This is a genomic window from Streptomyces sp. NPDC055243 (assembly GCF_044544025.1).
Lineage (GTDB): Bacteria > Actinomycetota > Actinomycetes > Streptomycetales > Streptomycetaceae > Streptomyces.
Window position 1 is genome coordinate 668,595 of the sequence record NZ_JBITWR010000001.1, and the last position, 57,671, is coordinate 726,265.

Consider the following 57,671-nt stretch of genomic DNA (forward strand, 5'->3'; position numbering starts at 1 on the left):
TTCCTCGACCAGGTGGCGGACTTCGACGCGACCTTCTTCGGGACGTCGCCGCGTGAAGCCCTCGCGATGGACCCGCAGCAGCGACTGCTCCTGGAAACCTCCTGGGAGGCCTTCGAGCGGGCGGGCATCGACCCGAACTCGGTCCGCGGCGAGCGCGTCGGCGTGTTCGTCGGCTCGAACGTGCAGGACTACGGTCTCGTCCTCGGCGATGCCGTCGAGGACGTGGGCGGGCACGTGGCGACGGGCAGCGCGGCGAGCGTCATGTCCGGCCGTCTGTCATACACGTTCGGACTCGAAGGCCCCGCCGTGACGGTGGACACCGCCTGCTCCTCCTCGCTGGTGGCCCTGCACCTGGCGGCGCAGGCACTGCGGTCGGGCGAGTGCGAGATGGCCCTCGCGGGCGGTGTGACGGTGATGTCGACGCCGGGTGCGTTCATCGAGTTCAGCCGCCAGCGCGGGCTGTCCGTGGACGGCCGGTGCAAGGCGTTCTCCGACAGCGCCGACGGGACTGGCTGGGGCGAGGGCATCGGCATGCTCATCGTCGAGCGGCTGTCCGACGCGCAGCGCAACGGCCACCAAGTACTCGCCGTCGTCCGCGGCTCGGCGGTGAACCAGGACGGCGCGTCCAACGGCCTGACCGCCCCGAACGGACCCTCGCAGCAGCGCGTCATCCGCCAGGCACTGGCCAGTGCGGGCCTCACGCCGTCCGACGTGGACGCGGTCGAGGCGCACGGCACCGGCACCACCCTCGGCGACCCGATCGAGGCGCAGGCGCTGCTCGCCACCTACGGCCAGGGCAGGCCCGCGGACCGGCCGCTGTTGCTGGGCTCGGTGAAGTCCAACATCGGCCACACGCAGGCCGCGGCCGGTGTGGCGGGTGTGATCAAGATGGTGATGGCGATGCGGCACGGCGAACTGCCGCGGACGCTGCACGTCACCGAGCCGTCGTCGCACGTGGACTGGTCGGCGGGCGCGATGCAGTTGCTCACCGACCGGCGCGAATGGCCTGCCGTGGACCGGCCGTGGCGGGCGGGTGTGTCGTCCTTCGGGTTCAGCGGCACGAACGCGCACACCATCATCGAGCAGGCCCCCGAAATCATCGAGCAGGCCCCCGAGACCCCGTCACCCGAGCAGGGCGAGCAGGGCGAACCGAGCCAGCCGGGCGGAACCGGTGTCGTGCCGTGGGTCCTGTCGGCCCGTTCCCCTGAAGCACTGCGGGAGCAGGCGTCCCGCCTCCGCGAGGAGTGCGAGCGCGCCGACGCGACCGTGGCGGTCGCAGACATCGCCCACTCGCTGCGCTCCCGCTCCGTGTTCGACCACCGGGCCGTGCTGGTGGGCCTCGACCGGGACGAGTTCATCACCGGCCTCACCGCTCTGGCCGACGGCCGCGAGGCGCCGAACCTCGTGACGGGCGCGGCCGAGAACCGCGGCACCGGCACGGTGTTCGTCTTCCCCGGCCACGGCACGCAGTGGGTCGGCATGGCCCGGGAACTCCTCGATTCCTCGCCGGTGTTCCGTACGCGGATGGAGGAGTGCGCCCAGGCGCTGGACGCGTACGTCGACTGGTCGCTCCTCGAAGCCATCCAGGACCCCGGCCTGATGGAGCGTCTCGACGTCGTCCAGCCCGCCCTGTTCGCCGTGATGGTGTCCCTTGCCGCCACCTGGCGGTCCTGGGGCGTCGAGCCGAGCGCCGTACTGGGGCACTCCCAGGGCGAGATCGCCGCGGCGTGCGTCGCGGGCGCCCTGTCCCTGCGAGACGCGGCGCGCCTCGCCGTCCTGCGGAGCAAGGCGCTCACCGCGCTTGCCGGCCAGGGCGGCATGGTGTCGGTCGCCCTCGGTGTGGACGACGTACGAGAACTCCTCGCGCGGTGGGACGGACAGCTCGCCGTCGGTGTCGTCAACGGCCCCGCGTCGGTCGTCGTCTCCGGTGACGCCGACGCGCTGGACGAACTGATGGAGGTCTGCGCCGAGCAGGGCGTGTGGGCGCGGCGGGTCCAGGCGGACTACGCCCCGCACTCCCACCACGTCGAACGCGTCGAGACGGAAATCCTGGAGGGCCTCGCGGACGTGACGCCGCGCTCCGGCGACGTGCCCTACTACTCGCCGCTGACCGGCGGCTGGCTGGACACCCGCGACCTGGACGCCTCCTACTGGTACCGCAGCCTGCGGCAGACGGTGGAGTTCGCGGACGCCGTCTCCACCCTGGTGGCCGAAGGCTTCACCACGTTCGTCGAGGTCAGCCCGCACCCGGTCCTGGTGGCCGGACTCGGCGAACTGACCGGCGCCGACGGCCTGGTCGTCGGCTCGCTGCGGCGCGGCGACGGCGGCCGGGACCGGCTGCTGAACTCGGCGAGCAGGCTGTTCGTGCGCGGCAGCCGGGTGGACTGGCCGCTGCCCGACGCGCGACGCGTCGACCTTCCCACCTACCCGTTCCAGCGCCGCCGCTTCTGGCCCACGACGACGCCCACCGCGTCCGGCGACGTGACCTCGGCCGGCCTCGGGCGGGTGGACCACCCCCTGCTCGTCGCCGTCACCGAACTCGCGGACTCCGAAGGCCTCGTGTTCAGCGGCAGGCTGTCCCTGCGCACCCACCCCTGGCTCACCGACTACCGGCTCCTGGACACCGCGCTGCTCCCCGGCGCGGCCTACGTGGACCTCGCGCTGCGCGCCGGTGACCACGTCGGATGCGCCTCCCTGGAGGAACTGGTCCTCGAAGCGCCCCTGGTGCTGCCCGAACGGGACGGCGTCCAGATACGGCTCAGCCTCGACGGGCCGGACGCGTCGGGCAGGCGGGCGTTCACCGTGGACTCCCGAGGCAACGAGGGCGGAGAGTGGACCCGCCACGCCACCGGAAGCCTGACCGCAGAGGCACAGCCCGTCACGGACGACCTAGTCGCCTGGCCGCCGAACGAAGCGGAGCCGGTCGACCTGGACAGCCACTACGCCACCGCCGGTGCCTCCGGCCTCGACCACGGCCCCGCCTTCCAGGGCCTGCGCGCCGCCTGGCGCAAGGGCGACGAGGCGTTCGCCGAAGTGGAGCTGCCGGACGGCCTCGCCGACGAGGGCTTCGGCCTGCACCCGGCCCTCCTGGACGCCGCGCTGCACGCCGTCGGACTCGGGATGAACGCGGACGGTCTCCCGTTCTCGTGGGCCGGGGTGCGACTCCTCGCGACCGGCGCGACGCGGCTGCGGGTCCGGTTGACGCCGGTCGGCGTGGACGCCGTGGCCGTGCTCGTCGCCGACGGCTCCGGTGAACCGGTCGCCGCCGTCGACGAACTGAGCCTGCGCACCCTCTCGGCCGACCAGCTCGACGCCGCGCGCTCCGCCCACCGCGACTCGCTGTTCGAGGTGACGTGGGTGCCGATGCCGGACGCCGCTCCCGAGACCGGCACCTGGGCGGTCATCGGCGGCGACACCGCCCGCATCGCCCACGCCCTCACCGCGGCCGGTGAACCGGTCGACGAACACGCCGACCTGACCGCGCTCACCGCCGCCGTCGACGCCGGAGCACCCGTACCCCGATGCGTGGCCGTGACGCCCGGCGAGAGCGCGACAACCCCCCGCGAGGCGACACACCACACCCTCGACCTGCTCCAGAAGTGGCTCGCGGACGACCGGTTCGCCGCGACGCAGCTCGTGTTCCTGACGAGCGGCGCGGTACCGGCAGGCCCGGACGACGCCGTACCGGACCTGGTGCGCGCCCCCGCGTGGGGCCTGGTGCGCTCGGCACAGTCCGAGCACCCGACGCGATTCGTGCTGGTCGACGTCGACGGCGACGAGAAGTCGCTGCGCAGGCTGCCCGCAGCCGTGGCGACCGGGGAACCGCAGATCGTCGTCAGGAACGGCACCGCCACGCTGGCCAGGCTCGCGCGGCTCACCGCTGCGGTGACCGCCCCGGCCGACGCTCCCGAGCAGGCGGCGTTCACGCCCGACAGCACCGTCCTGATCACCGGCGGCCTCGGCGTGCTCGGCGGCCTGACCGCACGGCACCTCGTCACCCGCCACGGAGTCCGCGACCTCGTACTGACCGGCAGGCGCGGCCCGGCCACACCGGGCGCGGAGCAACTGCGTCAGGAGCTGACCGAACTGGGCGCACGGGTCACGGTCGTCCGGTGCGACGTCGGCGACCGCACCGAGGTCGCCGCGCTGCTCGCCGAGCACCCCGTGACCGCCGTCGTCCACACGGCGGGCGTCCTGGACGACAGCGTGATCGAGTCCCTGACCCCGGCACACGTCGACGCGGTGTTCGGCCCCAAGGCCGACGCGGCGCTGCACCTGCACGAGCTGACCCTGGAGACGGAGCTCACGGCGTTCGTGCTGTTCTCCGCCGCCGCCGGTGTGTTCGGCGGCCCCGGCCAGGGCAACTACGCGGCCGCCAACGCCTTCCTGGACGCGCTCGCACAGCACCGCAGGGCCGCCGGGCTGCCCGCGACCTCGCTGGCCTGGGGCCTGTGGGCCGAGACCAGCGGCATCACCGGCCACCTCGACGACGCCGACCTGCAGCGGATGGCCAGGGGCGGCATGACCCCGCTGTCCTCCGCCGACGGCATGGCGCTGTTCGACGCGGCGCGCGCCACCGGCACAGCGACCGCGGTGCCCGCAGCGGTCGACCTGGCCGCGTTGCGGGCCCGCCCGGAGCAGGTACGGCCACTGCTGCGCGGCCTGGTTCCCACCCCGGCCCGCAGGTCCGCACGGTCCGGCGACGGCTCCGGAGCGGTCCCGCTCGCCCAGCGGCTCGCCGGCCTCACCGAAGCGGAGCAGGACCGGGCCCTCGTACAGCTCGTCCGCACCCACACCGCGGCCGTGCTCGGCTTCCCCGGAGCGGAGGCCGTCGAGGCGGATCGGGCGTTCAAGGAACTCGGCTTCGACTCGCTCACCGCCGTGGAACTGCGCAACAGGCTCGACGCCGAGGTCGACGCGCGACTGCCCGCCACCCTGGTGTTCGACCACCCGAACCCTGCGGCACTCGCCGCCCACCTGCGCACGACGGTGCTCGCCGGCGACGGCACACCCGCCGCCGCGGTGCTCGGCGAGCTGAACAAGCTGACGGTCACCATCTCCAAGCTCGACCCGAACGACGCCCTGGCCGGCGACATCCGGCTGCGGCTCAGGGCGCTCCTGTCCACCTGGGACGAGAGCGAACCCGATGCCGCGACGGACGACCTGACCTCGGCAACGCTGGACGACGTCTTCGACATCATCGACGAGGAACTCGGAAAGTCCTGACCAGCGGTTACGCACTCCCACCAACCTCACAAGCCGGTACGGACTCTCACCAAGTCGGGTACGGACTCTCACCCAGAGGGGTATCAAGCACATGTCGGACGACGACAAGGTCCTCGACTATCTGAAGCGCGTGACCGCGGACCTGCGGCAGACCAAGCAGCGCCTGCGCGAGGTCGAGGAGAAGGACAGCGAGCCGATCGCGATCGTCGGCATGAGCTGCCGCTTCCCCGGCGGTGTCGAGTCGCCGGAGGACCTCTGGCGCCTGGTCGAGTCCGGCGCGGACGCGGTGGCCGGATTCCCCGCCGACCGAGGCTGGGACCTGGAGTCGCTCTACGACGCGGACCCCGACCACACGGGCACCACATACGCCCGTGAAGGCGGTTTCCTCTACGGCGCGACGGAGTTCGACCCTGGCTTCTTCGGCATCTCGCCGCGCGAGGCCGCGGCGATGGACCCCCAGCAGCGGCTGCTCCTCGAAACCTCCTGGGAGGCGTTCGAGCGGGCGGGCATCGACCCCAACTCGCTGCGCGGCAGCAGGTCGGGCGTGTTCGTCGGTACGAACGGCCAGGACTACGCCGCGCTGTTGATGGCCGCGCAGGAGGAGGTCGAGGGATACGCGGGCACGGGTATTTCCGCGAGTGTCATCTCCGGCCGCCTGTCCTACACGTTCGGCCTCGAGGGCCCGGCGGTGACGGTCGACACGGCGTGCTCGTCGTCCCTGGTCGCCCTGCACCTGGCGGTACAGGCATTACACAAGGGCGAGTGCGAACTGGCCCTGGTCGGCGGTGTGACGGTGATGTCGACGCCGGGCTCCTTCATCGAGTTCAGCCGTCAGCGCGGCCTCGCCCCGGACGGCCGTGTCAAGGCGTTCGCCGACGCCGCCGACGGCACCGGCTGGGGCGAGGGCGTGGGCATGCTCCTGGTGGAGCGCCTCTCGGACGCCCGGCGCAACGGCCACAAGATCCTTGCGGTGGTACGGGGTTCGGCCGTCAACCAGGACGGCGCGTCCAACGGCCTGACCGCCCCCAACGGCCCTTCCCAACAGCGGGTCATCCGCCAGGCACTGGCGAGCGCGGGTCTGACTCCGGCCGACGTGGACGCCATGGAGGCGCACGGTACGGGTACGAAGCTGGGCGACCCGATCGAGGCCCAGGCGCTGCTCGCGACTTACGGCCAGGACCGTCCCGCCGACCGGCCGTTGTGGCTGGGCTCGGTGAAGTCGAACATCGGTCACACGCAGGCCGCTGCCGGTGTGGCGGGCGTGATCAAGATGGTCATGTCGATGCGGCACGGCGTACTGCCCAAGACGCTGCACGTGGATACGCCGACCTCGCACGTCGACTGGACCGCCGGTGCGGTGGAGCTGCTGACGGAGACCCGGCCGTGGCCGGAGACCGGGCAGCCGTGGCGGGCAGGCGTGTCGTCGTTCGGTGTCAGCGGCACGAACGCGCACACCATCATCGAGCAGGCCCCGGAAGCCGAGGAGCCGACTCCCGCTGACGCGGCTGCTGCTGACACCGCAGCGGGCTCAGCGCCGGCCGGCCCGGTGCCATGGGTGCTGTCGGCGCGAAGCGCCGACGCCTTGCGGGAGCAGGCGGCGCGGGTGCTCTCCGGTTCGGTCGGCCTGGACCCTGCGGACGTCGCCTTCTCCCTCGCGACGACGAGGGCGTCACTCGAACAGCGTGCGGTCGTCATCGCGGATGACGCGCAGGCGCGGCTGACCGCACTGACGGCATTGGCCGAGGGCAGGCAGACGGCGGGCGTGGTGACGGGTTCCGTCGTCGGTGGCCTGCTGGGCTTCCTGTTCTCGGGTCAGGGTTCGCAGCGGCTCGGTATGGGGCGTGAGCTGTCCGAGCGTTTCCCGGCATTCGCGGAGGCGCTTGACGCTGTGCTGCGTGAGTTTGATCCGGCGGTGCGTGAGGTGTTGTTCGGTGAGGATGCCGATGCGCTGAACGAGACGGGCGTTACTCAGCCTGCGTTGTTCGCGGTCGAGGTGGCGCTGTTCCGGCTGCTTGAGTCGTGGGGCGTTCGGCCTGACGTGCTGGCGGGGCACTCGATCGGTGAGTTGGCTGCCGCCCATGTGGCGGGTGTGTGGTCGCTGGCTGATGCGGTGAAGGTGGTGTCGGCGCGGGGTGCGTTGATGCAGGCGCTGCCGTCTGGTGGCGCGATGGTCGCGATCCAGGGGTCGGAGGCGGAGGTTGCCTCGGACCTGTCGGAGACCGTGGGCATCGCCGCGGTGAACGGGCCGACGTCGGTGGTGATTTCGGGTGTCGCCGCCGATGTGGAGGCGGTGGCTGAGCGGTGGCGTGCGGCGGGCCGGAAGGTGTCGCGCCTGAAGGTCAGCCACGCGTTCCACTCGCCGCTGATGGACCCGATGCTGGACGAGTTCCGGCGGGTCCTTGAGGGTGTGTCGTACGAGGCTCCCGCGATCCCCCTGGTGTCGACGCTGACGGGCGGGTTGGCCACTGCCGAGGAGCTTTCCTCGGCGGAGTACTGGGTGCGGCACGTGCGCGAGTCGGTGCGGTTCGCCGGTGCCGTGAGCACGCTGCGGGCCGAAGGCGTCACCACGTTCGTCGAGGTGGGGCCGGGCGGGACGCTGTCCGCGCTGGGCCAGGAGACCGCGCCGGATGCCGGATTCGTGCCGGTGCTGCGGAACGACCGTCCGGAGGCTGCGGCGCTGGCCGCCGCGATCGCGGAAGCGCACGTACGAGGCGGTCACGTGGACTGGGCCGCCTACTTCGAGGGCAGCGGGGCCCAGCGCGTCGATCTGCCGACGTACGCCTTCCAGCGCGAGCGCTTCTGGCTCGATGTCCTGCCTGCGGTCGGCGATGTCACGGCGGCCGGGCTGGGGGCGGCGGAGCATCCGTTGCTGGGCGCGGCTGTGACGGTGGGCGGCACCGATGGTGTGCTGCTGACGGGCCGGTTGTCGGTGCAGTCGCATCCGTGGCTGGCCGACTATGTGGTGCAGGGTTCGGTGTTGTTGCCCGGTGCTGCGTTTGTCGAGCTGGCGGTGCGGGCCGGCGATCAGGTCGGGTGTGACTTGGTGGAGGAGCTGGCGTGGGAGGCGCCGCTCGTCCTACCCGAGCACGGTTCGGTGCGGGTGCAGGTGTGGGTCGGTGCGGCGGACGAGTCGGGTCGGCGGGAGCTGAGCTTCCACTCCAGTGCGGGTGATGCCGACGACGGCCGTTCGTGGACGCGGCATGCCACAGGTGTCTTGGGCGAGGGCGGCCGTTCCGGTGGGGTTCCGCTGGTCGAGTGGCCGCCGCCGGGTGCGGAGGCCGTGGGGCTGGAGGGGTTCTACGACGGGTTGGCGGAGCTGGGCTTCGGCTATGGGCCGGTGTTCCAGGGGCTGCGGGCCGCGTGGCGCAAGGGCGACGAGGTGTTCGCCGAGGTCGCGCTGCCGGACGGTGCGAAGGCTGAGGGATTCGGTCTGCACCCGGCCTTGCTGGACGCCGCGCTGCACGCGATCGGCCTGACGGACGGCGACGCTGATCTCTTGCCGTCCTCGTGGTCGGGTGTGCGGCTGCATGCCTCGGGCGCGGCTGCGCTGCGGGTGCGGCTGACGCCCGCGGGGTCGGACGGACTGTCGTTGGCCGTGGCGGATGGGGCGGGTGCCCCGGTCGCGACCGTGGACTCGCTGGTGCTGCGCCCGGTGGCGCTGGATCAGTTCGCCGGTGGCGGTCACGATGACGCGCTGTTCGGCGTCGACTGGGTGCCGGTGCCGGTGCCGGTGCCGGTGCAGGTGCCGGTGTCCGAGGGTGATGTCCCGACGGTCGAGTGGACCGATCTGGAGACGCTGGCGGGGTCGGCGGAGCTGGCTGACTTCGTTGTGCTGCCGTGCCCGGTCGGCACTGGAGCAGACCCGGTCGTCGACGCGCATGAGGCGGCGCATTGGGCACTGAATGCTGTCCAGTCCTGGTTGGCGGATGAGCGCTTCGACGCGTCGCGGCTGGTTGTCGTGACCGAGGGCGCGATCGCTGTCACGGCTGAGGAGGATGCGCCGAACATCGCGCAGGCCGCGGTGTGGGGTCTGGTGCGCTCCGCGCAGTCGGAGAACCCGGACCGTTTCGTACTGGTGGACCTGGACCTGGACCTGGACCTGGACGGTAAGGCGGCCTCGCTTGGGGCGCTGCCGTCCGTGTTGGCCACGGGGGAGCCGCAGTTGGCGCTGCGGTCCGGTGACGTTCGCGTACCGCGCCTGGCCAGGGTCGAGCAGTCCGTAGCGGACGACCCGGGCTTCGGTTCGGGTGCGGTGCTGATCACCGGCGCCACGGGCACCCTCGGCGGTCTCGTGGCCCGGCACTTGGTCGCTGAGCGGGGCGTACGGAACCTGCTCCTGGTGAGCAGGCGCGGTGCTGCCGCTGAGGGCGCCGAGGAACTGCGTGCCGAACTCGTGGCGCAGGGCGCCGAAGTGATGTACGCGGCGTGTGATGTGGCGGATCGGGAGGCCCTGGCAGCGCTGCTGGCCGAGCACGAGATCTCGGCAGTGGTGCACACCGCCGGTGTGCTGGACGACGGCACGATCGGGTCACTGACGGCCGAGCGGATCGACGGTGTGTTCCGGCCCAAGGTCGACGCGGCCTGGCACCTGCACGAGCTGACCCGCGACCTCGACCTGGACCTGTCGGCTTTCGTGCTGTTCTCCTCCGCTGCGGGCGTGTTCGGTGGAGCCGGTCAGGGCAACTACGCGGCGGCCAACGCCTTCCTGGACGCGCTTGCCCAGCACCGCCGGACGGCCGGCCTGCCTGCCACCTCTCTGGCGTGGGGCCTGTGGGCGGATGCGGACGGCATGGCCGGGAGCCTCGATGAGGCTGATGTGCGGCGGATGACCCGGAACGGCGTGATCCCGATCGGCGCGGCCGAGGGCTTGGCGCTGCTCGACGCGGCGGGTTCCACGGGCCGTGCCGCGCTGGTTCCGATTCCCCTGGACCTGCCGGTGCTGCGCCGGCAGGCACGGTCTCAGCCCCTGCCGCACCTCATGCGAGGTCTCGTGCGGGGCACCGCGCGCAGGACCGCCGCGTCCGGCCTGGTCGTTTCCGGGTCCGCGTTGGCGCAGTCGCTGGTGGGTCTGCCGGTCGCTGAGCGGGAGAAGGCGCTGCTGGATCTCGTACTGGGTCATGTGGCGCTGGTGCTGGGCCACGGATCGGCGCAGGCGATTGCGCCTGAGCGTGCGTTCAAGGAGCTCGGCTTCGACTCGCTCAGCTCTGTGGAGCTGCGCAACCGGTTGAACGCGGCGACCGAACTGACGCTGCCGGCCACGCTGGTCTTCGACTATCCGACTCCCGCGGCTCTTGCGGCGCATCTGGGCGCCGAACTGCTGGGTGGAGTGGTCGATGTCGTGGCCAACGATCCGGTCGCGATGGTGGCCGACGAGCCGATCGTGATCGTCGGGATGAGCTGCCGCTTCCCCGGTGGCGTCGAGTCGCCGGAGGACCTGTGGCGATTGGTGGCCGGGGGAGGGGACGCGGTCTCGCAGTTCCCGACGGACCGCGGCTGGGACATCGACTCGCTCTACGACCCCGACCCCGAGCAGTCGGGCACCACCTACGCCCGCGAAGGCGGGTTCCTGGACGGTGTCGCGGACTTCGACCCGGCGTTCTTCGGCATCTCGCCGCGTGAGGCCGCGGCGATGGACCCGCAGCAGCGGCTGCTCCTGGAGACCTCCTGGGAGGCGTTCGAGCGGGCGGGCATCGACCCGAATTCGCTGCGGGGAGGCCGGTCTGGTGTCTTCGTCGGTACGAACGGCCAGGACTACGCGGCGCTGTTGATGGCCGCGCAGGAGGAGGTCGAGGGGTACGCGGGCACGGGCATCTCGGCGAGCGTCATCTCTGGCCGCCTTTCCTACACGTACGGCTTCGAAGGCCCGGCCGTCACCGTGGACACGGCGTGCTCGTCATCGTTGGTGGCCCTGCACTTGGCGGTGAACGCGCTGCACAAGGGTGAGTGTGAACTGGCCCTGGTGGGTGGTGTGTCGGTGATGTCGACGCCGGGCTCCTTCATCGAGTTCAGCCGTCAGCGCGGCCTCGCCGTGGACGGCCGTGTCAAGGCGTTCGCCGACGCCGCCGACGGCACCGGCTGGGGTGAGGGTGTCGGCATGCTGCTCGTGGAGCGCCTGTCGGATGCTCGGCGCAACGGCCACAAGATCCTTGCGGTGGTACGGGGTTCGGCCGTCAACCAGGACGGCGCGTCGAACGGCCTGACCGCTCCGAACGGCCCTTCCCAACAGCGTGTCATTCGCCAGGCGTTGGCGAGTGCGGGCCTGGAGTCGGCCGATGTGGACGCCATGGAGGCGCACGGCACCGGAACCACGCTGGGTGACCCGATCGAGGCCCAGGCGCTGCTCGCGACATACGGTCAAGGCCGGTCCGCCGAACGGCCGTTGTGGCTGGGCTCGGTGAAGTCGAACATCGGTCACACGCAGGCCGCTGCCGGTGTGGCGGGCGTGATCAAGATGGTCATGTCGATGCGGCACGGCGTACTGCCCAAGACGCTGCACGTGGATGCGCCGACCTCGCAGGTCGACTGGTCGACCGGTGACGTCGAGCTGCTCACCGAGGCCCGCGCCTGGCCGGAGACCGACCGGCCGCGCCGGTTCGGCGTGTCGTCGTTCGGGTTCAGCGGTACCAACGCGCACACCATCATCGAGCAGGCCCCGGCAGTCGAGGAGCCGGCTGCCGCTGCGGCCCCTGTGTCGGTCGGGCAGGTGCCGTGGGTGCTGTCGGCACGAAGTGCCGAGGCCTTGCGGGAGCAGGCGAGTCGGCTGCTCTCCGGCACGGCTGCCGACCTGGACCCCGTGGACGTCGGCTACTCCCTCGCGACGACGAGGGCGTCACTCGAACAGCGCGCGGTCGTCGTCGCGGATGACGCGGAGACCCGGCTGACGGCTCTGAGCGCGTTGGCGGAGGGCAGGCAGGCGGCGGGCGTGGTGACGGGTTCCGCTGCCTCTGGCCTGCTGGGTTTCCTGTTCTCGGGTCAGGGTTCGCAGCGGCTCGGTATGGGGCGTGAGCTGGCTGGCCGTTTCCCGGTGTTCGCGGAGGCGCTGGAGGCTGTGCTGGGTGAGTTCGATCCGGCGGTGCGTGAGGTGTTGTTCGGTGAGGATGCTGATGCGCTGAATGAGACGGGCGTTACTCAGCCTGCGTTGTTCGCGGTTGAGGTGGCGTTGTTCCGCCTCCTTGAGTCGTGGGGTGTGCGCCCGGATGTTCTGGCCGGACACTCCATCGGTGAGCTGGCCGCGGCCCATGTGGCCGGTGTCTGGTCGCTGGCTGATGCGGTGAAGGTGGTGTCGGCGCGGGGTGCGTTGATGCAGGCGCTGCCCCAGGGCGGTGCGATGGTCGCGATCCAGGCGACCGAGGCCGAGGTGGTGCCGGATCTGTCGGAGACGGTGGGCATCGCTGCGGTCAACGGGCCGAACTCGGTGGTCATTTCCGGCATCTCCGCGGATGTGGAGGTGGTGGCTGAGAGGTGGCGTGAGGCGGGTCGGAAGGTGTCTCGTCTGAAGGTCAGCCATGCGTTCCACTCACCTCTGATGGACCCGATGCTGGACGAGTTTCGCCGGGTCCTGGAAGAGGTGTCGTACGAGGCTCCGTCGATCCCGATCGTGTCGACGCTGACCGGCAGGTCGGCCTCCGCGGAGGAGTTGGGTTCGGCGGAGTACTGGGTGCGGCATGTGCGCGAGTGCGTGCGGTTCCATGATGCGGTGGTGGCGTTGCGGGAGCAGGGCGTCGAGGTGTGCGTGGAGGTCGGTCCGGGCGGGACGCTGTCCGCGCTGGGGCTTGGCAGTGTGCCTGAGGCGGTGTTCTTGCCCGCGTTGCGCGCGGACAGGCCTGAGGAGAGCGCGCTGGTGACCACGGTCGCCGCCCTGTACACGCGGGGCGGGATGGTCGACTGGGCGGCGTACTTCGCGGGCAGTGGTGCCCGGCGGGTGGACCTGCCGACGTACGCCTTCCAGCACCAGCGCTACTGGATGGATGTGCCGGTCGGTGAGCGCACCGAGCGGCTGTCGCCGGCGGAGACGCGGTTCTGGGAAGTCGTCGAAGACGGTGACCTCGATGACGTCGCCCGTACGTTGGATGTGTCGTCGGATGCTCCGTTGAGTGCGGTGTTGCCGAGGCTTTCCGCGTGGCGCAAGGAGCAGTTGGGGCGCTCTACGGCGGAGGGTTGGCGGTACCGGGTCGAATGGCGGCCAATAGCTGCCGGTAGTCGGCAGTTGGACGGTGCATGGCTGGTCGTCGCCGAGCCCGGTGAGGAGCGCGCCGGGTGGGTCCGCGACGCGCTGACCCGCAACGGTGCGGACGTCCATGTCCTGCACGTGGACCCTGAAGCGGTCGACTGGACTGTGCAGTTGGCCGGTCTGTCGGACCTGAGCGGCGTGGTCTCGTTGGTGGGGCTTGCTGATGTGGGTGCTTCGACGGTGCCCGTGGGTGTTGCGGCCACGGTTGGTCTGTTGCAGGCGCTTGGTGATGTGGAGGTGCCGTTGTGGTGCCTGACGTCGGGTGCGGTGTCGGCGGGTGCTGATGATGTGGTTGACGGGTTCGAGCAGTCGATGTTGTGGGGCCTGGGCCGGGTGGCCGCGCTGGAGCGGCCCGGCTGCTGGGGTGGTCTCGTGGATCTGCCCGAGGCTCGGGACGACGAAGCCGGTGATCTGCTGGTTTCCGTACTTGCCGGGTCGGGTGACGAGGACCAGGTCGCGTTGCGTGCCGGCAAGATTCTGGGGCGCAGGCTGGTGCCCGCCCCACTGGGCAAGGCACCCGGAACGGGCTGGTCGCCGAGTGGGACGGTCCTGGTCACCGGTGGAACCGGCGCGCTCGGTGCACACGTCGCAAGGTGGCTGGTGGCCAAGGGCGCCGAACACCTCCTGCTGACCAACAGGCGCGGCCTGGAAGCCGATGGCGCGGCGGAACTGCACGCGGAGCTGACCGCGCTGGGCGCCCGGGTCACGATCGCTGCCTGCGACGTCGCCGACCGGGACGCCCTGGCGGACGTGCTGGCGTCGGTTCCCGCCGAGTTCCCGCTCACCGCGGTTGTGCATGCGGCGGGTATTGAGCGTTCGGCTGCCATCTCAGACCTCGACCCCGATGACCTTGCCGAGTTCGCCGACGTACTGACGGCGAAGGTTGATGGTGCGCGGAACCTGCACGAGCTCCTGTCCGACACACAGTTGGATGCGTTCGTGTTGTTCTCGTCCATTGCTGGTGTGTGGGGCAGTGGTGGGCAGGGTGCGTATGCGGCTGCCAATGCCTATCTGGATTCCCTTGCCGAGCATCGCAGGGCTGTGGGTCTGCCCGCTACGGCCGTCGCGTGGGGGCCGTGGGGTGGTGGCGGCATGGTTGCGGGTGCCGGTCGGGATGCGGCGGCGCAGTTGCGGCGCCGGGGTCTGCCGACGATGGATCCGGCGGTGGCGATCGCGGGTCTGGCCATGGCGTTGGAGCGGGGTGACGGCAATGTGGTCGTGGCTGATGTGGACTGGGAGCGGTTCGCGGGCACGTTCATGGCGCAGCGCCCGAGTCCGCTGCTTGGTGAACTTCCCGCTGTACGTGCCGCGTTCGAGGCTGCTCCGGCAGAGCAGGGCATGTCGGCGCTGGCGCAGCGCCTTGCCGGTCTGGATAAGGCCGAGCAGGAGCGGCAGCTCACCGAACTGGTCCGGTATGAGGCGGCCGCGGTGCTCGGCCACGTGTCCGGGGATGCCTTCTCGGCATCTCGTGCTTTCCGGGAGCTGGGTTTTGACTCGCTGACGGCCGTGGAGCTGCGTGCCCGGCTGAGTGAGGCCACGGGTGTCGCGCTGCCCGCGACGTTGGTCTATGACTACCCGAACGCGGCGGTACTGGCCGCGTATCTCCGCACCGAACTGTCCGGCGTGGACGTTGCCGTCCCCTCCACTTCCTCCAACGTCTCCGGTGCGACCGATGAGCCGATCGCGATCGTGGCGATGGCGTGCCGATACCCCGGCGGCGTGTCGAGCCCTGAAGACCTGTGGCAGGTGTTGCTGTCGGGTGGGGATGCGGTGTCGGAGTTCCCGGCCGATCGTGGCTGGGACCTGGAGGCGCTCTACGACCCCGATCCGGATGGGGTGGGCACCTCGTATTCGCGTTCGGGCGCGTTCCTGTCGGACGTGGGCGGGTTCGACGCGGACTTCTTCGGGATCTCGCCGCGCGAAGCACTTGCGATGGACCCGCAGCAGCGGCTGCTCCTGGAGACCTCCTGGGAGGCGTTCGAGCGCGCCGGGGTCGACCCGGCGTCGCTGCGCGGTGAACGCGTCGGTGTGTTCGTGGGCTCGAACGTCCAGGACTACGGGCTGGTACTGGGCGGGGCAGCTGAGGATGTCGGCGGCTATGTGGCGACCGGCAACGCGGCCAGCGTGGCATCGGGCCGCCTCTCGTACACCTTCGGCTTTGAAGGCCCTGCGGTGACGGTGGACACGGCGTGCTCGTCGTCGCTCGTCGCGCTGCACCTGGCGGTGCAGGCACTGCGGTCCGGTGAATGCTCCCTCGCACTCGCGGGTGGCGTCACCGTGATGTCGACCCCGGGTGCGTTCGTCGAGTTCAGTCGGCAGCGTGGCCTTGCCGAGGACGGGCGCTGCAAGGCGTTCGCCGCCGGCGCGGACGGCACCGGCTGGGGCGAGGGCGTGGGCATGCTCTTCGTCGAGCGCCTTTCGGATGCTCAGCGCAATGGCCACCAGGTCCTTGCGGTGGTGCGGGGTTCGGCGGTGAACCAGGATGGCGCGTCCAATGGCCTGACCGCGCCGAATGGTCCCTCGCAGCAGCGGGTGATCCGCCAGGCCCTCGCCAGTGCGGGCCTGACTCCGGCCGACGTGGACGTGGTCGAGGCGCACGGCACGGGCACCAAGCTGGGCGACCCGATCGAGGCCCAGGCCCTCCTTGCCACCTACGGCCAGGACCGCGACGGCGAGCCGCTGTTGCTGGGATCGGTGAAGTCCAATATCGGTCACACGCAGGCCGCTGCCGGTGTGGCGGGCGTGATCAAGATGGTCATGGCGATGCGGCACGGCGTACTGCCCAAGACGCTGCACGTGGACGAGCCGTCGCCGCACGTCGACTGGTCCGCAGGCGCCGTGGAACTCCTGGCGGAGGCGCGCCCCTGGCCGGAGACCGGCCAGCCGTTGCGCGCCGGTGTCTCGTCGTTCGGGTTCAGCGGCACCAACGCGCACACCATCATCGAGCAGGCTCCCGTGGCGGAGCAGGAGGAAGCCTCGGAGCCGGTGCGTGACGGCGGCCTGGTGCCGTGGGTGCTGTCGGCGGGTGACGAGGGCGCGTTGCGCGGCCAGGCCGAGCGACTGATGGCACTGGTGGGCGAGCACGAGCACGAGCACGAGCACGAGCTCGAACTCGTCGATGTCGGCTACTCGCTCGCGACGACGCGATCGGCGCTGGCCCATCGTGCGGTGGTCGTGGCAGCTGACCGGTCCGAGTTCCTGGCCGCTCTGGCCGCCATGGCCGAGGGTCGGGCGACCGGCGCGGTGGTCACGGGTGTCGCCGACGAGCCTGGTCGGCTGGGATTCTTGTTCTCGGGTCAGGGTTCGCAGCGTCTCGGGATGGGCCGTGAACTGGCCGCGCGCTTCCCGGTGTTCGCCGAAGCTCTTGACGCCGTACTGGGTGCATTCGACCCGGCAGTCCGCGAGGTGCTGTTCGGTGAGGATGCCGATGCGCTGAACGAGACCGGGGTGACGCAGCCCGCCCTGTTCGCGGTCGAGGTGGCGTTGTTCCGTCTTCTTGAGTCGTGGGGTGCGCGCCCTGACGCGCTGGCGGGGCACTCGATCGGTGAGCTGGCCGCAGCCCACGTGGCCGGTGTGTGGTCGCTGGAGGACGCCGCCAAGGTGGTGTCGGCTCGCGCCGGGTTGATGCAGGCGCTGCCGGCCGGTGGCGCGATGGTGGCGATCCAGGCGTCCGAGGCCGAGGTCGCCTCGGACCTTCCGGAGACGGTCGGCATCGCCGCGGTCAATGGCCCCGACTCGGTGGTCGTTTCCGGTGTCGCGGCCGATGTTGAAGCGGTGGGTGAGCGGTGGCGTGAGGCGGGCCGCAAGGTGTCTCGGCTGAAGGTGAGTCATGCGTTCCACTCGCCGTTGATGGACCCGATGCTGGACGACTTCCGCCGGGTGTTGGAGAGCGTGTCCTTCGGGGCGCCGTCGATCCCGGTCGTGTCGACGCTGACCGGTGTCCGCGCGAGCGCGGACGAGCTTGCCTCGCCGGAGTACTGGGTGCGGCACGTGCGCGAGTCGGTGCGGTTCGCCGACGCCGTCGGCACGCTCGTCAGCGAGGGCGTGGGTACGTTCGTCGAGGTCGGCCCGGGTGGCACGCTGTCGGCGCTGGGCCAGGAGTCCGCGCCGGAGGCAACCTTCGTACCGGTACTGCGTGGCGACCGGCCTGAGGCTGTAGCCGCTACGACGGCCGCGGGACAGCTGCACGTGTGCGGTGTGCAGGTGGCCTGGGAGGCGTTCTTCGCCGGTCACGGCGCGCGCCGCGTCGAGCTGCCGACGTACGCCTTCCAGCGCGTGCACTTCTGGCCTGACGTACTGCCGATCATCGGGAACGTCGCGGCGGCCGGGCTCGGTGCCGCCGAGCACCCGCTCCTTGGCGCGACCGTCACCCTTGGCGGCACGGACGGCGTGCTGCTGACCGGACGCCTTTCGGTCCAAAGTCATCCGTGGCTGGCTGACTACGTGGTCCGGGGCTCGGTGTTGCTGCCCGGTGCTGCGTTCGTCGAGCTGGCGGTGCGGGCCGGTGACCAGGTCGGGTATGACCTGGTGGAGAAATTGACGCTGGAGGCGCCGCTCGTCCTGCCCGAGCACGGCTCGGTACGAGTACAGGTGTGGGTCGGTGCGGCGGACGAGTCGGGCCGGCGCGAGCTGACCTTCCACTCCAGCGCTGGCGACACCGACGACGGCCGGTCCTGGACCCGCCACGCCACCGGCGTGCTGCGTGAGGGCGGCCGTTCCGGTGGGGTTCCGCTGGTCGAGTGGCCGCCGTCGGGTGCGGAAACGCTGGACCTGGAGGGGTTCTACGACGGCTTGAGTGAGCTCGGCTTCGGCTACGGGCCGGTGTTCCAGGGGCTGCGGTCGGCCTGGCGCAAGAGCAATGAGGTGTTTGCCGAGGTCGCCCTGCCGGACGGCGTGGGCGTGGACGGATTCGGCCTGCACCCGGCGCTGCTCGACGCGGCGCTGCACGGCATCGGCCTGACGGACGGCGACGCTGATCTGCTGCCGTTCGCGTGGTCGGGTGTACGGCTGCACGCCTCGGGCGCCACGGAGTTGCGGGTGCGGCTTGCGCCCACGGGCGCTGACGGAGTGGCGCTGACGGTCGCGGACGGCTCCGGTGCTCCGGTGGCCACGATCGACTCGCTGACGCTGCGTCCGGTGTCGCTGGAACAGTTCACCGGTGGTGGTCAGGACGATGCTCTGTTCGGCGTCGACTGGGTGCCCGTTCCTGTACCCGACGATGACGTCTCGACGGTCGAGTGGACCGATCTGGAGGCGCTTGCCGGTTCGGCGGCGGAGTTGCCTGACTTCGTTGTTCTGCCGTGCCCGGTCAGGTCCGCGTCCGACCCGGTCGCCAGCGCGCACGAGGCGGCGCACTGGGCCCTGGACGCGGTCCAGTCCTGGTTGGCGGACGGGCGGTTCCAGGCCTCGCGTCTGGTCATCGTGACCAAGGGTGCGATCGCCGCCACAGCGGATGACGTCGTGCGCGATGTCGCGCAGGCGGCGGTGTGGGGCCTGGTGCGCTCCGCTCAGTCGGAGAATCCGGACCGGATCGTGCTGGTCGACCTCGACGACGAGGCGGCTTCGCTGGACGTGCTGTCGTCCGTGTTGGCCGCAGGCGAGCCGCAGTTGGCGGTCAGGTCGGGAGAGGTGCGTGTACCCCGTCTGGCCAGGGTCCAGCCGTCCGTGGTCGACGACCCGGGCTTCGGTTCCGGCGCGGTGCTGATCTCTGGCGCCACGGGCACCCTTGGCGGCCTCGTGGCCCGGCACTTGGTCGCGGAACGCGGCGTGCGGAACCTGCTCCTGGTGAGCAGGCGCGGGGAACTCGCAGACGGCGCCGCCGAACTGCGCGACGAACTCCTCGTCCAGGGCGCCGAAGTGACGTTCGCGGCCTGCGACGTGGCCGAACGCGAGGCCCTCAAGGACCTCCTGGCCGAGCACCAAGTCTCCGCGGTGATCCACACGGCAGGTGTGCTGGATGACGCGACGATCGGCTCGCTGACCCCGGACCGGATCGACACCGTCTTCTGGCCCAAGGTCGACGCGGCCTGGCACCTGCACGAGCTGACCCGCGACCTGGACCTGTCCGCGTTCGTGCTGTTCTCCTCGGTGGCAGGCATCCTCGGCGGACCTGGCCAGGGCAACTACGCAGCAGCGAACGCTTTCCTGGACGCGCTCGCCCAGCACCGCCGCGCCGCCGGTCTGCCCGCGACCTCGCTCGCCTGGGGCCTGTGGGCCTCGGGCGGTGGCATGGCAGGCAGCCTCGACGAGGCCGACGTACGACGGATCACCAGCGGCGGCGCGATACCGATCGGCGCTGCCGAGGGCCTGGAGCTGTTCGACGCGGCAGGCTCCACCGGCCGTGCCGCCCTGGTGCCGATCCCGCTCGACCTGCCGGTGTTGCGCCGACAGGCGCGTTCCCAGCCCGTGCCGCACATGCTGCGCGGCCTCGTCCGTGGCACCGCGCGCAGGACCGCCGCGTCCGGCCTGGTCGTTTCCGGGTCCGCGTTGGCGCAGTCGCTGGTGGGTCTGCCGGTCGCTGAGCGCGAGAAGGCACTCCTGGATCTCGTACTGAGTCACGTGGCGGTGGTACTCGGCCACGGTTCGACGCACGCCGTCGCACCCGACCGGGCGTTCAAGGAACTCGGCTTCGACTCGCTCAGCTCTGTGGAGCTGCGCAACCGGTTGAACGCGGCGACCGAGCTGACGCTGCCGGCCACGCTGGTCTTCGACTACCCGACGCCTGCCGCACTCGCGGCGCATCTGGGCGCCGAACTGCTGGGTGGAGTGGTCGATGTCGTGGCCAATGACGCGGTGGCGATGGTGGCCGACGAGCCGATCGTGATCGTCGGGATGAGCTGCCGCTTCCCCGGCGGTGTCGAGTCGCCGGAGGACCTGTGGCGTCTGGTCGAGTCCGGCGCGGACGCGGTGGCCGGGTTCCCCGCCGACCGCGGCTGGGACATCGACTCGCTCTACGACCCCGACCCCGAGCAGTCGGGCACCACCTACAGCCGCATGGGCGCCTTCCTGGACGGCGTCGCGGACTTCGACCCGGCGTTCTTCGGGATCTCGCCCCGCGAGGCCCTTGCGATGGACCCGCAGCAGCGGCTGCTCCTCGAAGCCTCCTGGGAGGCGTTCGAGCGGGCGGGCATCGACCCCAGCTCGGTCCGCGGAAGTCGCTCCGGTGTCTTCGTGGGCACCAACGGCCAGGACTACGGGACGCTGTTGATGGCCTCGCGGGAGAGCGTGGACGGATACGCGGGTACCGGAAACGCGGCGAGTGTCATCTCCGGCCGTCTCTCCTACACGTTCGGCCTTGAGGGCCCGGCCGTCACCGTGGACACGGCGTGCTCGTCATCGTTGGTGGCCCTGCACTGGGCGAGCCAGGCACTGCACAAGGGCGAGTGCGAGCTGGCCCTGGTCGGCGGTGTGACGGTGATGTCGACGCCGGGTGCGTTCATCGAGTTCAGCCGCCAGCGCGGACTGTCCGTGGACGGCCGGTGCAAGGCGTTCTCCGACAGCGCCGACGGCACCGGCTGGGGCGAAGGCGTCGGCATGCTCCTCGTGGAGCGGCTGTCCGACGCCCGGCGCAACGGCCACCAAATCCTCGCGGTCGTACGGGGATCCGCCGTCAATCAGGACGGCGCGTCCAACGGCCTGACCGCCCCGAACGGACCCTCGCAGCAGCGCGTCATCCGCCAGGCACTGGCCAGCGCGGGTCTGGCGTCGGCCGACGTGGACGCCATGGAGGCGCACGGCACCGGAACCACGCTGGGTGACCCGATCGAGGCCCAGGCGCTCATCGCCACTTACGGCCAGGACCGGCCCGCCGACCGGCCGCTGTGGCTCGGCTCGGTGAAGTCCAACATCGGCCACACGCAGGCCGCGGCCGGTGTCGCCGGTGTGATCAAGATGGTCATGGCGATGCGGCACGGCGTACTGCCGCGCACCCTCCATGTGGATGAGCCTTCCTCGCACGTGGACTGGTCGGCGGGCGCGGTCGAGCTGATGACGGAGGCGCGTCCGTGGCCGGAGACCGGTCAGCCGTGGCGTGCGGGTGTGTCGTCGTTCGGTGTGAGTGGCACGAACGCACATGTCATCGTCGAGCAGGCTCCCGTGGCGGAGGAGGCGGAAGTCTCGGAGCCGGTGCGTGACGGCGGGCTGGTGCCGTGGGTGCTGTCGGCGCGAAGTGCCGAGGCGTTGCGGGAGCAGGCGGCGCGGCTCAAGTCCTTTGTGGACGAGGCCACGGATCTGCCGGTGGCGGATGTGGGCCGTGCGCTGGTGTCCTCGCGTGCGGTGCTTGAGCACCGGGCGGTGGTGGTCGCCGGTGAGCGGTCGGAGTTCCTGGCCGCTCTGACGGCTGTGGCAGAGGGGCAGGCGACCGGCGCGGCAGTCACAGGAGTGGCCGGCGAGCCCGGCCGGTTGGGTTTCCTGTTCTCGGGTCAGGGTTCGCAGCGGCTCGGCATGGGCCGTGAACTGGCCGCGCGCTTCCCGGTGTTCGCCGATGCTCTGAGCGCGGTCCTTGCGGAGTTCGACCCGGCAGTCCGCGAGGTGCTGTTCGGTGAGGATGCCGATGCGCTGAACGAGACCGGGGTGACGCAGCCCGCGCTGTTCGCCGTCGAGGTCGCCCTCTTCCGACTCCTTGAGTCGTGGGGCGTTCGCCCCGACATGCTGGCGGGCCACTCGATCGGTGAGCTGGCCGCCGCGCATGTGGCCGGTGTCTGGTCGCTGGAGGACGCCGTCAAGGTGGTGTCGGCTCGTGGCGCGCTGATGCAGGCGCTGCCCGAGGGCGGTGCGATGGTGGCGATCCAGGCGACCGAGGACGAGGTCGCGTCGGACCTTCCGGAGACCGTCGGTGTCGCCGCGGTCAACGGCCCGACATCGGTGGTCATCTCCGGTGTCGCCTCCGACGTGGAGACGATTGCGGAGCGCTGGCGCCAGGCGGGCCGAAAGGTGACTCGGCTGAAGGTCAGCCACGCGTTCCACTCGCCGCTGATGGACCCGATGCTCGACGAGTTCCGCTCGGTGGTCGCGGGCATCGAGTGCGGTGAACCTGAGATCCCGATCGTGTCGACGCTGACCGGCGTCCGCGCGACCGCCGACGAGCTTGCCTCGCCGGAGTACTGGGTGCGGCACGTGCGCGAGTCGGTGCGGTTCGCCGACGCCGTCGGCACGCTCGTGAACGAGGGCGTGGGTACGTTCGTCGAGGTCGGCCCGGGTGGCACGCTGTCGGCGCTGGGACGGGAGTCCGCGCCGGAGGCAACCTTCGTACCGGTACTGCGTGGCGACCGCCCGGAAGCGGCAGCCGCCACGACCGCCGCAGGACAGCTCCACGTGCGCGGCGCCCGAGTGGACTGGGAGGCGTTCTTCGCCGGTCGCGGTACGCGGCGGGTGGACCTGCCGACGTACGCCTTCCAGCGCGAGCGCTACTGGCCCGACGTACTGCCGATGATCGGAGATGTCGCGGCGGTCGGGCTCGGCTCGGCGGAGCACCCGCTGCTCGGCGCCGCTGTCACGGTGGGTGGCACGGATGGTGTGCTGCTGACCGGTCGGCTGTCGCTCCAGACACACCCGTGGCTGGCCGACTCCCTCGTCCAGGGATCGGTGCTGCTGCCCGGTGCCGCGTTCGTCGAGCTGGCGGTGCGTGCGGGGGACCAGGTCGGGTGTGACTTGGTAGAGGAGTTGACGCTGGAGGCGCCGCTCGTCCTGCCCGAGCAGGGTTCGGTGCGGGTGCAGGTGTGGGTCGGCGCCGAGGACTCCTCGGGCCGGCGCGAGCTGAGCTTCCACTCCAGTGTGGGGGACGTCGACGACGGCCGTTCGTGGACCCGGCACGCCACCGGCGTGCTGCGCGAGGGCGGCCGATCCGCCGGTGCTTCGCTGGCCGAGTGGCCGCCGCCGGGCGCGGAGGCCGTGGACCTGGACGGTTTCTACGACCGCATGGTCGCGGGTGGCTTCGGCTACGGGCCGGTGTTCCAGGGGCTGCGGTCGGCCTGGCGCAAGAGCGATGAGGTGTTTGCCGAGGTGGCGCTGCCGGACGGCGTGGGCGTGGACGGTTTCGGCCTGCACCCGGCGCTGCTCGACGCGGCGCTGCACGCGATCGGCCTTGCGGGTGGCGATGGTGACTCCGGCGGCTTGCCGTTCTCGTGGACGGGCGTGCGGCTCCATGCCTCGGGTGCGACGGCGCTGCGGGTGCGGCTTGCGCCCACGGGCGCTGATGGAGTGGCGCTGACGGTCGCGGACGGCTCCGGTGCTCCGGTGGCCACGATCGACTCCCTTGTACTGCGACCCATGGCGACGAAGCCGGCACGACAGGACCGGGATTCGCTGTTCGGCGTCGACTGGGTGCCGGCTCAGCTCCCCGAAGGTCCCGACGGCGACGCACTGACGGTCGAGTGGACCGACTTGGACTCCCTGGCGGCAATGGAGAAGCTGCCTGACTTCGTGGTGCTGCCGTGCCCGGGTGCCTCCGCGTCCGACCCGGTCGCCAGCGCGCACGAGGCGGCGCACTGGGCCCTGGACGCGGCGCAGTTCTGGTTGGCGGACGGGCAGTTCGACGCATCCCGCCTGGTCATCGTGACCAAGGGCGCGATCGCCGCCACAGCGGATGACGTCGTGCGCGATGTCGCGCAGGCGGCGGTGTGGGGCCTGGTGCGCTCCGCTCAGTCGGAGAACCCCGACCGGATCGTGCTGGTCGACCTCGACGACGAGGCGGCCTCACTCGACGTGCTGGCGTCCGCGCTGGCCACGGGTGAGCCGCAGTTGGCAGTCAGGTCGGGAGAGGTGCGTGTACCCCGCCTGGCCAGGGTCCAGCCGTCCGTGGTCGACGACCCGGGCTTCGGCCCCGGTGCCGTATTGATCACCGGTGCCACGGGCACGCTCGGCGGTCTCGTGGCCCGGCACTTGGTCGCGGAACGCGGCGTACGGAACCTGCTCCTGGTGAGCAGGCGCGGGGAACTCGCAGACGGCGCCGCCGAACTGCACGAGGAACTCCTCGCCCAGGGCGCGGAGGTGACGTACGCGGCCTGCGACGTGGCCGACCGCGAGGCCCTCAAGGACCTCTTGGCCGAGCACCAAGTCTCCGCGGTGATCCACACCGCCGGTGTGCTGGATGACGCGACGATCGGCTCGCTGACCCCGGACCAGGTCGACACCGTCTTCCGGCCCAAGGTCGACGCGGCCTGGCACCTGCACGAGCTGACCCGCGACCTAGGCCTCGACCTGTCCGCGTTCGTGCTGTTCTCCTCGGCGGCAGGCACCCTCGGTGACCCCGCCAAGGGCAACTACGCGGCAGCCAACGCCTTCCTGGACGCCCTCGCCCAGCACCGCCGCGCCGCCGGTCTGCCCGCCACCTCGCTCGCCTGGGGCCCGTGGGCCTCAGCCGACGGCAGTACGGCAGGCAGCCCCGGCGAAGCCAACTCGCTGCCCATGATCAGAAGCGGCGCGATACCGATCGGCGCTGCCGAGGGCCTGGAGCTGTTCGACGCGGCGGGTTCCACCGGCCGTGCCGCCCTGGTGCCGATCCCGCTCGACCTGCCGGTGTTGCAACGGCAGGCGCGTTCCCAGCCCGTACCGCACCTCCTGCGCGGCCTCGTCCGTGGCACCACGCGCAGGACCGCCGAGTCCGGGGCCGCCGCGTCGGCGTTGGCGCAGTCCCTCGTCGGGCTGACCGAGGCCGAGCGGGAGAAGACGCTGCTGGATCTAGTGCTCGGTCACGTGGCCGTGGTGCTGGGCCACAGTTCGGCGCACGCCGTCGTACCCGACCGTGCTTTCAAGGAGCTCGGGTTCGACTCGCTGACCGCCGTCGAGTTCCGCGACCGGCTCAACGCGGCCACCGAGCTGCGTCTGCCCGCCACCCTGGTCTTCGACTACCCGACTCCCGCCGCGCTCGTCGCGCACCTCGGTGCTGAGCTCGCGGGCACGCCCGTCGCCTCGGCGCGTACCCGCACGACGGTCGCCGTGGCCGACGAGCCGATCGCGATCGTCGGCATGAGCTGCCGTTACCCGGGCGGGGTCAACTCGCCCGAGGACCTGTGGCGACTCGTCCTGGACGGCGCCGACGCCATCAGCGAGTTCCCCGGCAACCGCGGCTGGGACCTGGACGCCATCTACCACCCGGACCCCGACCACGTAGGCACCACCTACACCCGCGAGGGCGGCTTCCTGCACGACGCCGACCTGTTCGACCCGACGTTCTTCGGGATCTCGCCGCGTGAAGCCCTTGCGATGGACCCGCAGCACCGGCTGCTCCTGGAGATCTCCTGGGAGGCCTTCGAGCGCGCGGGCATCGACCCGACCTCGGTGCGGGGACGCGACATCGGCGTCTACGCGGGCACCAGCATCCAGGACTACGCGAACCTGCTGGCGGCGAGCGAGGAGAGCGTCGAGGGTTACGTCGGTACGGGCAACGCGGCGAGCGTCACGTCCGGCCGGCTCTCCTACACCTTCGGTCTGGAGGGACCCGCCGTCACCGTCGACACCGCCTGCTCCTCGTCGCTGGTCGCCCTGCACCTGGCCGTGCAGGCCGTGCGGTCGGGCGAGTGCTCGATGGCGCTGGCCGGTGGCGTGGCGTTGATGACGACGCCGGGCGCGTTCATGGACTTCAGCCGCCAGCGCGGGCTGTCCGTCGACGGTCGGTGCAAGCCGTTCTCGTCGGACGCCGACGGCACCGGCTGGGGCGAGGGCGTCGGCATGCTCGTACTGGAGCGGCTGTCCGACGCCCGGCGCAACGGGCATCGCGTGCTCGCCGTCGTGCGGGGCACCGCGGTGAACCAGGACGGCGCATCGAACGGTCTGACCGCCCCGAACGGTCCCTCGCAGCAGCGGGTCATCCGCCAGGCGCTCGCCGGCGCGGGCCTGGAGTCGGCCGACGTGGACGCCATGGAGGCGCACGGCACCGGTACGAAGCTGGGCGACCCGATCGAGGCGCAGGCGCTCCTGGCCACCTACGGCCAGGACCGGCCCGCCGACCGGCCGTTGTGGCTCGGCTCGTTGAAGTCGAACATCGGTCACACCCAGGGCGCGGCCGGAGTGGGCGGCGTCATCAAGATGGTCATGGCGATGCAGCACGGTGTGCTGCCCAAGACCCTGCACGTCGCCGAGCCGACCCCGGAGGTCGACTGGTCGGCCGGCGACATCGAACTCCTCACCGAGGCCCGGCCCTGGCCGGACACCGACCGGCCACGCCGGTTCGGCGTGTCGTCGTTCGGATTCAGCGGCACCAACGCGCACGCCATCATCGAGCAGGCGCCGATCACCCGGGCCGCCGCGCCGAAGGCCGCACCGGACCCGTCCGTGCTGCCGGTGCCGCTGCCGCTCCTGGTGTCGGCCCGGGGCGACGACGCGCTGCGGGCGCAGGCCGAGCGGCTGCGCGCCCACCTCGTGGCGCACCCGGAGCTGAACCCGCTCGACGTCGCCACCACCCTCGCTCAGACGCGGGCCGCTCTCGGCCACCGGGCGGTCGTCGTCGGGCAGGACCGCGACACGGTGCTCACGGCTCTCGCCGCGCTCGCCGAGGGACGGACCGCGAACGGTCTCGTCTCCGGTGTCGCGGCGGGTTACCGGTCGGCGTTCCTGTTCTCCGGCCAGGGCGCACAGCGCCTCGGCATGGGGCGTGAACTGTACGACCGCTTCCCGGTGTTCGCCGACGCGCTCGACGAGGTCTGCGCCCACCTCGATGCCCACCTCGATGCCCGCCTCACCGCCGAGCACCACGACGCCCGCTCCGAACAGCCCCTGAAGGAGATGCTGTTCGGCGACGACGCCGAGGCGCTCAACCAGACCGCGGTGACGCAGCCCGCGCTGTTCGCCGTCGAGGTCGCCCTCTTCCGGCTGCTGGAATCCTGGGGCGTCCGTCCCGAGTTCCTTGCCGGGCACTCGATCGGCGAGCTGGCCGCGGCCCACGTGGCCGGTGTCTGGTCGCTCGCCGACGCCGCCGCGGTGGTGGCGAGCCGGGGTCGCCTGATGCAGGCGCTGCCCGGTGGCGGGGCGATGTACGCGGTCCAGGCGACCGAGGCCGAGCTCCTGCCGGAGTTGACCGACACCGTGGGCATCGCCGCGGTGAACGGTCCGACGTCGGTGGTGCTCTCGGGCGTCGCCGCCGATGCCGAGGCCATCGCCGAGCGCTGGCGTGAGAAGGGGCGCAAGGTGACGCGGCTCCGCGTCAGCCACGCGTTCCACTCACCGCTCATGGAGCCGATGCTCGACGACTTCCGCCGCGTGCTCGAAGAGGTGTCCTACGAGGCGCCGGCCATCCCGATCGTGTCCACCCTGACCGGCGCGCGGGCGACCGTCGAAGAACTGACGTCACCGGAGTACTGGGTGCGGCACGTGCGCGAGGCGGTGCGGTTCGCCGACGCTGTCGGCACACTGCGGGACCAGGGCGTGGACGCGTTCCTTGAGATCGGCCCAGGCGGGGTGCTCACCGCCCTTGGCCAGGAGACCGCGCCCGACGCCGCGTTCGTGCCCGCGCTGCGCGGCGACCGGCCCGAGCCCCTCGAACTGGCGACGGCCGCGGGCAGGCTGTACGTGCTCGGTGTCGCCGTCGACTGGACAGCGCTGACCGCCGGTGGCGCGCACATCGACCTGCCCACCTACGCCTTCCAACGGCAGCGGTTCTGGCCGACCCTGGCCGACGCCCCCTCGGGCGACGTCTCCGGGTCCGTCGACGCGCGCTTCTGGGCGGCCGTCGCCGACGGCGACCTCGGTGAGCTCGCGGACGAGCTGGCCGTGTCCCTCGACGACCCGATCAGCGCCGTCCTGCCCCGCCTGTCGTCGTGGCGGCAGGAACAGGCCGAGAACTCCGCGGTCGACGGCCTGCGCTACCGCGTCACCTGGCAGCCGGTGAGCGAGCCCACCGCGGCGCTCACGGGCACCTGGCTCGTGGTCAGCCGGGACGGCGCCGGTGAGGAATCCGTCGCCGCCGCGCTGAGCAGGCACGGCGCGCAGGTGGTTCCCGTCAGGACCGGCGGGGCCATGGACCGGGAATCCCTCGCGGCCCGCACGGCGACCGAGGTCCGGACGGCCGCAGAGGCCCGGAAGGCGACCGGCCGGCCCGTCGCTGGCGTGCTCTCGCTCTTCGCGCTCGACCCCGAACTGCCGTCCGGCGGCCTGAACGCGACCCTCGCCCTCGTCCAGGCCCTCGGCGACAGCGGCCTCGCCGCCCCGCTGTGGTGCGCGACGCGGGGCGGGGTCGCGATCGGCGGCTCCGACACACCCGCGGGACCCGACCAGGCGATGGTGTGGGGATTCGGCCGGGTCGTCGCCCTCGAACACCCCGAACGCTGGGGCGGCCTCGTCGACCTGCCCGCGACGCTGGACGAGCGCAGCGGCGCCCGCCTCGCGGGCGTCCTGTCCGGAACACAGGGGGAGGACCAGGTCGCGCTCCGCGCCAGCGGGGTCTACGGCCGACGGCTCCTGCCGGTGTCCTCGGCACGCCTCGGCGACTGGGACCCCACCGGCACCGTCCTCGTCACCGGCGGCACCGGCTCACTCGGCGGCCACGTCGCCCGGTGGCTGGTCGCCAAGGGCGCCGAACACCTGCTCCTGACCAGCAGGCGCGGCCTTGAGGCCGAAGGCGCGAAGGAGCTGCACGCGGAACTGACCGCGCTGGGCGCCCGCGTCACGATCGCGGCCTGCGACGTCGCCGACCGGGACGCGCTCGCGGACCTGCTGGCCTCCGTTCCCGCCGAACTCCCGCTCACCGCGGTCGTACACGCGGCGGGCACCCTGGACGACGGCGTACTGTCCGCGCTCACCCCCGAGCGGCTCGACGGCGTGCTGCGGCCGAAGGCCGGCGCAGCGGCCAACCTGGACGAGCTGACCCGCGACCTCGACCTGTCGGCGTTCGTGATGTTCTCCTCGGTGTCGGGCACGTTCGGCGCTGCGGCCCAGGGCAACTACGCCGCCGCCAACGCCTACCTCGACGCACTCGCCGAACAGCGGGTGGCGGCGGGCCTGCCCGCCACCGCGGTCGCGTGGGGCCCCTGGGGCGGCGGCGGCATGGCGGACGGGCAGCTCGGCGAACAGCTGCGCCGCCGCGGCCTGGCCCCGCTCGAGCCCGAGCAGGCCGTCGCCGCGCTGGACCGGGCCGTCCGCCAGGGCGAGCCGACGGCACTGGTGGCGGACGTCGACTGGGGCGTGTTCGCCCCGGCCTTCACGTCGGTACGGCCGAGCCCGCTGCTTCAGGATCTCCCGGGCGTGCACAGCGCCCAGGGGTCCGCCGATGCGCCGGCTCCGGTCGACATGGCGGCCAAGCTCACCGCGCTGTCCGGGCCGGAGCGCGAACGCGCCGTCCTCGACCTCGTGCGGGACGCGGCCGCCGCCGTCCTCGGACACGAGGGAACCAAGCTGGTGGAACCCGGCCGGGCCTTCCAGGAGCTGGGCTTCGACTCGCTCACCGCGGTCGAGTTCCGCAACCTCCTCAACGTCACCACCGGGCTCAGCCTGCCCGCCACGCTGGTCTTCGACTTCCCCACGCCGTCCGCGCTCGCCGCGCACGTGCTCGACGGGCTGCCCGGAGGCGGGACGCCGACCATCGACACCGAACTGGACCGACTGGAGTCCACGCTCTCCCTCCTGACACCGGACGACGAGCAGAGCGCGGCCGTGGGAGACCGACTCCGCGCCCTGCTGTCCATGTGGGACGAAACGCACAACCGCACGGAACCCGCCGAGTCCGGAACGGACGCGCGCACCGCGTCGGCGGATGAGCTGCTCGCGCTGCTCGACGAACAACTAGGCAACTCCTGAGCACGAGCCGCTCCCGCTGCTCCTTCCGCTGCTCCTTCCCCTGCTCCACGAACAACTCGGTAGGTCTTGAGCTCATGAACTCATCTGAAGGGTCCGAACACATGTCGTCCAACGAGGAGAAGTACCTCGACTACCTCCGCCGAGCCTCCGTGGACCTCCAGGAGGCGCGCGGCAAGCTGCGCGAGGCCGAGGAGCGCGAGGCCGAGCCCATCGCGATCGTCGGCATGGGCTGCCGGTTCCCCGGCGGCGTGCGCTCGCCGGAGGACCTGTGGCGACTCCTGCGGGACGGCGAGGACGCCGTCTCCGAGTTCCCCACCAACCGTGGGTGGGACCTGGAAGCACTCTTCGACGACGACCCCGACCGGCAGGGGACCTGCTACACCCGTGAGGGCGCCTTCATCCATGACGCGCCGGACTTCGACCCGGCGTTCTTCGGCATCTCGCCGCGCGAGGCCGCGGCGATGGACCCGCAGCAGCGGCTGCTCCTGGAGACCTCCTGGGAGGCCTTCGAGCGGGCGGGCATCGACCCGCACGCGCTGCGGGGCAGCCGGTCGGGCGTGTTCGTCGGCACCAACGGCCAGGACTACTTGGCCCGCCTGCTGACCGGCGCGCCGGACGGCTACGAGGGCTACCTCGGCACCGGCAACGCGGCGAGCGTCATCTCCGGCCGGCTGTCCTACACGTTCGGGTTCGAAGGCCCCGCGCTGACCATCGACACCGCCTGCTCGTCGTCCCTGGTCGCCATGCACCTCGCGGTGCACGCGCTGCGGCACGGCGAGTGCCCGATCGCCCTCGCGGGCGGCGTCACCGTGATGTCGACGCCGGGCGTGTTCATCGACTTCAGCCGCCAGCGCGGCCTGGCCACGGACGGCCGCGTCAAGGCGTTCGCCGACGCCGCCGACGGCACCGGCTGGGGCGAGGGCGTCGGCCTCCTCGTGCTCGAACGCCTCTCGGACGCGCAGCGCAACGGGCACCCCGTCCTCGCGGTGATCCGCGGCTCGGCGGTCAACCAGGACGGCGCGTCCAACGGCCTGACCGCCCCCAACGGCCCCTCCCAACAGCGCGTGATCCGCCAGGCGCTGGCGAGCGCACGGCTCTCCGCCGCGCAGGTGGACGCGGTAGAGGCGCACGGTACGGGCACGAAGCTGGGCGACCCGATCGAGGCGCAGGCACTGCTGACGGCCTACGGCCAGGACCGCCCCGCCGACCGGCCGCTGTGGCTCGGCTCGATCAAGTCCAACATCGGCCACACGCAGGCCGCGGCCGGTGTGGCGGGCGTGATCAAGATGGTCATGGCGATGCGGCAGGGTGTCCTGCCGAAGACGCTGCACGTGGATGAGCCGTCGTCCCACGTGGACTGGTCGGCGGGCGCGGTCGAGCTGCTGACGGAGGCGCGTCCGTGGCCGGAGACCGGTCAGCCGTGGCGTGCGGGTGTGTCGTCGTTCGGTGTGAGTGGCACGAACGCACATGTCATCGTCGAGCAGGCTCCCGTGGTGGAGGAGGCGGAAGTCTCGGAGCCGGTGCGTGACGGCGGGCTGGTGCCGTGGGTGCTGTCGGCTCGGAGTGCCGAGGCGTTGCGGGAGCAGGCGGCGCGGCTCAAGTCCTTTGTGGACGAGGCCACGGATCTGCCGGTGGCGGACGTGGGCCGTGCGCTGGTGTCCTCGCGTGCGGTGCTTGAGCACCGGGCGGTGGTGGTCGCCGGTGAGCGGTCGGAGTTCCTGGCCGCTCTGACGGCTGTGGCCGAGGGGCGGGCGACCGGCGCGGTGGTCACGGGAGTGGCTGATGAACCTGGCCGGTTGGGTTTCCTGTTCTCGGGTCAGGGTTCGCAGCGGCTCGGCATGGGGCGTGAACTGGCCGCACGCTTCCCGGTGTTCGGTGATGCTCTGGACGCCGTACTGGCGGAGTTCGACCCGCAGGTTCGCGAGGTGCTGTTTGGTGAGGATTCCGATGCGCTGAACGAGACGGGCGTGACGCAGCCCGCGTTGTTCGCGGTCGAGGTGGCATTGTTCCGTCTCCTTGAGTCCTGGGGTGTGCGGCCCGATGCTCTGGCGGGGCATTCGATCGGTGAGTTGGCTGCGGCGCATGTGGCGGGTGTGTGGTCGCTGGCTGACGCCGTCAAGGTAGTGTCGGCTCGTGCCGGGTTGATGCAGGCGCTGCCGGCCGGTGGCGCGATGGTCGCGATCCAGGCGACCGAGGCCGAGGTCGCGGCGGATCTGCCGGAGACGGTGGGCGTAGCTGCGGTCAACGGGCCGACGTCGGTGGTCATTTCCGGTGTCGCCGCTGATGTTGAAGCTGTGAGCGAGCGGTGGCGCGAGGCGGGCCGCAAGGTGTCTCGCCTGAAGGTCAGCCACGCGTTCCACTCGCCGTTGATGGACCCGATGCTGGACGAGTTCCGCCGGGTGCTGGAAGAGGTGTCGTACGAGACACCTTTGATCCCCATCGTGTCGACGCTGACCGGCGCCCGCGCGACCGCCGAGGAGCTTGCCTCGCCGGAGTACTGGGTGCGGCACGTGCGCGAGTCCGTGCGGTTCGCCGATGCCGTCGGCACGCTCGTGGACGACGACGTGACCATGTTCGTCGAGGTCGGCCCCGGCGGGACGCTGTCGGCGCTGGGGCAGCAGTCCGCGCCGGAAGCGGCCTTCTTACCGGTGCTGCGGAACGACCGCCCGGAGACGTCGGCCGCTACGACCGCCGCAGGACAACTGCACGTGCGTGGTGTCCGAGTGGACTGGGAGGTGTTCTTCGCCAGTGGCGGCACGCGGCGGGTGGACCTGCCGACGTACGCCTTCCAGCGCGAGCGCTACTGGCTGGACGCTCGCCCCACCGACATGGACGTCGAGCTGCTGTCGCCGGTGGACGCGCGGTTCTGGGGCGTGGTGGAGGACGGCGACATCGCCGACCTGGCCCGTACGTTGGATGTGTCGTCGGATGCTCCGTTGAGTGCGGTGCTGCCGAGGCTTTCCGCGTGGCGCAAGGAGCAGTTGGGGCGCTCCACGGTGGAGGGCTGGCGGTATGGGGTCGAGTGGCGATCGGTCGCTGCAGGGTCTGCGCGACTGGAGGGTGCCTGGCTGGTTGTCGCGCCGGTCGGTGAGGACCGTACCGATTGGGTTCGTGAGGCGCTGACCCGCAATGGTGCGGACGTTCATGTCCAGTACGTGGACCCGGTGGGGGTCGACTGGGCCGAGCAGTTGGCCGGTCTGTCGGGTGTGCGTGGCGTGGTCTCGCTGCTGGGATTGGCTGATGCGGGTGCTTCGACGGTGCCTGTGGGTGTTGCGGCCACGGTTGGCTTGTTGCAGGCGCTTGGTGATGTGGGTGTGCCGTTGTGGTGCCTGACGTCGGGTGCGGTGTCGGCGGGTGCTGATGATGTGGTTGACGGGTTCGAGCAGTCGATGTTGTGGGGCCTGGGCCGGGTGGCCGCGCTGGAGCAGTCAGCCAGTTGGGGCGGCCTGGTCGACCTGCCCGCGACGCAGGACAAGTCGCAGGACAAGTCGCAGGATGAGACGCCGGACGAGACGACCGGAGACCTTCTCGCATCCGTCCTCGCCGCACCGAACGGCGAGGACCAGATCGCCTTGCGCGGCAACGCGATCCTCGGCCGCAGGCTCGTGCCCGCCCCGATGAGTGCGGACACCACGGGCGCCGGCTGGACGCCGCGCGGCACGGTACTGGTGACCGGTGGCCTCGGTGCCCTGGGCGGTCATGTGTCGCGCTGGCTGGCGGGGCACGGGGCCGAGCACGTCGTGCTGGTGAGCCGACGCGGACGAACCGCTGATGGTGCCGAGGAGTTGGAGGCCGAGCTCGTCGAGCTGGGCGCGCGCGTCACGTTCGCCGCCTGCGACATGACGGACAAGGAGTCCGTCGCCGGGCTCCTGGAGAGCATCCCGTCGCTCGACGCGGTCGTACACGCGGCGGGTATCGAGCGCTCGGGTGTTCTCGCCGACCTCGATCCGGCTGATCTGGGTGCGTTCGCTGATGTGTTGTCGGCGAAGGTGGTCGGTGCGCGGAACCTGCATGAGCTGTTGGGTGACCGGCAGTTGGATGCGTTCGTGTTGTTCTCGTCCATTGCTGGTGTGTGGGGCAGTGGTGGGCAGGGTGCGTATGCGGCTGCCAATGCCTATCTGGATTCCCTTGCCGAGCATCGCAGGGCTGTGGGTCTGCCCGCTACGGCCGTCGCGTGGGGGCCGTGGGGTGGTGGTGGCATGGTTGCGGGTGCCGGTCGGGATGCGGCGGCGCAGTTGCGGCGGCGGGGTCTGCCGACGATGGATCCGGCGGTGGCGATCGCGGGTCTGGGCATGGCGTTGGAGCGGGGCGACGGCAATGTGGTCGTGGCTGATGTGGACTGGGAGCGGTTCGCGGGCACGTTCATGGCGCAGCGCCCGAGTCCGCTGCTTGGTGAACTGCCCGCCGTACGTGCCGCGTTCGAGGCTGCTCCGGCAGAGCAGGGCATGTCGGCGCTGGCGCAGCGCCTTGCCGGTCTGGATGAGGCCGAGCAGGAGCGGCAGCTCACGGAATTGGTCCGGTATGAGGCGGCCGCGGTGCTCGGCCACGTGTCCGGGGATGCCTTCTCGGCATCTCGTGCGTTCCGGGAGCTGGGTTTTGATTCGCTGACGGCGGTTGAGCTGCGTGCCCGGCTGAGTGAGGCCACGGGTGTCGCGCTGCCCGCGACGTTGGTCTATGACTACCCGAACGCGGCGGCACTGGCCGCGTATCTCCGCACCGAACTGTCCGGCGTTGTCCCCACGGCGTCCGCTTCTGTGGCCGTGTCGAACGCGTCCGACGAGCCGATCGCGATCGTGGCGATGGCCTGCCGTTTCCCGGGTGGTGTGTCGACCCCGGAGGAGCTGTGGGACGTAGTCCTGTCGGGCGGGGACGCGGTGTCGGACTTCCCGGCCGATCGTGGCTGGGACCTGGAGGCGCTCTACGACCCCGATCCGGATGGGGTGGGCACCTCGTATTCGCGTTCAGGGGCGTTCCTGTCGGACGTGGGTGGGTTCGACGCGGACTTCTTCGGGATCTCGCCGCGTGAGGCGCTTGCGATGGACCCGCAGCAGCGGCTGCTCCTGGAGACCTCCTGGGAGGCGTTCGAGCGGGCCGGGGTCGACCCGGCGTCCCTGCGCGGTGAACGCGTCGGCGTGTTCGTGGGCTCGAACATGCAGGACTACGGATGGGTGCTGGGCGCGGCTGCCGACGACATGGGCGGCTATGTGGCCACCGGCAACGCGGCCAGCGTGGCATCGGGCCGCCTCTCGTACACCTTCGGCCTTGAGGGCCCGGCCGTCACGGTGGACACGGCGTGCTCGTCGTCTCTGGTGGCCCTGCACCTGGCGGTGCAGGCGCTGCAAAGGGGCGAGTGCGAGCTGGCGCTGGCCGGTGGTGTGACGGTGATGTCGACGCCGACCTCGTTCGTCGAGTTCAGTCGGCAGCGGGGCCTTGCCGAGGACGGGCGCTGCAAGGCCTTCGCCGCCGGCGCGGACGGCACCGGCTGGGGCGAAGGCGTGGGCATGCTCTTCGTCGAGCGTCTCTCGGACGCTCAGCGCAACGGCCACCAGGTGCTTGCCGTCGTGCGCGGTTCGGCGGTGAACCAGGACGGCGCGTCCAACGGCCTGACCGCGCCGAACGGTCCCTCCCAGCAGCGGGTGATCCGCCAGGCCCTCGCCAGTGCGGGCCTGACTCCGGCCGACGTGGACGTGGTCGAGGCGCACGGCACCGGCACCAAGCTGGGCGACCCGATCGAGGCCCAGGCACTCCTCGCCACCTACGGCCAGGACCGGCCCGCCGACCGGCCGTTGTGGCTCGGCTCGATCAAGTCGAACCTCGGTCACACCCAGGCTGCCGCAGGCGTCGCGGGTGTGATCAAGATGGTCATGGCGATGCGCCACGGGGTGCTGCCCAAGACCCTGCACGTGGACGAGCCGTCGCCGCACGTCGACTGGTCCGCGGGCGCCGTGGAGCTGCTCACCGACGAGCGTGAGTGGCCTGCCGCGGACCGGCCGTGGCGGGCCGGTGTGTCGTCCTTCGGCTTCAGCGGCACCAACGCGCACACCATCATCGAGCAGGCCCCTGCCGTCGAGCAGGAGGAGGCCCCGGAGCCGGTGCGCGACGTCGGCCTGGTGCCGTGGATCCTGTCGGCCCGGAATGACGGGGCGCTGCGCGAGCAGGCCGCACGACTCAAGTCCTTTGTGGACGAGGCGTCAGATCTGGGTGTGGCGGACGTGGGCCGCGCGCTGGTGTCCTCGCGCGCGGTGCTCGAGCACCGCGCGGTGGTGGTCGGTGCCGACCGGTCGGAGCTGCTGGCCGCTGTTGAGGCGGTGGCCGAGGGCCGGACCACCGGCACGGTGGTCACGGGCGTCGCCGACGAACCTGGTCGGCTGGGCTTCCTGTTCTCGGGTCAGGGTTCGCAGCGTCTCGGGATGGGCCGCGAACTGGCCGCCCGTTTCCCGGTGTTCGCCGAGGCCCTGGACGAGGTTCTTGGCACATTCGACCCGCAGGTTCGTGGGGTGTTGTTCGGCGAGGACATCGATGCGCTGAACAAGACGGCAGTGACGCAGCCTGCGCTCTTCGCGGTCGAGGTCGCGCTGTTCCGCCTCCTTGCGTCGTGGGGCATTCGACCGGACTTCCTCGCGGGCCACTCCATCGGTGAACTCGCGGCGGCCCATGTGGCGGGCGTGTTCTCCCTCGCCGACGCATGCAGGCTCGTCGCCGCTCGCGGCAGGCTGATGGGGGCGTTGCCGGCCGGTGGCGCGATGGTGGCGATCCAGGCGTCCGAGGCCGAGGTCGCGTCGGAACTTCCGGAGACGGTCGGCATCGCCGCGGTCAACGGCCCCGACTCGGTGGTCGTTTCCGGTGTCGCGGCCGATGTTGAAGCGGTGAGTGAGCGGTGGCGTGAGGCGGGCCGCAAGGTGTCTCGGCTGAAGGTGAGTCATGCGTTCCACTCGCCGCTGATGGACCCGATGCTGGACGACTTCCGTCGGGTGTTGGAGAGCGTGTCCTTCGGGGCGCCGTCGATTCCGATCGTGTCGACGCTGACCGGCGTCCGCGCCTCCGCGGAGGAGTTGGCGTCCCCGGAGTACTGGGTGCGGCACGTGCGCGAGTCGGTGCGGTTCGCCGACGCCGTGGGCACGCTCGTGGACGAGGGTGTGGCGACGTTCGTCGAGATCGGACCGGGCGGCACGCTGTCCGCGCTCGGCCAGGAGTCCGCGCCGGATGCCGGGTTCGTGCCCGTGCTGCGGAACGACCGCCCGGAGGCAGTGGCCGCTACGACCGCCGCAGGACACCTCCACGTGCGTGGCGTCCGAGTGGACTGGGACGCGTTCTTCACCGGTCACGGCGCGCGCCGCGTCGAGCTGCCCACGTACGCCTTCCAGCGCGAGCGCTACTGGCCCGACGTGCAGCCGATCATCGGGAACGTCGCGGCGGCCGGACTCGGCGCCGCCGAGCACCCGCTCCTTGGCGCGACCGTCACCCTTGGCGGCACGGACGGCGTGCTGCTGACCGGACGCCTTTCCGTCCAGACCCACCCGTGGCTCGCCGATCACGAGATCATGGGCTCGGTGCTGCTGCCCGGCACGGCGTTCGTCGAGCTGGCGGTGCGCGCCGGCGATCAGGTCGGCTGTGATCTGGTCGAGGAGCTGACGCTGGAGGCGCCGCTCGTCCTGCCCGAGCACGGCTCGGTACGAGTACAGGTGTGGGTCGGTGCGGCGGACGAGTCGGGCCGGCGCGAGCTGACCTTCCATTCCAGCGCCGGTGACACCGACGACGGCCGGTCCTGGACCCGCCACGCCACCGGCGTCCTGGGGGCAGGCGGACGCTCCGTCGGGGCTCCGCTGGTCGAGTGGCCGCCCGCGGGCGCGGAGGCCCTGGACCTGGACGGCTACTACGACCGCATGGTCGCGGGTGGGTTCGGCTATGGGCCGGTGTTCCAGGGGCTGCGGTCGGCCTGGCGCAAGGGCGACGAGATGTTCGCCGAGGTCGCCCTGCCGGACGGCGTGAAGGCCGACGGATTCGGTCTGCACCCGGCGCTGCTGGACGCGACGTTGCAGGCCATCGGACTGATGGGCGAGGTCGACGCCCCCGGCAAGCTGCCGTTCTCGTGGTCGGGCGTGCGGCTGCACGCCTCGGGTGCGACGGCGCTGCGGGTGCGGCTTGCGCCCACGGGCGCTGATGGAGTGGCGCTGACGGTCGCGGACGGCTCCGGTGGTCCGGTGGCCACCATCGACTCCCTTGTACTGCGCCCGGCTGCACCGGTACAGGCCGCCGGAGACGATCGCGGTGACGCGCTCTTCGGCGTCGACTGGGTGCCGGTTCCCGTGCCCGACGGTGACGTGCCGACGATCGAGTGGACCGGCCTGGAGGCGCTTGCGGGGGCAGCGGAGCTGCCTGACTTCGTGGTGCTGCCGTGCCCGGGTACCTCCGCGTCCGACCCGGTCGCCAGCGCGCACGAGGCGGCGCACTGGGCCCTGCATGCCGTCCAGTCCTGGTTGGCGGACGGGCAGTTCGACGCATCCCGCCTGGTCATCGTGACCAAGGGCGCGATCGCCGCCGCGGCCGATGACGACGTACGTGATGTCGCGCAGGCGGCGGTGTGGGGTCTTGTGCGCTCCGCTCAGTCGGAGAACCCCGACCGGATCGTGCTGGTCGACCTCGACGACGAGGCGGCCTCACTCGATGTGCTGGCGTCCGCGCTGGCCACGGGTGAGCCGCAGATGGCGTTGCGTTCGGGCGCGGTCAGTGCACCGCGCCTGGCCAGGGCCCGGCAGTCCGTGGTCGACGACCCGGGCTTCGGTTCGGGTGCGGTGCTGATCTCCGGTGCCACGGGCACCCTCGGCGGTCTCGTGGCCCGGCACTTGGTCGCGGAACGCGGCGTGCGGAACCTGCTCCTGGTGAGCAGGCGCGGCGCTGCGGCCGACGGCGCCGACGAACTGCGCGAGGAACTCCTCGCCCAGGGCGCGGAGGTGACGTTCGCGGCCTGCGACGTGGCCGACCGAGAGGCCCTCAAGGCGCTGCTGGCCGAGCACGAGATCTCGGCAGTGGTGCACACCGCCGGTGTGCTGGACGACGGCACCATCGGCTCGCTGACCCCGGACCGGATCGACACCGTCTTCCGGCCGAAGGTCGACGCGGCCTGGCACCTGCACGAGTTGACCCGCGACCTCGAGCTGGACCTGTCCGCGTTCGTGCTGTTCTCGTCCGCCGCCGGTGTGTTCGGTGGCGCCGGTCAGGGCAACTACGCGGCGGCCAACGCCTTCCTTGACGCGCTCGCCCAGCACCGTCACGCGACCGGCTTGGCCGCGACCTCGCTCGCCTGGGGCCTGTGGGCCTCGGGCGGTGGCATGGCAGGCAGCCTCGACGAAGCCGACGTACGACGGATCACCAGCGGCGGCGCGATACCGATCGGCGCGGCCGAGGGCCTGGAGCTGTTCGACGCGGCACGCTCCACCGGCCGCGCGCTGCTGGCGCCGGTCCCCCTGGACCTGACCGTGCTGCAGAAGCAGGCGCGTTCCCACCCCGTGCCGCACCTCCTGCGCGGCCTCGTGCGAGGCACCGCGCGCAGGACCGTCGACCCCGCCGCCGCCAGGACCGCGCTGGCGCAGTCGCTGGCCGGCATGACCGAGACCGAGCGGGAGAAGGCGCTGCTCGACCTCGTCCGCACCCATGCCGCAGCGGTGCTCGGCCACAGCTCGGCGCACGCCGTCGCACCCGACCGGGCGTTCCGGGAACTGGGCTTCGACTCGCTCAGCTCCGTCGAACTGCGCAACCACCTCAACGCGGCCACCGAGCTGCGCCTGCCCGCCACGCTCGTCTTCGACTACCCGAGCCCCGCGGCGCTCGCCGAGTTCATCGGCACGGAGTTCGCGGGCGCGCCCGCCGTCGTGGCACCCACCCGTACGACCGGTGCCGTGACCGACGAGCCGATCGCGATCGTCGGCATGAGCTGCCGTTACCCGGGCGGGGTGAACTCGCCGGAGGACCTGTGGCGACTCGTCCTGGACGGCGCCGACGCCATCAGCGAGTTCCCGGTCAACCGTGGCTGGGACCTGGACGCGCTGTACGACCCCGACCCCGAGCACATGGGTACCTCGTACACCCGCGAGGGCGGCTTCCTGCACGACGCCGACCTGTTCGACCCGTCCTTCTTCGGCATCTCGCCGCGTGAGGCCCTTGCGATGGACCCGCAGCAGCGACTGCTCCTGGAGACCTCCTGGGAGGCGTTCGAGCGGGCCGGTATCGCCCCGGAGACCGCGCGAGGCAGCGCGACCGGCGTGTTCGCGGGCGTCATGTACCACGACTACGTGGCGCGGCTTCGTTCCGTCTCGGAGGACGTCGAGGGCTACCTCGGCACCGGCGGAGCGGGCAGCGTCGCCTCCGGCCGAGTCGCCTACGCGCTGGGCCTGGAGGGCCCCGCCGTCACCGTCGACACCGCCTGCTCCTCGTCGCTGGTCGCCCTGCACTGGGCGATCCAGGCACTGCGCCAGGGGGAGTGCTCGATGGCGCTGGCCGGTGGTGTCGCGGTGATGGCCACCGCCAGCACGTTCGTCGACTTCAGCCGCCAGCGCGGCCTGTCCGCCGACGGCCGGTGCAAGTCGTTCTCCGACGACGCCGACGGCACCGGCTGGGGCGAGGGCGTCGGCATGCTCCTCGTCGAGCGGCTGTCCGACGCGCGCCGCAACGGCCACCCCGTCCTTGCCGTCATCCGCGGTTCGGCGGTGAACCAGGACGGCGCGTCGAACGGTCTGACCGCGCCGAACGGTCCCTCGCAGCAGCGCGTCATGCGCCAGGCCCTCGCCAGCGCGGGCCTTGCCCCGTCCGACGTGGACGCGGTCGAGGCGCACGGCACCGGCACCACACTCGGCGACCCGATCGAGGCCCAGGCGCTCCTGGCCACCTACGGCCAGGACCGCACCGGAGAGCCGCTGTGGCTCGGCTCGATCAAGTCGAACATCGGTCACACCCAGGCCGCCGCGGGCGTCGCGGGTGTGATCAAGATGGTCATGGCGATGCGGGAGGGTGTGCTGCCGCAGTCCCTGCACGTCGGCGAGCCCTCGACGAACGTGGACTGGTCCGCGGGCGACGTCGAGCTGCTGACCGAGGCGAAGCCGTGGCCCGAGGCGGGCCGGCCCCGACGGGCGGGCGTGTCGTCGTTCGGCGTGAGTGGCACGAACGCGCACACCATCATCGAGCACGTGCCGAGCGAGGACCACGTCCCGGCGCCGGTCGACGGCGCCCTGCCGTGGGTGCTGTCCGCACGCAGCGCGGAGGCGCTGCGGGATCAGGCGCTCCGACTGCGGGAGTACGTCGCAGGCGAGCCGACGACCGGTGCGCTGGACGTGGCCTACTCGTTGGCGACGACGCGATCGGCCTTCGACCACAGGGCTGTTGTCGTGGGCGACGACCGAGCGGTGCTCCTCGACGGGCTGACCGCTCTGGCCGAGGGACGGCCGTTCCCCGGCTTGGTCGCGGGGTCAGTCGCCGTGGGCGGCGTGGGCTTCCTGTTCTCGGGTCAGGGTTCGCAGCGGCTCGGCATGGGCCGTGAACTGGCTGCCCGTTTCCCGGTGTTCAGCGAGGTTCTTGACGCCGTACTGCGTGAATTCGATCCGGCGGTCCGTGAGGTCCTGTTCGGTGAGGACGCCGATGCGCTGAACGAGACCGGGGCGACGCAGCCCGCGCTGTTCGCCGTCGAGGTGGCGCTGTTCCGGCTGCTGAAGTCCTGGGGCGTGCAGCCGGACGTACTGGCCGGGCACTCGATCGGCGAACTGGCCGCGGCCCACGCGGCCGGTGTCTGGTCGCTGTCCGACGCCGTCAAGGTGGTGTCGGCTCGTGCCGGGTTGATGCAGGCGCTGCCGGCCGGTGGCGCGATGGTCGCGATCCAGGCGACCGAGGCGGAGGTCGCGGCGGATCTGCCGGACACCGTCGGTGTCGCCGCGGTCAACGGCCCCACCTCGGTGGTCATTTCCGGTGGCACCGCCGATGTTGAAGCGGTGGGCGAACGCTGGCGTGCTGCGGGCCGCAAGGTGTCTCGCCTGAAGGTCAGCCACGCGTTCCACTCACCGTTGATGGACCCGATGCTCGACGGCTTCCGCCGGGTCCTGGAAGAGGTGTCGTACGAGGCACCGTCGATTCCGATCGTGTCCACACTGACCGGCGTCCGCGCCTCCGCGGAGGAGTTGGCGTCCCCGGAGTACTGGGTGCGCCACGTGCGCGAGTCGGTACGGTTCGCCGACGCCGTGGGCACGCTCGTGGACGAGGGTGTGGCGACGTTCGTCGAGATCGGACCGGGCGGCACGCTGTCCGCGCTCGGCCAGGAGTCCGCGCCGGATGCCGGGTTCGTGCCCGTGCTGCGGAACGACCGTCCGGAGGAGTCCGCGCTGATCTCCGCCGTGGCCCGGCTGTGCACGTCGGGCATGCGGGTGGACTGGGAAGCCTTCTTCGCCGGTCGCGGCGCACGACGGGTCGACCTGCCCACGTACGCGTTCCAGCACCAGCGCTACTGGCTGGACGCCGGGGTGGCGGCAGGCGACCTGGACGCCGCGGGACTCGGCTCCGCCGGTCACCCGCTGCTCGGCGCGATCGTCGACACGGCCGACTCGGACGGCCAGCTCTTCACCGGCCGGCTGTCGGTGGCGACCCACCCGTGGCTGGCCGATCACGTGATCCAGGGCTCGATCCTGCTTCCCGGTACGGCGTTCCTGGAGCTGGCGGTGCACGCGGGTGACCAGGTCGGGTGCGACCTGGTGGAGGAGTTGACGCTGGAGGCGCCGTTGGTGGTGCCCGAGCGCGGTGGCGTGCGGGTGCAGGTGCAGGTCGGCGTGTTGGACGAGTCCGGCCGGCGTTCGGTGACGGTGCACGCGCAGGACACCGACGGCGACCTGTGGGTGCGGCATGCGAGCGGTGTGCTCGTGGGCGGCACCGAGGTGCCGTCGGCCGACATCGGTGCCTGGCCGCCGGCCGGGGCACAGGTCGTGGACCTGGACGGGCTCTACGACCGCATGGCCGACGGGGGCTTCGGCTACGGGCCGGTGTTCCAAGGACTGCGGGCCGCGTGGCGCAAGGGCGACGAGGTGTTCGCCGAGGTCGCGCTGCCGGACGGCGTGGGCGTGGACGGCTTCGGTCTGCACCCGGCGCTGCTCGACGCGGCGCTGCACGGCATCGGGCTGATGGGCGGGGCCGATGGTCCCGGCAAGCTGCCGTTCTCGTGGTCGGGTGTGCGCCTGCACGCATCGGGCGCGACGGTGCTGCGGGTGCGGCTGACGCCCGCAGGGTCGGACGGGGTGTCGTTGGCGGTCGCGGACGGCTCCGGTGCTCCGGTGGCCACGATCGAATCGCTGGTGCTGCGCCCGGTGACGGCGACGCTGTCGCGGCAGGGCTGGGAGTCGCTGTTCCGCCTGGACTGGGTTCCTGCCGCCGTGTCGGCCTCAAGCGCCGGTCCGGTGGCGGAGTTCGCGGACTGGGGTGCGGTGCGGTCGGCGCTCGACGGGGGCGAGTCGCTGCCGGAGACCGTCGTGGTGCGGTGCGTCGCGTCCCAGGACGTGGACGCCGTACGACGGGAGACGCTGAACGCTCTGGAACTGGTGCAGGGCTGGCTGACCGATGACCGGTGCCTGGCATCGCGCCTGGCCCTGGTGACGCGTGGCGCCGTCGCGGTGGGCGCCGAGGACGACGTGGCGAACCTGGCGTCGGCAGCGGTGTGGGGCCTGGTGCGGTCCGCCCAGCTGGAGGACCCGGATCGCTTCGTCCTGGTGGACGTCGACGACGAGGACGGCTGGCGGCAGGCGCTCACGGCCGGGGAATCCCAGGTCGTGGTCCGGGACGGGCGGGTGTTCGTGGCCCGCCTGGCGCGGGTGCGACCGGAGGCGGACAGCGCCCCGGCGTTCGGTCCCGACAGCTCGGTCCTGGTGACCGGCGCGTCGGGCGCCCTGGGCACTCTCGTCGCCCGGCACCTCGTCGGCACCCACGGCGTCGAGCGCCTGGTCCTTGCCAGCAGGCGCGGACCGACGGCGGACGGCGCCGAGGAACTGCGGGCCGAACTGGTCGCGCAGGGCGCCGAGGTGACGTTCGCGGCGTGTGACGTCGCGGACCGCGACGCGCTGGCCGCGCTCCTCGCCGAGCACCCCGTGACCGCTGTCGTGCACACCGCCGGTGTGCTGGACGACGCCACGATCGGCTCGCTGACCCCGGAGCAGGTCGACACCGTGTTCCGGCCCAAGGTCGACGCGGCCTCGTACCTGGACGAGTTGACCCGTGACCTGGACCTGTCCGCGTTCGTGCTGTTCTCCTCGGTGGCCGGCACCCTGGGCGCGACCGGGCAGGGCAACTACTCGGCGGCCAACGCGTTCCTCGACGGCCTGGCCCGCCGCAGGCGCGCCCAGGGCCTGCCCGCGACATCGCTGGCCTGGGGTCTTTGGGCCGACGGCATGGGCGCCCAGGTGGCACAGTCCGCCGCGACCGGCCTGTCCGCGCAGGAGGGCGTCGCGCTGTTCGACGCCGCTGTCTCCGGCACCGACCCGGTGGTCGTTCCGATGCGGCTCGACCTGCGGGCCGTACGCGAACTCCCCGTGGTTCCCCCGGTGTTCAGCGGCCTGGTGCGCACGACGACCCGCCGGGCGGCGGAGTCCGGCGGCGACCCCGCCGCGGCGCTCCGCGCCCGTCTCGCGTCGCTGGCCGTGGACGAGCGCGACCGGGTGCTCCTCGACCTCGTCCGCACCCAGGCCTCCACGGTGCTCGGCCACGCAGGGCCGGAAGCGGTCTCGCTCGACCAGGCCTTCACCGAGCTGGGCTTCGACTCGCTGACCGCCGTCGACCTGCGCAACCGGCTCAACGCGGCCACGGGCCTTCGCCTGCCCGCCACGCTGGTCTTCGACTACCCGACCCCCGCGGCGCTCGCCGAGTTCATCGGCACGGAGTTCGCGGGCGCGCCCGTCGCGGCGGCACCCACCACCACGGTGGTGGCCGCGACCGACGAGCCGATCGCGATCGTCGGCATGAGCTGCCGCTACCCCGGTGGCGTCCGCTCGCCGGAGGACCTGTGGCGACTGGTCCTCGACGGCGCCGACGGCATCACGCCGTTCCCGACCGAGCGCGGCTGGGACGTGGAGGCGCTCTACGACCCGTCGGGCGAAAGGGACGGCAGCTCGTACACCCGCGAGGGCGGCTTCCTGCACGACGCGGACCTGTTCGACCCGACGTTCTTCGGCATCTCGCCCCGCGAGGCCCTGGCGATGGACCCCCAGCAGCGACTGCTCCTGGAGACCTCCTGGGAGGCCTTCGAGCGGGCCGGCATCGACCCCAAGTCGCTGCGGGGCAGCGCGACCGGAGTGTTCGCCGGCGTCATGTACCACGACTACGCCTCCCAGCTGCACGGCGTGTCGAAGAGCACCGAGGGCTTCCTCGGTACGGGCAACGCGGGCAGCGTCGCGTCCGGCCGCGTGTCGTACACGTTCGGCCTCGAAGGCCCCGCGATGACCGTGGACACGGCGTGCTCGTCCTCGCTCGTCGCCCTGCACCTCGCGGCGCAGGCACTGCGCTCGGGGGAGTGCTCGCTCGCGCTCGCGGGTGGCGCCACCGTCATGGCGACGCCCGGCGCGTTCGTCGACTTCAGCCGCCAGCAGGGCCTGTCCGCCGACGGCCGCTGCAAGTCGTTCTCCGCCGATGCCGACGGCACCGGCTGGGGCGAGGGCGTCGGCATGCTCGTACTGGAGCGTCTCTCGGACGCCCGGCGCAACGGTCACCCGGTGCTCGCGGTGGTCCGCGGCTCGGCGGTGAACCAGGACGGCGCGTCCAACGGCCTCACCGCGCCCAACGGTCCCTCGCAGCAGCGCGTCATCCGCCAGGCGCTGGCCAGTGCGGGCCTTGCCCCGTCCGACGTGGACGCGGTCGAGGCGCACGGCACCGGCACCACCCTGGGCGACCCGATCGAGGCCCAGGCACTGCTCGCCACCTATGGGCGGGACCGAGCGGGTGAGCCGCTGTGGCTCGGCTCGCTGAAGTCCAACATCGGCCACACCCAGGCCGCCGCGGGCGTGGGCGGCGTCATCAAGACCGTGATGTCGCTGCGGCACGGTGTGCTGCCGAAGACGCTGCACGTCGGCGAGCCCTCGCCGCACATCGACTGGTCGGCGGGCGCCGTGGAACTGCTGACCGAGGCCCAGCCGTGGCCCCAGGCGGACCGGCCCCGACGGGCGGGAGTGTCCTCCTTCGGCTTCAGCGGCACCAACGCGCACGTCATCATCGAGTCGCCGGAGACCGAGTCCGCGAAGGACGCCGACACGCCGCAGGCCCCCGAGGCACCGGCAGGGCCGTGGCTGCTGTCCGGCCGCACCGAGGGCGCCTTGCGCGATCAGGCGGCGCGGCTGCGCGACCACCTGACCGCACGCCCCGACCTCGACCCGACGGACGTCGCCCGTGCACTCGCGACCTCGCGGGCCGGGTTCGAGCACCGACTCGCCGTCGTCGGCCGGGACCTGGCCGACCTGACGGCCGGGCTCACCGACGCCGTCGAGGGACGGCCGGGCAGCGGAGTGGTGCAGGGGGTCACCGACGAGCACCGGGTCGGTTTCCTGTTCTCGGGCCAGGGTTCGCAGCGGCTCGGGATGGGCCGTGAACTGGCGGCCCGTTTCGCGGTGTTCGCCGAGGCCCTTGACGCCGTACTGGGTGAGTTCGATCCGGTGGTGCGCGAGGTCCTGTTCGGTGAGGACGCCGATGCGCTGAACGAGACCGGGGTGACGCAGCCCGCGCTGTTCGCGGTCGAGGTCGCGCTCTTCCGGCTCCTCGAGTCGTGGGGCATCCGGCCGGACGTACTGGCCGGGCACTCGATCGGCGAGCTGGCCGCCGCGCATGTGGCGGGCGTCTGGTCGCTGGAGGACGCGGTCAAGGTGGTGTCGGCGCGTGGCGCGCTGATGCAGGCGCTGCCCGAGGGCGGTGCCATGGTCGCGATCCAGGCCGCCGAGGCCGAGGTCGCCGCTGACCTGCCGGAGACGGTGGGGGTCGCCGCGGTCAACGGGCCGACGTCGGTGGTCGTTTCCGGGGTGGCCGCCGACGTGGAGACGGTCGCCGAGCGCTGGCGCGAGGCGGGCCGGAAGGTCTCTCGCCTCAAGGTCAGCCACGCGTTCCACTCGCCGCTGATGGACCCGATGCTGGACGACTTCCGCCGGGTGCTTGAGAGCGTGTCGTACGAGGCGCCCTCGATCCCCGTCGTGTCGACGCTGACGGGCGGCCCCGCATCCGCCCAGGAGCTGGGCTCCCCGGAGTACTGGGTGCGGCACGTACGCGAGTCCGTGCGGTTCGCCGACGCCGTGGCCGGCCTGGGCGCTGACGTACTCGTCGAGATCGGACCCGGCGGCGTGCTGTCGGCGCTCGGCCAGGAGTCCCTGCCGGACGCGGCCTTCGTACCGGTGCTGCGCGGCGACCGGACGGAGGACGGTGCCGCCATGACGGCGCTCGCCGAACTCCACGTGCGGGGCGTGCACGTCGACTGGGCCGCCTACTTCCAGGGCGGCGGCCACGGAGTCGACCTGCCGACGTACGCCTTCCAGTACCAGCGGTTCTGGCCCGACACGAGCGTGCGGCCCGCCACCGACGCGACCGGGCTCGGGCTCGGCTCCGCCGACCACCCGCTGCTCGGCACCGCGGTCGCGCTCGCGGACGAGGACACCGTCCTGTTCACGGGCAGGCTGTCGCTGCGGACACACCCCTGGCTCGCCGAGCACGAGATCATGGGATCGGTGCTGCTGCCCGGCACGGCGTTCGTCGAGCTGGCGGTCCGCGCCGGTGACCAGGTCGGTTGCACCTCGGTGGAGGAACTGACGCTGGAGACACCGCTGGTGCTCCCCGAGCACGGCGGTGTGCAGGTCCAGGTACGGGTCGGCGCGCCGGACGCGTCGGGCCGGCGCCCGATCGCGGTCCACGCGCGGGACGAGAGCGGCGACCTGCCGTGGGCCCGGCACGCCAGCGGTGTCCTCGCCGACGACGGCGGCGCTCCCGCCGACCTCGGCGCATGGCCGCCGGTGGGCGCGGAGAGCGTGGAACTGGACGGCTTCTACGACGGCATGGCCGACGGCGGTTTCGCCTACGGCCCGATGTTCCAGGGCCTGCGGTCGGTGTGGCGCAAGGGCGACGAGGTGTTCGCCGAGGTCGCGCTGCCGCAGGACACCGCAGTCGCCGGGTTCGGCGTGCACCCGGCACTCCTCGACGCGGTGCTGCACACGGTGGCGTTCGGTGTGCTGCCCCCGGTAGAGCACGGACGCCTCCCGTTCGCGTGGACGGGAGTGCGCCTGCACGCCGAGGGCGCGACGACGCTGCGGGTGCGGCTGACCGCCGTGGGACCGGACGCGGTGGCCCTGGCCGTCGCCGACGGCTCCGGTGCCCCGGTCGCGACCGTGGACTCGCTGGTGCTGCGCGCGGTCTCGCCCGGTTCGCTGGGCACGGCACGTGGGCACGAGTCGCTGTTCCGGCTCGACTGGGTGGCCGCTTCGGCGGCTGCCGGAAGTGCCGGGTCGGTGGCGGAGTTCGCGCACTGGGCGGCGGTGCGGTCGGCCCTCGACGCGGGCGAGTCGCTGCCGGAGAACGTCGTGGTGCGGTGCGCGCCGTCCGGTGACGTGGACGCGGGCGTGGTGCGCCGGCAGGTGCACACCGCGCTGGAACTGGTGCAGGGCTGGCTGGCCGACGACCGCTGCGCGGCGTCGCGACTGGTCCTCGTGACCAGTGGCGCCGTGGCCGTGGGTGCCGAGGACGACGTGACGGACCTGGCATCGGCCGCGGTGTGGGGTCTGCTGCGGACGGCACAGGCGGAGAACCCGGGCCGCTTCGTCCTGGTGGACGTCGACGACGAGGACGGCTGGAAGCCGGCCGTCGTGAGCACGGAACCCGAGCTGGCCGTACGCGCCGGAGAGACGTTCGTGCCCAGGCTCGTACGGGCCCGCCCCACGGCAGGGGAGGAGCGCGGCTTCGGCTCCGGTCCGGTCCTGGTGACCGGTGCGAGCGGCATGCTCGGCGGTCTGGTGGCCCGCCACCTGGTCGTGGAGCACGGAGTGCGGCGCCTGGTCCTGGCCAGCAGGCGCGGCCAGGTCGGCACGCTGCACGACGAACTGGCCGCTCTGGGCGCGGAGGTCACGCCGGTCGCCTGTGATGTGGCCGACCGGGACGCGGTGGCGGCCCTCCTCGCCGAGCACCCCGTGACGGCCGTCGTGCACGTGGCGGGCGTCCTGGACGACGGCGTGATCGGGTCGCAGACCCCGGAGCGGATCGACACCGTCTTCCGGCCCAAGGTCGACGCGGCCTGGCACCTGCACGAGCTGACCCGCGACCTGGACCTGTCCGCGTTCGTGCTGTTCTCGTCCGCGGCGGGCACGCTGGGCAACCCGGGCCAGGCCAACTACTCGGCGGCCAACGCGTTCCTGGACGCGCTCGCCCGACACCGGCACGTCCAGGGCCTGCCCGCGACGTCGCTCGCATGGGGCCTGTGGGCCGGCGATGACGGCATGGGCGCCCGGATGGCGGAGACCGGCGCCGCGGGCCTGTCCGCCGACGAGGGCATGGAACTCTTCGACGCGGCGGCACTGGGCGACGACCCCGTCCTCGTACCGATGCGGCTCGACCTGCGGGCCGTACGGGAACTCCCCGTCGTACCGCCGGTGTTCAGCGGCCTGGTGCGGACCACGGCCCGCAGGGCGGCGGAGACCGGGACCGACCCCGCCGCCGCTCTGCGGGACCGGCTCGCGGCGCTGCCGGTGACCGAGCGGACGTCCGCGCTGCTGGACGTGGTGTGCGCGCACGTCGCGGCCGTACTGGCGCTCCCCGGCGCCGGAGCGGTCGACGAGCGGCGCGCGTTCACCGAGCTGGGCTTCGACTCGCTGACCGCGGTCGAACTGCGCAACCGGCTCGGCGCCGCCACCGGCCTCCGCCTGCCCGCCACCGCGATCTTCGACTACCCGACCCCGCTCGACCTGGTCGGCCACATCGAGGACGCGCTCGTCGTCGACGAACCCGACGGGGTGGCGCCGCTGCTCGCCGAGCTGAGCCGCATCGAGGCGGGCCTCGCCTCGATCAGGCCCGGCGACGACGAGGACGACCGGGTCGGCGCCCGCCTGTCGGCCCTGCTGACCGCATGGCGCGACAGCCGCTCCGACGCCGCCGCGCAGGAGTCCGACGACCTCGAAGCCGCCACGGACGACGAGGTGTTCGACCTGCTCGGCAAGGAGTTCGGCATCTCCTGACCTGCCCTCCATCCCGGCCACCGCACGTGCACGAACGTTCCCTGGAGTTGAGAACGATGGACAACGAGGACAAGCTCCGCTATTTCCTGAAGCGGGTCACCGCCGACCTGCGTGACACCCGCAGGCGCCTGCGCGAGGTCGAGGAGGGCGAGCAGGAGCCGGTGGCGATCATCGGCATGAGCTGCCGCTACCCCGGCGACGTACGCTCCCCCGAGGACCTGTGGGAGCTGGTCGTAGGCGGCCGCGACGGCGTGACGGCGTTCCCCGCCGACCGCGGCTGGGGCGACGTCGAGCTGTCCGACCCCGAGGACCCCGACCGCGTGTTCCGCACCGAGGGCGGGTTCCTGCACGACGCGGCCGAGTTCGACCCCGGCGTGTTCGGGATCTCGCCGTACGAGGCCCTTGCGATGGACCCGCAGCAGCGGTTGCTCCTGGAGACCTCCTGGGAGGCGTTCGAGCGGGCCGGGATCGACGCGTCGTCGCTGCGCGGCAGCAGGACGGGCGTGTTCGCCGGAGTGATGTACCACGACTACACGTCGCGGCTGCGGTCGGTGCCGGAGGGAGTGGAGGGCTTCCTCGGCACCGGCAGCTTCGGCAGCGTCGCCTCCGGCCGCGTGTCGTACACGTTCGCCCTTGAGGGGCCCGCCGTCACGGTGGACACCGCCTGCTCGTCCTCCCTGGTCACGCTGCACCTGGCCGCCCAGGCGCTGCGCTCCGGCGAGTGCACGCTCGCCCTCGCGGGCGGGGTCACCGTGATGGCGACCCCGGACACGTTCATCGGCTTCAGCAAGCAGCGCGGCCTGGCCGCAGACGGCCGGTGCAAGTCCTTCTCCGAGGACGCCGACGGCACCGGCTGGGGCGAGGGCGCCGGCATGCTCCTCCTGGAGCGCCTTTCCGACGCCCGGCGCAACGGCCACACCGTCCTCGGGATCGTGCGCGGTTCGGCGGTGAACCAGGACGGCGCGTCCAACGGCCTCACCGCGCCCAACGGCCCCTCGCAGCAGCGCGTCATCCGCCAGGCGCTCGACAGCGCCGGACTGACCGCCGCCCAGGTCGACGCGGTCGAGGCGCACGGCACCGGCACCACCCTCGGCGACCCGATCGAAGCTCAGGCGCTCCTCGCCACCTACGGCAAGGACCGTCCCGCCGACCGGCCGCTGTGGCTCGGCTCGGTGAAGTCCAACATCGGCCACACGCAGGCCGCCGCAGGCGTCGCGGGCGTGATCAAGACGGTCATGGCGATGCGGCACGGCGTACTGCCGCCCACCCTGCACGTCGGCGAGCGTTCCCGGCACGTCGACTGGTCGGCGGGCGCCGTCGAGTTGCTGACCGAGGCACGGCCGTGGCCGGAGACCGGGCAGCCGCGCAGGACGGCGGTGTCGTCCTTCGGCATCAGCGGAACCAACGCCCACGTCGTCATCGAACAGGCCCCGGCCGAGGACGCCGACGGCGAGCAGGACGCGGACGAGCTGGGCGGGCCCGCCGAGTTGGCCGACCCCGTCCTCGCCGACGCCGTGCCGTGGGTGCTTTCCGGCAACGACCCGGCCGCCCTGCGCGAGCGCGCCGCCTCCCTCCTGTCCCACCTGGAGGGCCGGGACGAGACGCCGGTGGACATCGGCTACTCGCTCGCCGTGAGCAGGACCGCCCTCGAGCACCGGGCCGCCGTCGTCGGCACGGACCGCGCGGAACTGCTGCGCGGCCTCGATGCCCTCGCAGCCGGTGGTGAAGCGCCGAACCTGGTGCGCGGCACGGTCGGCACGCGCGGCAAGCTCGCGTTCCTGTTCAGCGGACAGGGCAGCCAGCGCGTCGGCATGGGCCGCGAGCTGTACGGGGAGTTCCCGCTGTTCGCACAGGCCCTCGACGAGGTCTGCGCGGGCCTGGACCCGCACCTGGACCGGCCGCTGCGGGACGTGCTCCTCGCCGAGCCCGGCACCGAGGCCGCCGCCCTGCTCGACCGGACCACCTACACACAGCCCGCCCTGTTCGCGATCGAGGTGGCGCTGTTCCGCCTCGTCACCGCGTGGGGCCTCACCCCGCAGTTTCTCGCGGGCCACTCCATCGGCGAACTCGCGGCGGCGCACGTGTCGGGCGTGTTCTCCCTCGCCGACGCGTGCACGCTGGTCGCCGCCCGCGGCCGGCTGATGGGCGCCCTGCCCGAGGGCGGAGCGATGCTGTCGCTGCGCGCTGACGAGGACACCGTCCGCCGCCTGGTCGCCGAGCACGGCGGCACGGTGGACGTCGCGGCGGTCAACGGCCCCGAGTCCACGGTGATCGCGGGCGACGCCGACGCCGTGGCCGCGATCGACGAGGCGTGGCGGGAGCGCGGCGGCAAGACCCGCTACCTGCGGGTCAGCCACGCCTTCCACTCGCCCCATGTGGACGCCGTCCTCGACGACTTCCGCGCCGTGGCCCGCACCATCACCTACGGCACCCCGGCGATCCCGGTGGTGTCCACCCTGACCGGCGCCGTCCTGACCCCGGCGCAGGCGAGCGACCCGGAACACTGGGTGCGCCACGTCCGCGAGGCGGTGCGGTTCCTCGACGGCGTGCGGTGCCTGGGCGAGCAGGGCGTCACCAACTTCCTGGAGCTCGGCCCCGACGCGGTCCTGACCGCGGCCGGCCGCGACTGCGCCGACGAGGGCGCGCTGCTTGTCGCCGGGACGCGCGCGAACCGGCCCGAGGGCGCCACGCTCACCTCGGCGGTAGCGGCCCTGCACGTGCGGGGCGTCGCCCTCGACTGGCAGGCGGTCTTCGCGGGCCGTGGCGCCCGGCGCACCGACCTGCCCACGTACCCGTTCCAGCGCACCCGGTACTGGCTGGACGTCGGCGCCCACGTGGGCGACGTGGCCTCGGTGGGCCTGCGCCCCGCCGACCACCCGCTGCTCGGCGCCGCGGTCACCCTGGCCGACGAGGAGGGCGCCCTGCTCACCGGCAGGCTCTCCCTGGCCACCCACCCGTGGCTGGCCGACCACACCGTCGGGGGCGTGGTCCTCGTACCCGGCGCCGCGTTGGTGGAACTCGCGGTCAGGGCGGGCGACCAGGTCGGGCTCGACCACATCGAGGAGCTGACGCTGGCGGCGCCGCTGGTCCTGCCGGCGGACGGCGCGGTCCGCCTCCAGGTGTCCGTCGGGGCGCCGGACGAGTCGGGCCGCCGCGCCCTGAGCGTGTACTCCCGGGCCGACGACGCGCCGGACGACCAGCCGTGGACACGGCACGCCTCCGGCACCCTCACGGCGGAAGCCGTGGCTTCGGCGGCCGTCGACACGAGCGCCTGGCCGCCTGCCGGGGCCGAGCGGATCGACATCGAGGGCCGCTACGACGACCTCGCCGACGCCGGGCTCGGCTATGGGCCCGCGTTCCGCGGCCTGCGCGCGGCATGGCGCCGCGGCGACGAGGTGTTCGTGGAGCTGGAGCTGCCCGACCAGGACAGCGCGGGCTCCTTCGGACTGCACCCCGCGCTGCTCGACTCCGCGCTGCACGCCATCGGCCTCGGCGGCTTCGTCACCGACACGGAGCGGCTGCACCTGCCGTACTCCTGGCGCGGTGTACGGCTGCACAGCAGCGGCGCGTCGGCGCTGCGCGGGCGGCTGTCCCCGGCGGGCTCCTCGGGCGTCGCGATCGCCCTGAGCGACGGCACGGGCGCCCCCGTCGCCTCGGTCGAGGAACTGTCGCTGCGGCCCCTGACGGCGGACGGCCTCACCGGCGACCGCCTCGACTCGCTGTTCCGGGTCGACTGGACACAGGTGCGGCCCGCCGAATCGCCCTCGTCCCGCTGGGCTGTCCTGGGCGACGCGGACCTGGCCGCGCTGGCGGACGGCGAGGTGCCGGACCTCGTGTTCGCCCCCGTGCCCCCGGCAGCGAACCCTGCGGAAGCCACCTACCGGGCGCTGGCCCTGGTGCGCGCCTGGCTCGCCGACGAACGGTTCGGCTCGGCGCGGCTGGTGTTCGTCACCGGAGGCGCGGTGGCGGCCGGCCCCGACGAGGACGTCCTCGACCTCTCCAACGCCCCTGTGTGGGGCCTCGTACGCGCGGCACAGGCCGAGCACCCCGGCCGGTTCGTGCTCATCGATACCGACACCGACACCGACCCTGACGTGGACTGGTCGGAGGTCGCAGCTCACACCCTGTCGGGCGCCGTCGCGACCGGTGAGCCCCAACTGGCCCTGCGCGCCGGTGAACTGCTGGTTCCGAGGCTGGTACGGGCCCGTCCCGACACCGAAGAGGGGCCGGACTTCGGCGCCGGACCGGTCCTGGTGACCGGTGCGAGCGGGATGCTCGGCGGCCTGGTGGCCCGCCACCTGGTCGTGGAACACGGCGTGCGGCGCCTGGTCCTCGCCAGCAGGCGCGGCCAAGTCGCCACGCTGAACGACGAACTGGCCGCTCTGGGCGCGGAGGTCACGTCGGTCGCCTGTGATGTGGCCGACCGTGACGCGGTGGCCGAACTCATCGCCGAGCACCCCGTCACCGCCGTCGTCCACGCGGCGGGCGTCCTGGACGACGGCGTCATCGAGTCCCTGACCCCGGAGCGGATCGACACCGTCTTCCGGCCCAAGGTCGACGCGGCCCGGCACCTGCACGAGCTGACCCGCGACCTGGACCTCTCGGCATTCGTGCTGTTCTCCTCAGCTGCGGGCACGTTCGGCAACGCAGGCCAGGCCAACTACTCGGCGGCCAACGCGTTCCTGGACGCGCTCGCCCAGCACCGGCGAGCGCAGGGCCTGCCCGCGACATCGCTGGCATGGGGCCTGTGGGCGGACGCGAGCGGCATGACCGACGACCTCGCCGCGACCGACCGCGGCCGCCTCGCACGGGCCGGTGTCACCGCGCTGTCCGCCGAGGAGGGGCTGCGCCTGTTCGACGCCGCCCTCGCGCTGCCATCGGCCGTGGCCGTGCCCATGCGCCTCGACCTGGCCCCGCTGCGGGCCCGCCCCGAGACCGTCCCCCCGCTGCTCCGCGCGCTGGTGCGCACGGCGCGCCCCGAGGCCGCCAAGGCCGACGGGGGCCTGGCGGCGCGGATCTCCGCCCTGCCGGGGGAGGAGCGACTCCCGGCGCTGCTCGACCTCGTACGCACCTGTGTCGCCGCCGTCCTCGGCCACGCGTCCGCCGCCGCGGTGGAAGCGGAGCGGGCCTTCGACGAGCTCGGGTTCGACTCGCTCACCGCCGTCGAGCTGCGCAACCGGCTCGACGCGGCCACGGGCCTTCGCCTGCCCGCCACGCTGGTCTTCGACTACCCGACGCCCCTGGCCCTCGCGAAGCACCTGGGCGCCACGCTGCTCGGCGACGACGACACGCGGACGGCGGCCGTCCGCACGGCCGCGGCCGACGACGAGCCGATCGCCATCGTCGGCATGAGCTGCCGCTATCCCGGCGGAGTGCGCTCGTCCGAGGACCTGTGGCGACTGGTCGCCGAGGGCCGTGACGCGGTGTCCGACTTCCCGGACAACCGGGGCTGGGACGTGGAGGCGCTCTACGACCCCGACCCCGAGAACACCGGTACCAGCACCGTCAGATCGGGTGGATTCCTGCACGACGCCGCCGAGTTCGACCCTGCGTTCTTCGGCATGTCGCCCCGTGAGGCGCTCGCGGTCGACCCGCAGCAGCGACTGCTCCTGGAGACCTCCTGGGAGGCGTTCGAGCGGGCCGGCATCGACCCGAAGTCGCTGCGCGGCAGCGCGACCGGAGTCTTCGCGGGCGTGATGTACAACGACTACGCGGCACGGCTCGGCCGCTCCCCGGAAGGCTTCGAGGGCCAGCTCGGCGTCGGCAGCTCGGGCAGCGTCGCGTCCGGCCGGGTCTCCTACGTGTTCGGCCTCGAAGGACCCGCGGTCACCGTGGACACGGCGTGCTCGTCGTCGCTGGTGGCCATGCACCTGGCGGCCCAGGCGCTGCGCTCCGGTGAGTGCACGCTGGCCCTGGCCGGTGGCGTGACCGTGATGGCGAGCCCGGCGACCTTCGTGGAGTTCAGCAGGCAGCGGGGCCTGGCCCCCGACGGCCGCTGCAAGGCGTTCTCCGCCGACGCGGACGGCACCGGCTGGGGCGAGGGCATCGGCATGCTGGTGCTCGAACGCCTCTCGGACGCCCGGCGCAACGGCCACCGCGTCCTCGCGGTCGTGCGAGGTTCGGCGGTGAACCAGGACGGCGCGTCCAACGGCCTCACCGCCCCGAACGGCCCCTCCCAGCAGCGCGTCATCCGCCAGGCCCTGGCGAACGCGGGCCTGAACGCCTCTGACGTGGACGCGGTCGAGGCGCACGGCACCGGCACTACCCTGGGCGACCCGATCGAGGCCCAGGCACTCCTTGCCACCTACGGCCAGGACCGCGCCGGAGAGCCGCTGTGGCTCGGCTCGCTGAAGTCGAACATCGGCCACACGCAGGCCGCCGCCGGTGTCGGTGGCGTGATCAAGATGGTGATGGCGCTGCGGCACGCCGAACTGCCCAAGACGCTGCACGTCGACGAACGCTCCCCGCACGTGGACTGGTCGGCGGGCGAGGTCGACGTACTGAAGGAGCCCCGGCCGTGGCCGGCCCTCGGCCGACCGCGCAGGGCGGCCGTGTCGTCGTTCGGAGTGAGCGGGACGAACGCACACACCATCATCGAGCAGGCCCCGGAGCCCGAGGAGCCCGCTCCGGCTCCAGTACCGGTCTCCGGGCCGGTTCCGCTGGTGTTCTCCGCACGTACGGAGGGCGCTCTGCGTGCGTATGCCGCTCAACTCGCCCTTTCTGTAGGGGAGGTGGCTACGAAGGACGTGGCCGATGCCCTGCTGTCGCGGTCGGTGTTCGACCACCGGGCCGTGGTGGTGGCGGGCGGAGCGGAGGCGCTGGCGGCGGTGTCCGCAGGCATCGAGTCCACCCGCGTGGCGATCGGTGTCGCGCGGCCTGTGGGGAAGGTGGCGTTTGTGTTCCCCGGTCAGGGTTCGCAGTGGCTGGGTATGGGTGCCCAGTTGGCGGAGTCCTCGCCGGTGTTCCGCGCTTCCTTGGATGCGTGCGCTGAGGCGCTCGTCCCGTATGTGGACTGGTCGCTGTACGAAGTACTTGCCGATGGGGCCGAGTTGGAGCGGGTGGATGTCGTGCAGCCCGCGCTGTTCGCGGTGATGGTGTCGCTGGCCGCGCTGTGGCGTTCGTACGGTGTGGAGCCCGACGCGGTGGTCGGCCACAGCCAGGGTGAGATCGCCGCCGCGCATGTGGCGGGGGCGCTCTCGCTGGACGACGCCGCCAAGGTGGTCGCGCTGCGCAGCAAGGCGATCCTGGCCCTGTCGGGCCAGGGCGGCATGGTGTCGGTGGCCGTG

Annotated in this window: 3 protein-coding genes and 1 pseudogene (2 of these 4 cut by a window edge); all 4 read left to right on the forward strand. The window is 72.2% G+C overall.

Annotated elements, in window-relative coordinates; genetic code table 11:
- A protein-coding gene (locus ACIGXX_RS03140; RefSeq protein ID WP_399972182.1) for a type I polyketide synthase crosses the window boundary here: on the forward strand, positions 1–5,226 show its end. It extends 14,184 nt beyond the left edge of the window; only the last 5,226 of its 19,410 coding nucleotides appear in the window; the start codon falls outside the window, past its left edge; the stop codon is at positions 5,224–5,226.
- Between the two features lie 91 nt (positions 5,227–5,317).
- Positions 5,318–30,181 carry a type I polyketide synthase gene (locus ACIGXX_RS03145; protein WP_399972185.1) on the forward strand — a complete coding sequence of 8,288 codons (24,864 nt, stop codon included), beginning with the start codon at positions 5,318–5,320 and terminating at the stop codon, positions 30,179–30,181.
- Positions 30,182–30,255: 74 nt separating this feature from the next.
- Complete coding sequence (locus ACIGXX_RS03150) at positions 30,256–50,385, forward strand: type I polyketide synthase (RefSeq protein WP_399972188.1); 20,130 nt, start codon at positions 30,256–30,258, stop codon at positions 50,383–50,385.
- Positions 50,386–50,441: 56 nt separating this feature from the next.
- A pseudogene (locus ACIGXX_RS03155) lies at positions 50,442–57,671 on the forward strand (SDR family NAD(P)-dependent oxidoreductase); its annotated part runs 4,104 nt beyond the window's last position; the annotation flags it as partial.

Bases quoted from the DNA above. Each gene is read 5' to 3' on its own strand.
- ACIGXX_RS03145 (WP_399972185.1), top strand. From the start codon at position 5,318: ATGTCGGACGACGACAAGGTCCTCGACTATCTGAAGCGCGTGACCGCG.
- ACIGXX_RS03150 (WP_399972188.1), top strand. From the start codon at position 30,256: ATGAACTCATCTGAAGGGTCCGAACACATGTCGTCCAACGAGGAGAAG.